Here is a 56728-nt window from a genome sequence, read left to right on the forward strand (position 1 = left end):
GCCCTTCGGGTTGGCCACGTACGGAATACGGATCGAAGCCGAACGGTTGCGGGCCGAGTAGGCCAGCTTCACCGGCGCTTCGAAGCCCGGCACCAGGCGCTTGTACGAGTTCGTGCCCGGGTTGGTGATGGCGTTCAGCGCGCGGGCGTGCTTGATGATGCCGCCGATGTAGTACAGCGCGAATTCCGACAGGCCGGCGTAGCCGTTGCCAGCGAACAGGTTCTGGCCGTCCTTCCACACGGACTGGTGCACGTGCATGCCCGAGCCATTGTCGCCAACGACCGGCTTCGGCATGAACGTAGCGGTCTTGCCGTAGGTGTGGGCGACGTTCTGGATCACGTACTTCTGCAGCTGGGTCCAGTCGGCGCGCTGCACCAGCGTGCTGAACTTGGTGCCGATTTCGTTCTGGCCCTGGCCAGCCACTTCGTGGTGGTGGACTTCAACGGGGATGCCCAGCGATTCCAGGATCAGGCACATTTCCGAACGCATGTCCTGGAAGGTGTCGATCGGGGCGACCGGGAAATAGCCGCCCTTCTTGCCCGGACGGTGGCCGGCGTTGCCGTGCTCGAATTCCTTGCCCGACGACCACGGGGCTTCTTCGGAATGGATCTTCACGAAGCAGCCTTGCATGTCGACGTTCCAGGTCACGCCGTCGAAGATGAAGAATTCGGGTTCCGGACCGAAGAAGGCGGTGTCGCCCAGACCAGTGCTCTTCAGGTAGGCTTCGGCGCGCTTGGCGATCGAACGCGGGTCGCGGTCATAGCCCTTGCCATCCGACGGCTCGATCACGTCGCACGACAGCACCAGCGTCGGCTCTTCGTAGAACGGGTCGATGTGAGCCGTGTTCGAATCCGGCATCAGCAGCATGTCCGAAGCTTCGATACCCTTCCAGCCGGCGATCGACGAGCCGTCGAAAGCGTGGCCGCTTTCGAACTTGTCTTCATCGAAGTGCGACACGGGCACGGACACGTGTTGCTCCTTGCCTTTGGTATCGGTGAAACGGAAGTCGACGAACTTGACGTCGTTTTCCTTCACCAGCTTCATCACGTCTGCAACGCTGTGGGCCATGCCAATCTCCTGGGTATTCGGCAAATGTCTGAGAAAGCCAATTCTTGGGCCTGTCGCCGGCGGCGCCGCTGCATGTCGCCGCGCTTGCCGACCTCGCCACGAAAGGACGGAGGAATGTTAGCAGAAAGCGTGCCAAGCAAACGCCCCACTGCTTTCCCCGGCCCGAAAAATGTGCAACTCCGGCGAACCGCGCACCATCGCGGGGTGACGCAGTCCGGATCGTTCGTGCAGTTGAGCGACCGAGTGGCGCACCATCGACATGCACTTTCGCAGACCGCCCACCAATAAAACACCACAATGGTGCAATGAGCAAGTTATCGCACCGCATTAGTGCGCAAGCACCAAAAACGGTCATTCTTGCCCACTCCTGGCGCCAACCAGCCAGCGCTGACGCACGTTGCGGCCGCCGGGTTGCCGCGGCGCTATAGAATACCGTGTTACGGCCTTCGCGCCCCCTATTCCATCCATTTCATTTGTCACGCAGATGACCACCCGAGACGATCTCCTCCTGGCGGCCCAGCAGCGCCAGCAACAGAACCAGCTCCCGTACTTCGGTGCGCTGTCGCCGCAGGAAGCCTATGCCCTGCTGCAGAACGACCCCGCCGCGGTGCTGGTCGACGTGCGCACGCAGGCCGAGCTGGACTGGGTCGGCGGCGTCGATGTGCCCGACGCGCAGTTCGCCCATGTCGAATGGATGTCCTACCCCGGCGGCGCGCAGAACGCCCGCTTCATCGAGGACCTGAAGGCGCGCGTGCCGGCCGACGTGCCGGTGCTGTTCCTGTGCCGCAGCGCGGCCCGCTCAAAGCACGCCGCGCGCGTGGCGACCGAAGCCGGCTACCACTTCGCCATGGACGTGCTGGAAGGCTTCGAGGGCAACCGCGACGAGCATCACCACCGCAAGACGGTCGAAGGCTGGTGCGTGCGCGGACTGCCGTGGCACGGCGCCTGAGCGCCCGCCGCGCCAGCATGACGAAAGGGGCAGCCAGGCTGCCCCTTATTGTTTGCGCCGCCGCCGCGAACGCTCAGGCCCGCGCCGATTCCCGCAGCGGCTGCTCGACGACCTCAAACCCCATCGCACGCACTCCGTCCAGCAGCATGGCATAGGCGGGAGCCACCAGGTCGGCCGGACCCTTGACGCCCAGGTCAATATGCCGGCGTGCGAAGCGGTCGCCGCGCTGCACGTCGCCGACCGAAGGCAGGCTGAACACGCGGATGCCTTCGAATGCGGCTTCGACCCTCTCCATCAGCGGGGTCAGCGTGGACTCGGGCGCCTCGAACACATAGAAGGCGCGCTCCTGGTGCTGCACCTGGTGGAACAGGTGCGCATACTCATGGTCGAGCACCCACTCCATCATCGGCCATGCCATCACCGGGAAGCCGGGCATGAAGTGGTGATGTCCCACGGAAAAGCCCGGAATGCGGTTGTAGCTGTTGGGGATGATGCGCGCGCCTTCGGGGAACTCGCCCATCTTGAAACGGTGCTGGTTTTCCGGCTGGTTCAGGTCGGCCTTGACGGGATCGCCGCCGGCGGTCTCCGCGATGCGCAGCGCGATCTGCTCGCGCGCCTCGGGATGCAGCTGCAGCGGCACGCCGAGCGCCGCGGCCGCGCACTGGCGCGTATGGTCGTCGGGCGTTGCCCCGATGCCCCCGGTACAGAACACCACGTCAGTGCCGGCGAAGGTGCGCTTGAGCGTGGCGGTGATGCGGCCGCGGTCGTCGCCGACATACTGCGCCCAGTCCAGCGCCAGGCCACGCTTGCCCAGCAGTTCAATGGTGCGGCGCAGATGCTTGTCTTCGCGTCGTCCCGACAGAATCTCGTCGCCGATAATGATCAGGCCGAAACCCATGTTGCCCTCGCTTCAGGAATGTTCGATGCGCCGCACGTCGGAGGGCGCCAGGTCGATGATGTCTCCGCCCGCGGACGGACCGGCTGGCTGCTGCGCCGGAGGCGGCGCAGCGCGTTCGGCGCGCAGCTGCGCCAGCGCGCGCAGGCAGAAGTGGCCAAACCACAGCGCCGAAAAGATAAAGATCAGCACATACAGCCACAGCGTGCCTGCCAGCACGAACGGGAACAGGAAGATCACCGCCGCGGACGACACCCACAGCAGTGTCGGCGCCGAGCCCAGCAGGCCCACCGCCACGCCGATCACCAGCAGCGGCGTGCGGTGGCGCCGCATCAGCGTCTTGCGCTCTTCCGCGCTGGCATGGTCGGACAGCGCGTCATAGGTCATCACCCGGTAGGTGAGCCAGCCCCACAGCACCGGCGGAATCAGCGCAAAGAACGGCGGCACCAGCCACAGCGGCAGCGTCACCAGCACCAGCAACAGGAACACGACGGTGCTGCCCAGGGACTGGAACACGCTGCCGAGCACGCTACCGCCGTGGGCCTTGGACAAATCCGGGTAGCTGCGCTCCAGGTGGCGCACCACGGCCGGCACCGAGAACACGCCGATAAACATCAGCATCGATGCGATCACCAGCGGCACCGCCAGCGCGGCGACGAACAGCGGCGCCACCACGGCCCGCATCGATTGCAGGCTAAACCAGTCCAGTGCGCTGTAGATCCAGCTGGTCAGCACCGAAGTCTCGAGGAAACCGCGCGTGGCGGTCATGATGGGATCCCAGCCCCACCAGAGCAGCCCGCCCCAGAAGAGCGTGGCCAGGACGAAAGGCAGCACGGTCAGCAGCAGCATGCGGGGATGCAGCTGGCTGACGAGCGCGCGGCCAAACGAGCGGAAGATATCGTTCATGCAGCGTGGGTCCGAGCGTGGACTCGGCGATTATGCGGTGGAAGGCGATTACAGCCGGCGTTGGAGCCGGCGTTGGAGCCGGCGCCGGGGGCCGGCGGCGAACCGGAACACTAGCATACGCCACTTGCCGCCGCCCGCGGGCCGCGGCGTCACGCAGTAGAGGTTCGCTTCAGCGCAGCCGCAGCAGGCGCTTGATGCCGTACCACTGGTGGGCGAGAAAGCCCGAGCCGTAGTCGTGGCCCTTGCCCAGCGGCGGCGGCAGCTGGTCGCGAATACCGGTGGGGTGGTAGGTCTCGGTGAAGACCGCCGTGCCAAACAGCATGTCCCACCAGGGGAAGATCACGCCGTAGTTGCAGCCGCCCAGCCGCGCCGGGGCGCCGCTGGCTTCATGGCCGATGCCGACGGCATGGTGGGTTCGGTGGAAGCGCGGCGAGATCAGCAGGCGCTCGCCGATGGTGCCGAAATGCAACCGCACGTTGGCATGCTGCAGGCTCTGCAGCAATTGCGACAGAGCCACCAGCAGCACATATTGCGATGGCTCGACGCCCACGCCCAGCGCCACCAGCGCAAACACCAGGTCGCGCAGCATGTCGTCCAGCAGGTGATTGCGGTTGTCGCTCCACAGCGTCATCTGGCGCTGGCTGTGGTGCACCGCGTGCAGATGCCACCACCAGCGGAACGTATGCGACAGGCGGTGGTACCAGTAGTCGAGCAGATCGAACAGCAGCAGGTAGACGAAGAAGCTGACCAGCGGCACCGAGGTTACGCCCGGCCACCAGTCCTCGACATTGATCCGCTGCCAGCCCATCAGGCGCAGATGTCCTTCGAGCGAGTCCGTCGGCGGCGCCAGCAGGAAGAACATGGCGAGGCGGAACAGCCCGAGGCGGTGGATCGCCGTATAGAGCATGTCGGTGCGGATCGCCGCGCGGTCGGCCACCGGCTCCACCGGACGCCATTTTTCCAGCGGACCCAGGATCAGGAACATCACCGCGATCTGCACCAGCCCCACCAGCAGCCACTCGGTGCCGGTGAAGGCCTCTTCGGCATAGCGGCCGAACCCGAGGTCATAGACCACCGGCAGCACCACATCCTGGAACAGCGCGCCTTCGATCTGTCCGATCCAGCCGTTGAGCGACTCCCACATTACCGCCTGCCCTCCTGTTGTCCAACGGCATGCCGGGCGATCCAGTCGCGGTAGCCCGGGTGCTCGCGCAGCGTCGCGAAGCAGAAGCCCTTGCGCTCCAGCTCGGACAGCAGCGGCTCGAGCACGCCCGGCGCCCACGGGTCCTTGCGCGACCAGATACCCAGGTGCGCCATGGTGATGTCGCCATCGCGCAGCTTGTCGAGCGCGCGCTCGAGCAGCATCGCATTCGGGTAGCGGTCCGATGCCAGCTCATCGCCCAGGAAGCCGGCCGGCGCCCAGCCGACGTGGCGGAAGCCGCACTGCTCGGCCCATTGCAGCGTCTGCGGCGCGGTGCGGCCGCCCGGGGCGCGCCAGAGCGGCACCATCTCGGCACCGGTCATGTCGCGGAAGGCGTCGGCGCTGCGGCGCAGTTCGCGGCAGAAGCCGGCAGCATCCATCACCGTGTCCTTGCCGGCCTGCGCGCCGAACTGCGGCCGCATGGTCACCTGGCCACCGCGCACGCCGCGCAGGAAGACATGGTCGAAGGTATGCGTGCCGAAGGCATGGCCATCAGCGGCCAACGTCTTCCAGTAAGGCGCCCAGGACGGGTCGAGCGAGCTGTCCTGCCGCACCGTGGGTTCATTGGCCAGGAAGAAAGTCGCGCGGATCCTGTGGCGGCGCAGCGTGTCGGCGATCAGCTGAGCCTGGCTCATGCTGCCGGTATCGAAGGTCAGGTAGAGCGTGCCGGCCGGGCAGGCTTTTGCTGGAGCCGGGCTTGCATCCGCCGCATGCAGCGCGAAAGGCAAGGCGCAGGCAAGCGCGAGCCCCGCCAGCGTCCCGCCGAATCGTCCGAATGGTCTGGAAGGCGAAGCCGTGGTACCGCGCATGATCCTGCCCCGACCCGTTTAGTACAGCGGCGCGCGCGTGCGGAAGTAGATGCCGTGCGGCGAGCGGCCGACACGCACGGTCTTGACCAGCTTGCGGCTCGGCACGTCGATCAGCCCGACCGAGCGCGCCCAGCGGAACGTCACCCACAAGGTCTTGCCATCGGCGGTCAGCTCCATGTCGTCCGGCCCGGGCGGCAGGCCCGTGATGTCGCCGATCTTGGCGAGCGTCTGCTGGTCGATGATGCTGATGCTTCCGGTCACGCGATTGCTCAGGAACAGGTGGCGCTTGTCTCCCACCGCGCGGAAGTTATGCGCGCCCTTGCCGGTCTGGATCTGCTTGACCATGGTGCGGGTGCGCCAGTCGATCACGGCAATATAGTCCGCCCCGGTCATGCCGACCAGCAGGTATTTCTGGTCCGGTGTCACCCAGATGCCGGCCGGCGCGGAGCCGGCCTCCATGCGCCACAACACGTTCTGCGTGATCAAATCGATCGCGGCGACCTCATTGGAGTCCTGCAGCGTGATAAAGGCGATGCGGCTGTCTGCGGTAAAGGCGATATGGCTGGGCGTCTTGGCCAGCGGATATTGCTTGGCCAGCTTCAGCGCCTTGCCGTCCCAGCGGTAGACATCGACGCGGTCAAGCCGGTTGCCGGTGGCGACAAACCATTTCTGGTCGGGCGAGAAGCCGATCTGGTAAGGGTCGTCGATATTGGGAACGCGCTGCTGCACCTTGCCCGTCACCGGGTCCAGGAACACGAGGTCGTTGCCGACCGCGTTGGCGACGATCAGCGACTTGTCGTCGGGCGTCGCGATCAGGTGGTGCGGCTCCTTGCCGATCGGGAAAGTCTCCAGCACCTTCTGTGTGTCCTTGTCGATGAGCGTGACGGTTGCATCACCCGAATTAAGGATCACCACTACCTCCGCCAATGCCGGCGCGGCCATCAGGCCCAGCGCGAGCGCGCCCACCGTGATCCCACCAGCCACCGACCGACGCACCCACCGACGCAATGCGAACATAAGACCCGCTACAAGAAGAACTGAATCGGCGATTCTAACGTTTGGCCGGCTAATTCCGCTGACGTCGCGGCTGACGGCGAACAAGAATTTGGCAGATTGTTGCGCCGGCACGACCATTTGCGGCCGTACCGGCGCCCAGCGTCAGCGCTGCATCGATTCCCACACCTTCTGCAGCCGCTTCACCGACATCGGCACCGGCGTGCGCAGCTCCTGCGCGAACAGCGCAATGCGCAGTTCCTCCAGCATCCAGCGGAACTCTTCCAGCCGCGCATCCTCGCCGCCACGGCCTTGCGTGCGCAATTGCTTTTCGGCGCGCTGCCATTGTTGCAGCAGCGGCACCATCTCCTGAATGCGCTGGGTATCGCGCGCCGGGTCGCCCTTGAGCTTGTCGATGCGCATGGCGATGCCCTTCAGGTAGCGCGGGAAGTGGACCAGCTGCGTGTACGGGGTATCGTCGATAAAGCGCTTGCCCATCAGCCGGCCGAGCTGGGCCTCCATGTCGGCGTAGGCCGCGGCGAACGGCTTGGCCTGCAGCAGCTTGCGCGGCAGCCCGGCGTATTCGGCAAGGATCACGCCGGCCAGCCGCGCGATCTCCTGCGCCAGCAGCGACAGCCGCGTGCGGCCTTCGTCCTTGCGGGCGTTGAACTCGGCCTCGTTGCGCGGCAGCGGCGGCTGCATGCAGGCGCGTTCCAGCGCCAGCATCACGATCTGGTCGCGCAGCATTTCCTGCGAGCCCAGCGTCATGTACTGCATCGCCATCTGCTGCAGCCCGGGGATGTTCTTTTCGATGAACTTGACCTGCTCGCGCAGTTGCAGCGCAAACAGCCGGCGCAGCCCGAGGTGGTGGATGCGCGCGGCTTCCTGCGGATCGTCGAAGACCTCGACGTCGCAGTACGTGCCGCGGTCGACCAGGGCCGGGTAGCCGAACAGCGTCTGGCTGCCCTTGCGGATCTCCAGCAGCTCGGGCAGCTCGCCGAAGGTCCAGCCGGTCAGGTTTTCGTACTGGCCGGGTTCGGCGGCCGGCAACTGCGCGGCCTGGTCCGGCGAGCCGGCTCGCGTGGCCACCTGCGCGGCCGCCTGCGCGGCAACGCGCTGGAACGACTGCTGCGCCTGGCCGCCCAGCTCGGCGCGCAGTTGCGCCAGGTTGCGGCCCATGTCGAGCTGGCGGCCGTGCTCGTCGATGACCTTGAAGTTCATCGCATGGTGCGCCGGCAGCGTTTCCAGCTTGAAGTCGGCGCGCTTGACCATGGTGCCGGTCTCTGCGCGGATATCGGCTATCAGCACGTCCAGCAGTTCGCCCTCGCCGAACGGCTGGCGCGAGACAAAGCCGGCGGCGAAGTCCGGCAACGGCACGCAATGGCGGCGCAGCTTCTGAGGCAGCGACTTCAGTAGCAAGTGGACCTTTTCCTTGATCATGCCGGGGACCAGCCAGTCGGCACGCTCCTGCCGCACCTGGTTGAGCGCGTACAGCGGCACGGTCAGCGTCACGCCATCGCGGTGGCTGCCCGGCTCGAAGTGGTACGTCAGGCCCATGTCCACCCCGGCCACGTTCATGGTCTTGGGGAACAGGTCAGTGGTGATGCCGGCCGCCTCGTGCCGCATCAGCTCGTCGCGGTTGAGGTAGAGCAGCTTGCGGTCCCTGGCGCTTTCGGCCTGGTACCACTGCTCGAAGCTCGTTTGCTGGTTGATCTCCGCCGGAATGGCGCGATCGTAGAAGGCGTAGATCAGCTCGTCGTCGACCAGCACGTCCTGCCGGCGCGACTTGTGCTCCAGGTTTTCGATCTCCCGCACCAGGCGCTGGTTGTGCGAGAAGAACGGCAGCCGCGTATCAAACTCGCCCTCGACCAGCGCGCGGCGGATAAAGAGCTCGCGCGCTTCCTGCGGGTTCATCGGCCCGTAGTGGACGCGGCGGTGCTGGTAGACCACCAGGCCGTACAGCGTGGCCCGCTCCAGCGCCAGCACCTGACCGGCCTTCTTTTCCCAGTGCGGATCGCTCCAGCTCACCTTGAGCAGGTGGCCCCCGATCTGTTCCAGCCACTCCGGCTCGATCCGCGCCAGCGTGCGCGCGAACAGGCGGCTGGTCTCGACCAGCTCGGCCGCCACGATCCAGCGGCCGACCTTGCGCGCGATCAGCGAACCCGGCCACAGGTGGAACTTGATGCCTCGCGCGCCCAGGTACTCACGGCCCTTGCGGTCGCCATCCTCGATACGCACGCCGACGTTGCCGAGCAGGCCGGTCAGCAGCGCCTTGTGCACCTGCTCGTAAGTGGGCTCGCTCTCGTTCAGGCGCCAGCCCTGCTCGGCCACCGTGGTCAGCAGCTGCGAATGGACGTCGCGCCATTCGCGCAGGCGCAGGTGCGACAGGAAGCTGGCGCGGCACTGGTCCTGCAGCTGGCGGTTCGACTTCTTGTGCGCGACCGCGTCCTCGAACCACTTCCACAGCTTGACCCAGCCCAGGAACTCGGACCTTTCGTCCATGAACTTGCGGTGCGCCTGGTCCGCGGCCTCCTGCGCCTCCTGCGGGCGGTCACGCGGATCCTGCACCGACAGTGCGCTGGCGATGATCAGCACCTCGCGCAGGCACTGGTGCTCGCGCGCGGCCAGGATCATGCGGCCCACGCGCGGGTCGAGTGGCAGCTTGGCCAGCTGCCGCCCCGTCGGCGTGAGCTGGTTGGCGTCGTCGACCGCGCCCAGCTCCTGCAGCAGTTGGTAACCGTCGGCAACGGCGCGGCCCAGCGGCGGCTCGATGAACGGGAACGATTCAATATCGGTCAGGCGCAGCGCCTTCATGCGCAGGATCACCGCCGCCAGCGACGAGCGCAGGATTTCCGGATCGGTGAAGCGGGGGCGGCCGGTGAAATCCGACTCTTCATATAGCCGGATGCACACGCCGTTGGCCACGCGGCCGCAACGGCCGGCACGCTGGTTGGCGGCGGCCTGCGAGATCGACTCGACCTGCAGTTGCTCGACCTTGTTGCGGTACGAGTAGCGCTTGACGCGCGCCATCCCGGTATCGACCACGTAGCGGATGCCCGGCACCGTCAGCGAGGTTTCGGCCACGTTGGTCGCCAGCACGATGCGGCGCGTGTTGGACGGCTTGAACACCCGTTCCTGCTCCTGCACCGACAGCCGCGCGAACAGCGGCAGGATCTCGGTATGCGGCGGATGGTGCTTGCGCAGCGCCTCGGCGGCCTCGCGGATCTCGCGCTCTCCCGGCAAGAACACCAGCACGTCGCCCGGGCCCACCCGGCACAATTCATCGACGGCATCGACGATGCCGTCGTACAGATCGCGCTCGCGCGCCTGCGCGCTGCGCGGCGCGGCGCCCGGCGGTGCGTCGTCGGTGATCGGGCGGTAGCGCACTTCCACCGGGTACAGCCGGCCGCTGACCTCGATCACCGGCGCGGGCTTGCCGTTGAGCGTGAAATGTTCGGCAAAGCGCTGCGCATCGATGGTGGCCGAGGTGATGATCACCTTCAGGTCGGGCCGCTTCGGCAGGATCTGGCGCAGGTAGCCGATCAGGAAATCGATGTTCAGGCTGCGCTCGTGCGCCTCGTCGATGATGAGGGTGTCGTAGGCGCGCAGCAGCGGGTCGTTCTGCGTCTCCGCCAGCAGGATGCCGTCGGTCATCAGCTTGACCGACGCGCCCGCCGACATGGTGTCGTTGAAGCGCACCTGGTAGCCGACGTGCTCGCCCACAGGCGACCCCAGCTCCTGCGCGATGCGCTTGGCGGTGGAAGTGGCGGCGATGCGGCGCGGCTGGGTGTGGCCGATCAGTCCTCCGCTCATTTGCCCCGGATCGCGCCCCGGCCCGCGCCCGATCGACAGGCAGATCTTGGGCAGTTGCGTGGTCTTGCCCGAGCCGGTCTCGCCCGACACGATCACGACCTGGTTGGCAAGCAACGCCGCGGCGATCTCGTCGCGGCGTGCCGAGACCGGCAGCGCCTCGGGGAACGCGATCGGCGGCAGCGGATTGACCGTGCGTGGCGGCCGCGGCGGGCGCTCCTGGCGCGGACCGCGCGGCTGGCGCTGGCCGGGTTCGCCGGCCGGACGGGCGACAGCGGGCTCCGGGCGGCCGGCGGGCGGCCGGGCCTGGCGCTGGGTCTGCCCTGCGATCTGGTTCGGTGCCTGCGCGCGGGCCTGCCCTTTGGGCGGCCGGGACGGATTGGTCGGCGTGGACTGGCCGGCACCGGCCGGCGTCTGCGGGGCGCCGGGTTGACCTGGCCTGGCGGGCTTTGCAACCTTGAAGGGGCGTTGTTCTGACATTGGCCGGGATTATAATCCGCGGGATGAACGCCAGAACCGATACGCCGCAGCCGGCGACCACTACCGATACGGCAGCCGCCATGGCGGCGGAGCCGCCCGCCACGGCAGAACTCCCCCCGCCTGCCCCGACTTCGGCCGAGTCCGCCACTGCACCGGGGCCGGCAGTCGCCGATGCCATCGAACGCGGCGGCCCCGACCACCAGCAGTTCGTCGACTGGCTGCGCATGGTGGCGCCGTATATCCATGCCTTCCGCGGCAAGACCTTCGTGATCGCGTTCGCGGGCGAACTGGTCAAGTCGAACGTGCTCAACGCGCTGGTCAACGACGTGGCGCTGCTGCACGCGATGGGCATGCAGATCGTGCTGGTGCACGGCTCCCGCCCGCAGGTGGAAGAGCAACTGGCGCTGCGCCATGTCGAGTCGCAATTCGTCGACGGCGTGCGCATCACCGACAACGCCGCGCTCGAATGCGCCAAGGAAGCCGCCGGCGAACTGCGCCTGGACATCGAGGCCGCGTTCAGCCAGGGCTTGCCCAATACGCCGATGGCCGGCGCGCAGCTGTCGGTGATTTCCGGCAACTTCGTCACTGCGCGCCCGGTCGGTATCGTCAACGGCACCGACTACCAGCACACCGGGCTGGTGCGCAAGATCGATGCCGAGTCGGTGCGCATGTCGCTGTCGCACGGCAAGGTGGTGCTGCTGTCGCCGCTGGGCTTCTCGCCGACCGGCCAGGCCTTCAACCTGTCGATGGAAGACGTGGCCAGCGCCACCGCCACCGCGCTCAAGGCCGACAAGCTGATCTTCATCACCGAGGTGCCGGGCGTGCCCGACCCGGTCGGCAAGCTGATGCCGGAAATGTCGCTGCGCACAGCAGTGGAGCGCCTGCAGAACAACCACCTGCCGCACGACGTGGCGGACTACCTGCGCCACCTTGTGAAGGCGCTCAAGGGCGGCGTGCCGCGTGCGCACCTGATCCCCTTTGCACTGGACGGGTCGGTACTGCTGGAACTGTTCCTGCACGATGGCGTCGGCACCATGCTGTCCGATACCGACCTCGAAAGCCTGCGCGAAGCCACGCTGGACGACGTCGGCGGCATCCTGCAACTGATCGCGCCGCTGGAGGCGGATGGCACGCTGGTGCCGCGCGGACGCCACCTGATCGAGCGCGATATCGCCAATTTCTCGGTGATCGAGCACGATGGCGTGCTGTTCGGCTGCGCCGCGCTCTATGACTACCCGCGCGAGAACATGGGCGAAATGGCCTGCCTGACGGTCTCCACTGAAGCCCAGGGCACCGGCGACGGCGAGCGCCTGCTCAAGCGCATCGAGCGCCGCGCCCGCGCGCTCGGCCTGGAGCGCCTGTTCGTGCTCACCACGCGCACCGAGCACTGGTTCCTCAAGCGCGGTTTCGTCCACGCCAATGTCGACGATCTCCCGGAAGACAAGCGCAAGCTCTATAACTGGCAGCGCAAGTCGATGGTGCTGATGAAAAAACTGTGACGGCGTAGGGTCAATGGCCGCCGCGCCGCGGCCAGCCGCCTGCTTGGCTACAATAACGCCAGCGCCCTGAGCCCAGTCTAACGAACGAACAAGGAGTCCCCCATGGCCCGCATGGTCCATTGCATCAAGCTGAACAAGGAAGCCGAAGGCCTCGACTTCCCGCCGCTGCCCGGCGAACTGGGCAAGAAGATCTGGCAGAGCGTGTCAAAGGAAGCGTGGGCCGGCTGGCTCAAGCACCAGACCATGCTGATCAACGAGAACCGCCTCAACATGGCAGACACGCGCGCGCGCCAGTACCTGCTCAAGCAGACCGAGAAGTACTTCTTCGGCGAAGGCGCCGACCAGGCGCAGGGCTACGTGCCGCCGCAGTCCTGATTCCGGACCGCGTCAAACGACAAAGGGGTGCACGAGGCACCCCTTTTTGCTGGCCGATCGACTGCTGGCAGATTGACTTCCGCTTAACGGCCGACCGACCTATGCGTCGGATCAGTAGTCCGTGCGCTGCACACCGTCGCCGGTGCCAAGCAGCAGCACGTCCGCGCCACGCAGCGCGAACAGGCCCACGGTCACCACGCCCGGCACCTGGTTGATGGTTTGCTCGAGCCCGCGCGGATCCTCGATCTTCAGACCGGCAACGTCCAGGATCACATTACCGTTGTCGGTCTTGTAGATGCCGCCTTCCTTGGTCATGCGCAGCTTCGGCTGCCCGCCCAGCGCCTGCAGCTTGCGCGCGACGGCCGCACGTGCCATCGGAATCACCTCGACCGGCAGCGGAAAGGCACCCATGGTACCGACCAGCTTGCTGCCGTCGGCGATGCAGACAAAGCGCTTCGCCACCGAGGCAACGATCTTCTCGCGCGTCAGCGCGCCGCCGCCGCCCTTGATCATGGCGCCGCTGGCATCGATCTCGTCGGCGCCGTCGACATACACCGGAATCTCGTCGACTTCGTTCAGGTCCAGCACCTTGAACCCGTGCTGCTGCAGGCGGCGCGTGGAAGCCTCGGAGCTCGACACGGCACCCGCGAAGCGCTCCTTGAACACCGCCACGGCATCAATGAAGAGGTTGGCGGTGGAGCCGGTGCCCACGCCCAGCACGGCGCCTTCGGGAACTTCCTGCTTCACATAGTCGGCGGCGGCCTGCGCCACCAACGCCTTGAGTTCATCCTGAGTCATGACAACAGCCAGATTGCGTTGGAGGAAACGCATAGTGTAGCGGATAGAGCGGCATACCCCGCCACCGGCGGTACAATGGATCGGCCGGGCCGGCGCTTGCCGCCCCGCCACCGCGAACCGAATCGTCAACGATTCAGCGCCAATTCAGCGCCAATTCAGCGCCAATTCAGCGCCAACGACTAAGCGACATGAACCAGCTCGAACAACTCAGGCAGTTCACCACGGTAGTGGCCGACACCGGCGACTTCCAGCTGATGAAGCAATACACCCCGCAGGACGCGACCACCAACCCCTCGCTGATCCTGAAGGCCGTGCAAAAGCCCGAATACCGGCACCTGCTGGAGAAGGCGGTGCACGATCACCATGGCAACGGCGGCGTCGATGCGGTGATGGACGAAGTGCTGATCGCCTTCGGCTGCGAGATCCTGGCGATCGTGCCGGGCCGCGTCTCGACCGAAGTCGACGCGCGCCTGTCCTTTGACACTACCGCCAGCGTCAACAAGGCCCGCCACCTGATCCAGCTGTACGAACAGCGCGGCATCGCGCGCGAGCGCGTGCTGATCAAGATCGCGTCGACCTGGGAAGGCATCCGCGCGGCCGAGATCCTGCAGCGCGACGGCATCCGCTGCAATATGACCCTGCTGTTCTCGCTGGTGCAGGCAGTGGCCTGCGCCGAGGCTGGCGCGCAGCTGATCTCGCCCTTCGTCGGCCGCATCTTCGACTGGTACAAGAAGCAGGCCGGCGAGCAGTGGGACCCGGTCGCCAACGGCGGCGACAACGATCCCGGCGTGCGCTCGGTGCGCCAGATCTATGACTACTACAAGAAGTTCGGCTACCCGACCGAGGTGATGGGCGCCAGCTTCCGCAGCACCGCGCAGATCCTGTCGCTGGCCGGCTGCGACCTGCTGACCATCAGCCCGGAACTGCTGGAGCAGCTCGCCGCCGGCCAGGGTGCTTCCGAGCGCAAGCTGTCGGTCGACCAGGCACAGGCCGCCAATATCGCCCGCATCACGGCGGACGAGCCGGCATTCCGCTGGCAGCTGAATGAAGACGCGATGGCCACCGAAAAGCTGGCCGAAGGCATCCGCCTGTTCGCGGCGGACGCGGTCAAACTGGAAAAGCTGATCGGAGAGATTGCCAAATAAGCGCCAGATAGGCGCCAGGCAAGCCGGCAGTTCCGGCTCGGTAGGTGCTCAGTCCGGCTCTACCCCCGGCTGCGGCCACAGCAGCGGCAGCAAGGCGCCTGCCGCTGCCGGCACCACCAGGTCCGCGGTCTGGTCCAGCGCGGACGCCAATGGATTGATCACGATGACGGGCGCGCCGTGCTCCTTCGCCAGCCCCGGCAGCGCGGCAGCGGGATAAACCAGTCCCGACGTCCCCACCACCAGGCACAGGTCCGAGGTTTCCGCCGCGTGCTCGGCGCGAAAACGCGCCACGCGCGGCAGGTCTTCGCCGAACCACACCACGCCCGGACGCATCAGCGCGCCGCACAGATGGCAGCGCGGCGGCATGCCGGGCAACGCGCTGGCTTCCTCGCAGCGCCCGCAACCGTCCAGCCATTTGTTGGCGAACAGGTTGCCATGCAGTTCGATCACATGCTGGCTGCCGGCACGCTGATGCAGGCCGTCGACGTTCTGCGTCACCAGCGCGACGGTCTTCTGCGCGGCCAGCGCCACCAGCGCGTGGTGCGCTGGATTGGGATGCGCGGCCGCAACCAGCGCGCGCCGGTGCAGGTACCACTCCCACACCAGTTCCGGCTGGCGCCGGTAAGCCTCTTCGCTGGCCAGCTCCTCCGGATTGAACCGTTCCCATAGGCCAGTCATCGCATCGCGGAAGGTCGGCACGCCCGACTCGGCCGAAATGCCGGCACCGGTCAGCACGAAGATGCTGCGCGCCTGCGCGATCAGCCGACGCGCCTCTTCCATCCCGGGCCAGGGCTCAGAGGTGGGGCGTAGCGGATCGGCCACCATGGCGTCAGCGCGGCAGGCGCCGCTGGCGCACCGCTTCGTACAGGCAGACGCCGCTGGCCACCGAAACGTTGAGGCTCTCGACACCGCCCGCCATCGGGATGCCGACCAGTTCGTCGCAGGTCTCGCGCGTCAGGCGGCGCATGCCCTCGCCTTCGGCGCCCATCACGATCGCGGTCGGGCCCTTGAAGTCGATGTCGTACAGGGATTTCTCGGTACCGTCGGCGGTGCCGATCACCCAGATGCCGCGTTCCTGCAGCTCACGCAGCGTGCGCGCCAGGTTGGTCACGGTGATATACGGCACGGTCTCGGCCGCGCCGCTGGCCACCTTGGCCACGGTTGCATTGAGGCCGACGCTGCGGTCCTTGGGCGCGATCACGGCGTGCGCGCCGGCGCCGTCGGCCACGCGCAGGCAGGCGCCCAGGTTGTGGGGGTCAGTGACGCCGTCGAGCACCAGCAGCAGCGGCGTGCCTTCGATGCCATCGAGCAGCTCGTCCAGGTTCAGCGCGAGGGCAACGTCCTCGGCGCGCGCCACCACGCCCTGGTGCCGGTCGGTGCCGGCCATGCCGCGCAGGCGCTCGGCGTCGACCGGATGCAGGCGCACGCCCAGGCTTTCGGCCAGGCGGACGAAGTCTTGCATGCGCCGGTCGCGGCGGGCGGATTCGATGTAGATATCCGACACGCCCTTGGGATCTTGCCGCAGGCGAGCGGTCACGGCGTGGAAGCCGATCAGGAGTTTTTGTTTAGCCATGGGCGCGATTGTACTCGCCCGTGCGCCGTCCCCGCGCAGGCGGGGACGGCGGCTGGCCTCAGCGCCCCTCTTGCCTTAACGCTTGCGGGGGGTGCGCTTGGCGGCAGACTTGCCGGCCGTCTTGGCAGGACGCGACTTCGACGCCGGCTTGCGCGGCTTCTCCAGGTGCGCGGGCTTTGGCTTGGCCGCGCGCTTGGCCGGCTTGCCGCCGGTCCTGACGTGCGGCTTGAGCGGCGTGATCACCGCTTCGAACACCGGCTGCTCCTCGATCACGCGGTCGAGCGTCTCGTCGAACGACTCTTCCGGCTTGGAGGAACCGCCCAGCAGCGCCGCCAGCTGGCGCCCCTTCTTGCGCGCCGGCACCGCGTGGGCGGCCGGGACGCGCGGCTGCGTGTCGGTGCCGGTTGCGCGCGCACGCAATGTCTTGGCCGACGGCTCCTGCACCAGGCGGAAGTCGATCTTGCGTGCGTCGAGGTCCACACGCGAAACCTGCACGCGCACGCGGTCGGTCAGGCGATAGCGGATGCCGGTACGCTCGCCGCGCAGTTCGTTGCGGGCCTCGTCGTACTGGAAGTAATCGCTGCCCAGTTCGGTCACGTGCACCAGCCCTTCGACATACAGCTCGTCGAGCTGCACGAAGATGCCGAACGACGTCACGGCGCTGACGGTGCCGGCAAAATCGCTGCCCAGCTTGTCGCGCATGAAGTAGCACTTGAGCCAGGCTTCGACATCGCGCGACGCCTCGTCGGCACGGCGCTCGTTGGCCGAGCAATGCAGGCCAAGCTCGTCCCAGATCGCCTCGTTGCGCTTGGCGCGCGCCGCGGCGAGTTCCGCCTTCTGCTCGGCGTCCTTGGCCTGCAGGCGGCGCGCCTTGGGCGAGATCGCGGTGTTCAGTTCGGTGCCGTGGGCAAATGCCGGCTGGTACTTGGTATGCGCCAGCACCGCCTTGATCGCGCGGTGCACCAGCAGGTCGGGATAGCGGCGAATCGGGCTGGTGAAGTGTGCGTAGGCCCCGTACGCCAGGCCGAAGTGGCCGATATTGTCGGGGCTGTACACCGCCTGCTGCATCGAGCGCAGCAGCATGGTCTGCAGCATCGGCGCATCGGGGCGGGACTTGATCTTGTCCATCACCTCGGCATAGTCGGACGCCTGCGGCTTGTCGCCGCCGCCCAGCGACAGGCCGGCTGTCTTGAGGAATTCGCGCAGGTTCTTCAGCTTTTCTTCGCTGGGGCCGGCGTGGATGCGGTACAGCGCCGGGTGCTTGAAGCGCTCGAGGAAATCCGCCGCGCACACATTGGCGGTCAGCATGCATTCCTCGATCAACCGGTGCGCATCGTTGCGGGTGCGCGGGAGGATCTGTTCGATCTTGCCCTGCGCATTGCAGACGATATAGGTTTCGGTGGTGTCGAAGTCGATCGCGCCGCGCTCGCGCCGCGCCTTCAGCAGGACCTGGAACAGCTCGTACAGGTTCTGCAGGTGCGGCACCAGCTCGGCGCGCTTGTGCGCCTCGGGACCCTTGGTGTTGGACAGGACCGACCAGACCTCGTTGTAGGTCAGGCGCGCGGTCGAGTGCATCACCGCGGGATAGAACTGGTAGCCCTTGAGTTCGCCCTTGGCCGTGAGCACCGCATCGCAGACCATGCACAGCCGGTCGACATTGGGATTGAGCGAGCACAGTCCGTTGGACAGCTTCTCCGGCAGCATCGGAATCACGCGGCGGGGGAAGTAGACCGAGGTGGCGCGGTCCAGCGCATCGGCATCCAGCGGCGTGCCGGGGCGCACGTAATGCGACACATCGGCGATCGCCACGATCAGGCGCCAGCCTTTTGCACGGCCGATCTTGACCGGCTCGCAGTAGACCGCGTCGTCGAAGTCGCGCGCATCTTCGCCGTCGATGGTCACCAGCGGGATGTCGCGCAGGTCGATGCGGTGGTCCAGGTCGGCCTGGCGCACCTCATCCGGCAAGGCGGCGGCGTCCTTGGCAGCCGCCGGCGAGAAAGCATGCGGCACGCCATACTTGCGCACCGCGATCTCGATCTCCATGCCGGGATCGTCAATCTCGCCGAGGATCTCCACCACGCGGCCCACCGGCTGCACATAGCGGTCGGGATATTCGATCAGCTCGACGCTGACCACCTGCCCCACGCGCGCCTTGCCCTGCGCCTTGGGCGGGATCAGGATGTCCTGGCTGATGCGCTTGTCCTCGGGCGCAACCACCAGCACGCCGCCCTCGCTGAGCAGCCGCCCGATCACGTAGCGGTTGGCGCGCTCGATGATCTCGACGATCTGGCCCTCGGGCCGGCCGCGGCGGTCGTAGCCCACCACGCGCACTTGCGCGCGGTCGTTGTGCATGGCCTTCTGCAGTTCGCGCTCGGGCAGGAAGATATCGTCTTCGCCATCGTCGCGGATCAGGAAGCCGAAGCCGTCGCGGTGGCCCTGCACGCGGCCGGTGACGAAGTTGGGCTGGTGGGCCAGTTCATAGCGGCCCTTGCGGTTCAGTTCGATCTGGCCGTCGCGTTCCATCGCCGCCAGGCGCTTCTGGAAGCCGTCATGCTCCTTGCGCGTGACCGACAGGGCCTTGGCGATATCGCCTGCCGACTGCGGAGATCCCGACGTTCTCAGCACGCCCAGGATTTCTTCCCGGCTGGGGATCGGATAGTTGTTCTGATTCAATTTTTTCTGGAAACTAATTGACAAAATTCTCGCGCTCTCTATAATGAGCGCTTCGGTTGTTTCGACACCTGCCCAGGTGGCGGAATTGGTAGACGCACTAGGTTCAGGTCCTAGCGGTGGCAACACTGTGGAGGTTCGAGTCCTCTCCTGGGCACCAGATCACCGGGAAACCCGCAGCGCTTTCGAGCCCTGCGGGTTTTTTGTTTTCGGCGCTTTGTTGGCGTACCAGATCCGGCAACTTCCACTCCTTGCTTGGCGGCAACCTGCCGCGGTGTCATACGTGAGCGTACGGGGTTTTTCCCGTCCTTGAAACCGCGCGCTATGCCTTGCGCGGCAACCAAACCACATCGGCCGGCGATGTCGAGGAGTGTAACAGCTTCAGTGGCGATTCCGGCATTCCGAAGACCACCATATCGCGTCCCCGTCCTTGTCATCGGCGTCAACGTTGACAGCAGCCATGATATGTAACTATCATGGTTTCACATTATCCCCGACACCATGAGCACGAGCAGCCGGTTCGCCGTAGCGGTCCACATCCTTACCCTGCTGGCCAGTTCCGAGGAACCGGTGCCGTCGTCGATGATCGCCGGCAGCGTCGGCACGAACCCTGCCCTGATCCGCCGGCTGGTGGGCCAGCTTGCCGAAGCGGGCCTGGTCAGCACCACCATGGGCAGCACGGGCGGCGCCACGCTGGCACGTCCGGCGGCATCGATCACGCTGCTTGAAGTGTTCCGCGCGGTGGAAACCACCGCGCTGATCACGCTGCACCAGAGCGCGCCGAACCCGGCCTGCATGGTCGGCCGCGAAATCACCGGCGCGCTGCGCAAGGTTGCCGACCGGGCCCAGGCGGCCATGGACAATACGCTGGCCGGCATCACCATTGCCGGGATGCTTGCCGATGTCAAAGGCGCCGGGGAAGGTACCAGCCAGCGCCGCAAGCGCTGAATTTTTTTGCCCCGATGTGTAACCATGCTGGTTTCATATCGGCTCTGCCACCCAGTAATGAAGGAGTGACCATGCATATCGCAATCATCGGCGCCACCGGGCGCGTCGGCACGCGCCTGATCGAAGAAGCCCTGCGCCGCGGCCACCAGGTGACCGCCATCTCGCGCCAGGCGAGCCGGCTGCCGGCACGCGCCGGCCTGACCGCCAAGGACGTGGATGGCACGGATGGTGCCGCACTCGCGGCGGCGCTGGCAGGCAATGACATCGTCATCAGCACTGCACGCTTCGCGCAACTGAACGCGCAGCAGGTCACCTCGGCCGTGCGCCAGGCCGGCGTGCCTCGACTGCTGGTAGTGGGCGGCGCCGGCAGCCTCCATGTCGCACCGGATGTGCAACTGGTCGATACGCCCACCTTCCCTGAAGCGTACAAGACCGAGGCCCTGGCGGGCCGCGACTTCCTCAATGCGCTGCGTGGCGAGCAACAGATCGACTGGACCTTCCTGTCGCCGTCGGCGCTGTTCGAGCCGGGCGAGCGCACCGGCAAATTCCGTATCGGCGAGGAAACCCTGCTGAGCGATGCCGCGGGCAAGAGCTGGATCTCGATGGAGGACTACGCGATTGCGATGCTCGACGAGATCGAAAAGCCGGCGCATTCGCGCCAGCGTTACACGGTCGGCTACTGACGCCATCCGTGCCAGTGCCGCGCGGCGGGTGCCGCCGGCACAGGTGCGGCCGAGCCGCGCTCAGGCGCTCGCGTCGTCGTCGAGCAGGCTGGCGCGCTTGCCGCGCTTGAGCCAGGCGCCCAGGTTGTGCGGGCGCAGCGTGTCGTACTCTTCGAACGGCTGGTGGATCCAGGGGTTCGACGGCAGGAAGGTCACGTGATAGTCCGGCTCGACCTTCGAGCAGGCCTTGTACCACAGCACCGCCGAGCGCACCTCGGTCACCGCCGGATAGCGTTCCTTCAGGTGGCGGCCCACGCGTTCCAGCGTGATGCCCGAATCGACCAGGTCATCGACCAGCAGGATCTTGCCCGACAGCTCGCCGCGCGTCATGGTGATGTACTGCGCAATGTCCAGGTCGCCCTGCTGCGTGCCGGCCGCTTCGCGATAGCTGCTGGTGGCCAGGATCGCCAGGGGCACGTCGAAGATGCGCGACATCTGGTCGCCCACGCGCAGGCCGCCGCGCGCCAGGCACAGGATCTTGTCGAACTTCCAGCCCGACTCATGCACGTTCAGCGACAGGCGTGCGATCAGGCGGTGGTATTCGTCCCACGAGACCCACAGGTTCTCTTCATCGTTGGTTGGCAGGTTCATCGTTTTGCTCTAGATATCTTCGTGGCCGGCCGGGCCCGGCGGGCCAATAAGGTTCGGCCCGCTTGCGCGGGCCGATGTTCTGTTGCAGGCCGCGGCGTTCGTGGCGCCGCGGCACTACGTCGTGCTTCTGGTTGCCAGGTCAGACCTTGTACGGGTGACGCAGCAGGATGGTCTCGTCGCGGTCCGGGCCGGTCGAGATCATGTCGATCGGGATGCCGACCACTTCTTCCACGCGCTTCAGGTAGACGCGGGCGGCCTCGGGCAGCGCGTCCCACGACTTCACGCCGAAGGTCGACTCGTTCCAGCCCGGGAACTCTTCATAGACCGGCTCGCAGCGCGCCACGGCATCGGAGCCGCGCGGCAGGATGTCGACGGTCGTGCCGTCCAGCGTGTAGCCGACGCACAGCTTGATGCTGTCCAGGCCATCCAGCACATCCAGCTTGGTCAGGCACAGGCCCGACACACCGTTGATCTGCACCGAGCGCTTGAGTGCGGCGGCATCGAGCCAGCCGGTGCGGCGCGGACGGCCGGTGACCGAACCGAATTCCTTGCCGACGTTGGCCAGGCGCACGCCGACCTGGTCCTGGCGCTGCGGGTTGTCGTTGTCGTACAGCTCGCTCGGGAACGGGCCCGAACCCACGCGCGTGCAGTAGGCCTTGGTGATGCCCAGGATGTAGTTCAGGCGGCCCGGACCGACGCCGGCACCGGCGGCGGCCGCACCGGCCACGCAGTTGCTCGAGGTCACGAACGGATAGGTGCCATGGTCGACGTCGAGCAGCGTGCCTTGCGCGCCTTCGAACATCAGGTTGCCACCGGCGGCGTTGACCGCGTACAGCTCGGCCGAGACGTCGGCCACCATCGGGGCCAGGCGCGGCGCGAAGGCCAGCGCGTCGTCCAGCGTCTGCTGGAAATCCACGGCTTCGGCGCCCAGGTACTGGGTCAGCATGAAGTTGTGGTAGTCCAGGTTCTCGCGCAGGCGCTCGGCAAACTGCTCGGGATCGAACAGGTCCTGCACGCGCAGCGCGCGGCGGGCAACCTTGTCTTCATACGCCGGGCCAATGCCGCGGCCGGTGGTGCCGATCTTGGCCGCGCCGCGACGGGCTTCGCGCGCCTTGTCGATGGCAACGTGGTACGGCAGGATCAGCGTCGCCGCCTCGGAAATGCGCAGGCGGTTCTGCACCTGGAGGCCGGCGGCTTCGAGTTCTTCGATTTCACGGAACAGCGCCTCGGGCGACAGCACCACACCGTTGCCGATGTAGCAGATCGTGCCTTCGCGCATGATGCCCGACGGGATCAGGCGGAGAATGGTCTTCTTGCCGCCGATGATCAGGGTATGGCCGGCGTTGTGGCCTCCCTGGAACCGCACCACGCCCTTTGCATGGTCGGTAAGCCAATCGACGATTTTTCCTTTGCCTTCGTCACCCCACTGGGTGCCGATCACGACGACATTGCGTCCCTGGCCTACTGCGGATGCGGACATATTGCTTTGGTCAATAGGTTAAAAACGTATTCTACTCTTGTTGCAGGGCGATTCCCGATTTTTGGCCGGGATTGCACGCCCGGCGTCAGCGCGGCACCACGGCCCAGCCGGAATCCTGGCGCACCAGCTGGCGATCGCAGTTGAATTCGTCGAGCTCGTGGGTATGGCCGGGCAACGACTGGATCACGATCTCGCCGGCGGCGCGCAGTGCGGAAATCGCGGCGCGCAGTGCCGGATCCGCATCCCAGGGTGCGAAAATGGCCTGGGCGCGCACTTCCACCGGTGACAGCGACGCCACTTCGCGCAGGTCGAGCGAAAAACCCGTCGCCGGCCGCGCGCGGCCGAAGGCTTCGCCCACCTTGTCGTAGCGCCCGCCCCGGGCCACATAGTTGGGCAGGCCCGCCACGTAGGCGGCGAACATCACACCGCTGTGATAGTGGTAACCACGCAGGTCCGACAGGTCGATGTTGACGCTGGCGCCACGCACCTGCACCGCCAGCGCGGCCAGTTCGTCCAGCGCGCGGCCGATCGCCGGGCTTGCCGGCAGCGTGGCGCGGGCGCGCTCCAGCACTTCCACCCCGCCGTACAGCGTCGGCAGCGCCAGCAGCGCATCGCGTTCGGTCTGCGGCATGCCCATGGTCAACTCGCGCAGCGCTGGCACATCCTTGGTCTCGAGCGCGGCAAAGAGCGCGTCCTCGATCTTTCGGATCGACGGCAGCCCGGCAAGCAGCGCTTCCAGGATGCCGGCGTGGCACAGGTCGATGCGGATCTCCGACAGGCCCGCCGCCTGCAGCGCAGCCAGCATCAGCTCCTGGATCTCGACGTCGGCTTCAAGACCGGCGTGGCCGTAGATCTCGGCGCCGATCTGGATCGGCTCGCGCGTGGCATGGAAACCCGCCGGCCGCGCATGCAGCACGTTGCCAGCGTAGCAAAGGCGCGTCACGCCGGGCCGGTTCAGCAGGTGGGCGTCGATGCGCGCGACCTGCGGCGTGATATCGGCCCGCAGGCCCATGGTGCGGCCCGACAACTGATCCACCAGCTTGAGCGTGCGCAGGTCCAGGTCATGGCCGGTACCGGTCAGCAGCGACTCCAGGTACTCCAGCATCGGCGGCATCACCATCTCGTAGCCGTAGGTGCGGAACAGGTCCAGCATGCGGCGGCGCAGTTCTTCGATCTTGCGCGCTTCCGACGGCAGCACGTCGGCAATGTTTTCTGGCAGCAGCCAATGGTTAGACATGGTGAATCTCTTCTCGGTCATTCGGTTACCCCGCGGACTCCGCGTCCGCGGCGCCGGGCCGCGCCCGGGCACATTGTTGCCGCAGTCTTGCCTCTCCGTGCGCCCGGGCCATCACTCGGCAATGATGGCTCCAGCCGGACAAAACCCCGGCAAGCCGGGGTTTTCGTCAATTCGCCACACGGACAAGCGGACGTTCTAGCGCTTGCCTCCGGGCCCGCCGGACGCGGCCGCCGCGGCGCCGCCGCTGGAACGCATGTAGCGGAAGAACTCGGAATTGGGCTCCAGCACCAGCACGTCGCGCTTGTCGCGGAAGGTGTTGCGATACGCCTCCATGCTGCGCCAGAACTGCGCGAACTGCGGATCACGGCCAAAGGCATCGGCATAGATCTGCGACGCCTTGGCATCGCCATCGCCCTTGATCTTCTGGGCATCGCGATAGGCTTCAGCCAGCACAACTTCGCGCTGGCGGTCAGCGTCAGCGCGGATCTTCTCGCCTTCGGCCGCGCCAGTGGAACGCAACTCATTGGCCACGCGCTTGCGCTCGGCTTCCATGCGGCGATACACCGATTCACTGATCGCGGGCAGCAGGTCGACGCGCTTGAGGCGGACGTCCAAGATCTCGACGCCCACCGACTTGGCGTATTCGACCATGCCGTTGCGGATGGCCTGCATCACCTGTTCGCGCTCGCCCGCGACCACGTCGGCCACGGTGCGCCTGCCGAACTCCTCGCGCGCCACGGCGTCGATGCGCTGGGTCATGCGGTCCTGCGCGCCGCGCAGGTTGCCGCCGAAGGCGACAAAGAACTTGCGCGGATCGGTGATGCGCCATTTGACGAACCAGTCCACCACCATGCTCTTCTTCTCGGCGGTCAGGAAGCGCTCGTTGGCGGCCACGTCGATGGTCTGCAGGCGACGGTCCATGAACACCACGTTCTGGAACGGCGGCGGCAGCTTGAAATGCAGGCCGGGCTCGCGCACCACCTGCTTGATCTCGCCGAAGGCGAACACCACGGCGTACTGGCGCTGGTCAACCACGAACAACATCGAAGACAGCACCGCCAGCAGGATGAAAAAGCCGATCGCGAAGGAAATCAGTCGGTTCATGACGGGTCTCCTCAGCGCGAGTCGCGGTCACGGTTGCGCAGCGATTCGCGCGACCGGGTATCCGGCGAAGTCTCGGGAACCGGCGCCGGCGTACCAGCGCCCGGCTGCCCTGGCGCGGCGGCACGGCCGTCGCCCTGACCCTGCGCCATCAGCTTGTCCAGCGGCAGGTAGAGGAGATTGTTACCCTGGCGCGCGTCCACCAGCACTTTGGTCGAATTGCTGTAGATCTGCTGCATGGTCTCAAGATAAATCCGGTCGCGCGTCACCTGCGGCGCCTTGGCATATTCGGTCTGCACCGAGCGGAAGCGCGAGGCATCGCCCTCGGCCTGCGCCACCACACGGGAGCGGTAGGCTTCGGATTCTTCCTTCAGTCGCGCGGCGGTACCCTTGGCGCGCGGAATAATGTCATTGGCATAGGCCTGGCCTTCGCTGATCGCGCGCTCGCGGTCCTGGCTGGCCTTGTTGACGTCGTCGAACGCGGCCTGCACCTGCTCGGGCGGCTGCACACTCTGCACGTTCACGGAAAGCACGCGGATGCCGGTCTTGTACGCCGTCAGGATCGCCTGAATCGACTTGGCCAGGCCCTGCGCGATCTGTTCGCGGTTCTCGTACAGCACCGAGTCCATCTTGTTGCGGCCGACGATCTCGCGCACCGAGGTCTCGGCGGCCTGGGTCACCAGTTCTTCGTCGCCGCCGCGGTCGGTCTTGTTGAAGAACAGGAATTCGGTTGCGTCCTGGATGACGTACTGGACGGTGAAGCGGACGTCGATGATGTTCTCATCCTGCGTCAGCATCGACGAGTCCTTCAGGTTACTGTCCTTGATCGACGTGGACCGACCCACCTCGACCGAACGCACCGCCGACAGGTTCACGACCTCCGCCGACTGCACCGGCCAGGGCATGCGCCAGTTGATGCCGGGACCGGCCGAATACTTGAACTTGCCGAACTGCAGGATCACGGCGGTCTGGCCTTCCTGCACCATGAAGAAGCCGCTGGCCAGCCAGATGCCGACCACTGCGGCCACAATCACGCCGGCGCCCACGCCCGAGCCCTTGCCCGGGGTGCGCGGGCCACCAAAACCCTGGTTGCCGCCACCGCCGTTTTCCTTGCGGCCGAGCAGGCCGTTCAGGCGGCGGTTGAAATCGCGCCACAGTTCGTCCAGATCCGGCGGGCCGCCATCCTGTTGCGGGCGCTGGTTCTGCTGGCGGTTGTCGTCGCGGCCGTCCTTCTTGTCGTCGTCGTCACCGTTGCGACCCCAGCGCGGATCGTTCAGCGAGAAGATGGCGCGCAGGCGCTGCCAGCCCGCGCGTGGCGCGAAGCGGCCGCCTGGTGTCAGGCTCGAATCAGCATTCCGGGGAAACTGGGGCATGAAGTGCACGGGTCCGGGGAAGTTTGTAACAGGGGGATTCTAGCAGTCATCTGCGCCACATTTGCCCAAATCGCGACCAATCCGTGGAAAGGCGCTCCGAACCTGGCCGCAGAAGCACTGCAACGGCACCCAGGTCGCGCAAAAGGCCGCGCCGGCGTGGCTCAGGACCTTGCCCCCGGCTGGGCGGCATCGGCGTCATCGCCTGCCAGATCGTCGCTGTCGCTACCGTCCTCATACAGATGGGCGTCGCCCAGCCGCTGATCGTAGGGCGCGGGTTCCGGCGGGCGGCTGGCCAGCCACTGGGCCACCTCGACCACCACTTCGCGCAGCGCATCCAGGCCGATCCCTTCGCGGGCGCTCAGGAACACCCGCGTGGGAATGCCGTCTTCATCGCGCTCGATGCGCGGGCCCTGGTCCAGCAGTTCCGGCGCCGCATCGATCTTGTTCATCACCACGATCTGCGGGATGTCGGACGCGTCGATCTCTGCCAGCACGCGGTTGACCTGTTCGATCTGCTCATGGCGCACCGGGCTGGATGCATCGACCACATGGAGCAGCAGGTCGGCATGGACCGTTTCCTCGAGCGTGGCACGGAACGCCGCCACCAACTGCGTGGGCAGGTCGCGGATGAATCCGACCGTGTCGGACAGCACCACGTTGCCCAGCCCGTCCAGGAACAGCCGGCGCGAGGTGGTATCGAGCGTGGCGAACAACTGGTCGGCCGCATAGGCGCGCGCCTTGGTCAGCGCATTGAACAGCGTCGACTTGCCCGCGTTGGTATAGCCAACCAGCGAAATGCTGAGCGTATCGTTGCGCGCGCGTGCGCGCCGCTGCGTGCTGTGCTGGCGCTGCAGCCGCGACAGGTCTGACTTGAGCCGCTTGGCGCGGTCATCCAGCATGCGCCGGTCCAGCTCGAGCTGGCGCTCGCCGGGGCCGCCGCGCATGCCGATACCGCCCTTCTGGCGTTCCAGGTGGCTCCACGCGCGCACCAGCCGCGAGGCGCGGTACTGCACCTGCGCCAGCTCGACCTGCACCTTGCCGACATGGCTCTGCGCACGCTGCCCGAAGATATCCAGGATCAGGCCGGTACGGTCGATCACGTGGCGGTTCAGGAAGCGCTCGAGGTTACGCTGCTGCGCCGGGCTGAGTGCGTGGTTGAACACGACCACGTCGGCATCGAGCGCGTCGGCGGCTTCCTTCAGTTCCTCGGCCTTGCCCGAGCCGATGAACAGCGCCGGATCCGGCCGCGAGCGGCGGCCCGTCAGCGTATGCACCGGCAGCGAGCCGGCGGTGGAGGTCAGCAAGGCGAGTTCGCTGAGGCTTTCCTCGAAATCATGCTTGCCGAAATCGACGCCGACGAGGATGGCGCGCGACGGGGCAGTGTTGGAAGTAGCTCTGGGATCCAAGGGATGGCGCGAATGCGCTGGGAATTAGGAATAGCGAGGAATAGCGGAACGCTTTCCGATGGTTTCAGGGGATGGCCGACGGAAGTCCCGCCCTGCCCTGTCCCCAGCCGGAACGCCTACCCGCACCGGGCGGGAGGCCGTGGCAGCGAGATACGCCGCCAGTCCGGCAGGCACCGGCCGCGCTGGCGCACCGGTACCGGGCATCGGTGCAACCCCACGGGGTGCCAGGCCGATGCCTTGGGTCGGCGACCGCGGGTTTCCGCGGCCGCGAGGCAGATCAGTTCTCGGAGGAATCATCCACGCGGAAGTTGACCGCGCGCGCCGGAACGACGGTGGAAATCGCATGCTTGTAGACCATCTGCGTCACGGTGTTACGCAGCAGCACGACGTACTGATCGAACGATTCGATATTGCCTTGCAGCTTGATGCCATTGACGAGGTAGATGGACACCGGCACGTGCTCTTTGCGCAGCGCGTTCAGGAACGGGTCTTGTAGCAGTTGCCCTTTGTTGCTCATGGCACACTCCAAATTTATAGGTTTAGTGGTGAATGATGGGGATGGAAATCCCCGGTTCAAGTCAATCGGCGCAAAAACGCGCCAGAAAAAAGATCAAAAAACGGTACCAAGTCGGCGTCAATGCACAGGGAACCCCCTGCTACCGTGAATTTAGCCGCAGTTCCAAACGAACGCAAACGAAAACTGGCCCCGCCAAGGATCCGATTCCGGACTCAATCCTTCGAGTCCGCGTACGGATTTTTGTTCGTACGGAATTCGATGCGCAGGGGGGTGCCCTTGAGCTTGAAGGCCGCACGGAAACGGTTTTCGAGATAGCGCCGGTAAGTCTCGGCAATCCCCGACAGCGCATTGCCGTGGATCACGACGATCGGTGGGTTCGAGCCACCCTGGTGCGCATAGCGCAGCTTGGGACGCGACGCACCGACGCGCTTGGGTTGCTGGAATTCCACGGCTTCCTGCAGCACGCGCGTCAGCTGCGGCGTCGGCAGCTTGACCATGGCCGCGGCATAGGCGTCGTCGACGGAACGCATCAGCGCGCCGATGCCGGTGCGCTCGCGCGCCGACACAAAGTGGAAATTCGCGAAGTTCAGGAATTGCAGCTTGCGCTCGAGATCGTGCTTGATGCGGTCGCGGGCATGGCCATCCAGCCCGTCCCATTTATTGACGCCGACCACCAGAGCGCGTCCGGATTCAACGATAAAGCCGGCAATATGCGCGTCCTGGTCGGAGATGTCCTGTTGCGCATCCAGCAGCAAGATCACGACGTTGGCATCGGCGATCGATTGCAGCGTCTTGACCACTGAAAATTTTTCAATCGCCTCAAACACCTTGCCGCGCCGGCGCAGGCCAGCCGTATCGATCAGCGTATAAGGCCTGCCGCCGCGTTCGAATTCCACGTAGATGGCGTCGCGGGTCGTGCCCGGCATGTCGAATGCGATCACGCGTTCTTCGCCGATCAGCGTATTGACCAGCGTGGACTTCCCCACATTGGGGCGCCCGACGATGGCGATCTTGACGCCCTTGCCGTCCACGGGCTCTTCCGCGGCCAGTTCCGGGCGCTCCTGCACGGCCAGCTCGATCGCTTCGTCGACCAGCTCGCGCACGCCGTCGCCGTGGGCAGCGGAGATCGCGTACGGATCGCCCATGCCCAGCTCGTAGAAATCCGCGGCGACCGAGGTGTACTTCATGCCCTCGGCCTTGTTGACCGCCAGCATGATGCGCCGGCCGGTCTTGCGCAGGTAGTCCGCGATGGCGCGGTCCTGCGGCGCCAGGCCCAGGCGACCGTCGACGATAAAGATCACCACGTCGGCCTCGACCACCGCCTGCTTGGTCTGCTTGGCCATCTCGGCGACGATGCCTTCCTTGACCACCGGCTCGAAGCCGCCGGTATCGATGGCAATGAACGGACGCTCGCCGACGCGCCCCTCACCATAGTGGCGGTCGCGCGTCAGGCCCGGCAGGTCGGCGACGAGGGCGTCGCGCGAGCGGGTCATGCGGTTGAATAGCGTCGACTTCCCCACATTGGGGCGGCCGACAAGTGCGATAACTGGTTTCATGCAATAAACGGAAACGGGGGCCGGCACCTGCCGCCCCCCGGTTACTCCGGAGTCAATGGATCCGACGGCACGCGCGCCCGGTGGGCGCGCCTTGCCGCTTGTCCTGTCGGGGCGCGGCGTCGGTCAGCGACCCGCTGCGCAAATTGCCGCACGACCAGGGATCATGCTACCGGATTCGGCGCGCACCGTACCGACAGGTGTACGGCAGCGCGCACTGCTTGCTGGTCAGCCCGGCTGGAACCCGAAGACGTCGCCGTCGCGAGTCTGGATCACCAGCGTCTGCCCCGCCACCACCGGCGCGGCGGTGATGGCGCTGCCATCGGTCTTCATGCGGGCGACGACCTGGCCGTCATCGCGCGACAGGAAGTGGACATAGCCTTCGAAATCGCCCATCACCACCGAGCGACCCAATGCCAGCGGCGCACCCAGGCGGCGATTGCGCATCTGGTCGTTCTTCCAGCGCTCGCTGCCGTTCTGGCGGTCGAAGGCATGCACGACCGACTGCTCGTCGCTGGCATAGATCGCATTGTCATCCTGCGCGGGGCCGCTCGGCGACGAGAAATCCTTGCCCCACTGCGGCTGGCCGTTGGTCAGCTCAAGGCAGGCCACGCGCCCCTGGAAGGTCGTGGCGCAGACCTGGCGGCCGCTGATCATCGGCTGGCCGGTGACATCGTTCAGGCGCTCGATCTCGGACACGCCCTTGGGATAGGAAATCGTGCTTTCCCAACGCAGCACGCCGTTGCCCGGCGTCAGCACGCCCAGCTTGCCGCCGGGAAAGCCCATCACGATGCCGTCACCGGCAAACACCATGCCCATCGCGGCGCGCAGGTTCAGCGGCGTCTGCGAGCGCTGGTAGATCCAGCGGCGCTCGCCGGTCTCGGCATCGAGGCCGAACACCCGAGTGTCGGTGGTTCGCACCACCACCAGGCCGTTGCCGACCAGCGGCGCGGACAGCACCTCGCCGTTGACCTGCTTCTTCCAGATCTGCTTGCCGCTGGCGTCGAAAGCGTAGATCGCACCCTTCTCGCCGGCGACCGCGGTCACCGAGCCATTGCTGCCCGGGCCGGAGGTCAGGTCCAGATCCGTCTTGGCCTTCCACAGCACGCGCCCGGAGGCGCCTTCCAGCGCCATCACGTTGCCGTTGTGGGACGACACATAGACATTGTTGCCTGCCGCGGCGGGCTGCATCGAATACGGGCCGCTCTTGCCCACATCGGCCTTCCACGCCTGGCGCACCGTCAGCGTGGCCGAAACGGGCTTGAGTTCGGCGGGCGGGTGCTTGTTTTCCTTGCTGAACAGCGAGCAGCCGCCCAGCGCGGCCAGGCAGGCAGCTGCCACCAGCGCGCGGGTGGCGGCGCGGGTGGGCTGGCGATGTACGGCACGGGAAAGCACTGACGTCATAAGGTTACGGTCCTGGTTTTGCGTGATGCCAAAGCGCGTGCGGCCGCATCAGGCCGCGCCCAGCGCATCGAGCTTGAACTGGATGATCTGGCGCGTGGCCGGCTCGGCCTCGCCCAGCTTGTCCAGCGCCTTGCGATAGGCCGCGCGCGCGTCGTCGCGCTTGTCCTGCGCGGCGAGCAGGTCACCGCGGCGGTCGGCATACAGCGACGCGAACGCTGCCGGCGGTTCGTCCTTCAGCAGCGCAAGGCCTTTGTCATAGGCCTTTTCGTCGAGCAGCACACCGGCCAGGCGCACCTTGGCCAGATGCGCGTATTCTTCGTCGCCGTGGTCGATGGCCCACTGCAGCTGGGTCTTGGCCGCGGCGAGGTCGCCAGCGTCATACAGCACGCGGCCGGCAACCAGCGCGCTCATCTGGCCATAGGCGGTACGCCCGAACTTGTTCTCCAGATCGGTCGCGGCGCGCTTGATGCGTTCGACGTCGCGCGCCTCGGCGGCCTTGAGCACCTGCTCGTACAGCACCGCGGCCTCGCCGGCCTGCTTGCGCTCCCAGTACTTCCAGCCGTTCCAGCCGGCAAACGCCAGCAATGCGGCGATGAGCACCCAGGTCAGCGCGTTGCCGTACTGGCGCCACCAGGCCTTCAGATTCTCAAGCTGTTCCTGTTCTTCTAGATCGTAAGCCATGTCGAGGCAATCACCTGCGTTGGTTGGATACGGGCGTCTTGGTTGACGTTGCGGCCGAAGTGCGCTTATTCCGCGCCTACTCCGCGCTTATTCGCTGGCGCCGACCATGGCGTCGATCAGGTAGTCGACCAGGCCCTCGGCCTGCACGGTGGCCTGTTGCCCACCGCCTTCGGCCTGATCGCGCTGGCGAAGTTCCTTGACCTGGACCACGCCAGCGGCCACTTCGTCGTCGCCAATGATAACGGCATAGGCCGCGCCGCTTGCGTCGGCGCGCTTCATCTGCGACTTGAAGCTGCCGCCCTTGCCGTCGGCGCTGGCGTGCAGCACCACGTCCAGGCCGGCGTCGCGCAACCGCTCGGCCGCAATCATGGCCTGCTGCGCGGCGGCTTCGCCCTGGTGCACGAGGTAGACATCGCAACCCGCGGCGTCGGGCACCACGCCCTCTTCGCGGATCAGCTCGATGATGCGCTCGACGCCCATGGCCCAGCCGCAAGCCGGTGCCGGCTTGCCGCCCATCTGCGCGATCAGCGGGTCATAGCGGCCACCACCGGCGATGGTGCCCTGCGCGCCGAGCTTGTCGGTGATCCACTCGAACACCGTCAGGTTGTAGTAGTCCAGCCCGCGCACCAGGCGCGGATTGATCTTGTACGGGATGTTGTTGGCCTTGAGCAGGCGCTGCACGCCCTCGAAGTGAGCCAGCGACTCTTCGCCCAGGAAGTCGATCAGCTTGGGCGCGTTGGCGGCCATTTCCTGCAGCGCCGGATTCTTGGTATCCAGCACGCGCAGCGGATTGGTATACAGGCGGCGCTTGCTGTCCTCGTCCAGGATGTCCTGGAAGCCTTCCAGGTACTTGATCAACTCCTCGCGGTGGGCGGCACGCTCATTGGCCTGCCCCAGCGAATTGATCTCCAGGCGCACGCCGGTCAGGCCCAGGTCGTCCCACAGGCGCTGGCACATCAGGATGATCTCGGCGTCGACGTCCGGACCGGCGAAGCCCAGCGCCTCGGCGCCCAGCTGGTGGAACTGGCGATAGCGGCCGCGCTGCGGGCGCTCGTGGCGGAACATCGGGCCGGTGTACCACAGGCGCTTGGGGCCGTCGTACAGCAGGTTGTGCTCGATGGTCGCGCGCACGGCGGCGGCGGTGCCTTCGGGACGCAACGTCAGCTGCTCGCCGTTGAGCGCATCGGTGAAGGAGTACATCTCCTTCTCGACGATATCGGTCACCTCGCCGATACCGCGCACGAACAGCTGCGTGTGCTCGACGATCGGCGTGCGCAGTTGCTGGTAGCCGTAGGCGCGCAGCATGGCACGCGCGGCATTCTCGAAATGCTCCCACAGCGGCGCGTCGGCCGGCAGCATGTCGTTCATGCCCTTCACGCCCTGCAGCGCCTTGGCGGCCTTCACCTTCTGCTCGGCCTTCAGTTCGGCCTTCTGCTCGGCTTTCGGTTCAGTCTTGGCAGCGCCGGCGGCGGCTGCGTTGTCGGATTGCGTCATTCTGTTCTTGTCAGCTTCTCGGGCCTGGCCGGTAGGGCTCAGGCTGCCACTTCCTTATCGGCCCGTGCAGCGCCCGGACCGTAATGTGTGCGCACGTACTCGTCGACGATCGCCTGGAATTCCTCGGCGATGCGCTCGCCGCGCAGCGTCTTCACCTTGACGCCGTCGACGAACACCGGCGCCGCGGGCGACTCGCCCGAACCCGGCAGCGATATGCCGATATTGGCGTGCTTGCTCTCGCCCGGGCCGTTGACGATGCAGCCCATCACGGCCACATCCATTTCCTCGACGCCCGGATAGGCGGTTTTCCAATGTGGCATCTGCTCGCGCAGGTACGTCTGGATGCTTGCCGCAAGCTCCTGGAACACCGTGCTGGTGGTTCGGCCACATCCCGGGCAGGCAATCACCATCGGGGTAAAGTTGCGCATTCCCATGGTCTGCAGGATTTCCTGCCCCACATACACTTCCTTCTCGCGCGGTGCGCCGGGTTCCGGCGTCAGCGAGATGCGGATCGTGTCGCCGATGCCTTCCTGCAGCAGCACCGACAGCGCCGCGGTGGAAGCGACGATGCCCTTGCTGCCCATGCCGGCCTCGGTCAGGCCCAGGTGCAACGCATAGTCGCAGCGGCGCGCCAGTTCGCGGTAGACCGCGATCAGCTCCTGCACCTGCGACACCTTGCACGACAGGATGATCTGGCTGCCCGGCAGCCCGATCTCTTCGGCCTTCCTTGCCGAATCGATCGCCGAGGTGATCAGCGCCTCGATCATCACGCTCTGCGCGGGCCAGGGCTCGGCGCGCGACGCGTTCTCGTCCATGATGCGCGCCAGCAGGTCCTGGTCGAGGCTGCCCCAGTTCACGCCGATGCGCACCGGCTTGTTGTAGCGGCACGCCATCTCGATCATCTGCGCGAACTGCGTGTCGCGCTTGGCGCCCTGCCCCACGTTGCCGGGGTTGATGCGGTACTTGGACAATGCCTCGGCGCAGGCCGGATAGTCCTGCAGCAGCTTGTGGCCGTTGTAGTGGAAGTCGCCCACCAGCGGCACATCGACGCCCATGCGGTCGAGCTGCTCGCGGATCGACGGCACCGCGGCGGCGGCCTCGGGCGTGTTCACCGTGATGCGCACGATTTCCGAACCCGCGCGCGCCAGGTCCTTGACCTGGATCGCCGTGCCGATGGCGTCGACCGTATCCGTGTTGGTCATCGACTGCACGCGCACGGGCGCGTCGCCGCCGATGGTCACCACGTTATCGCCCCATACGACGCGCGCCTGGCGCGTCTGGCGGCGCGGCAGCGAGCCGGGGAGGACCGGGAGACAGAGCTGTTGGTTCATAGCATTACCACCTTGCAAAGACGCACTGCGCCGCACCTTTCGCCGACCCCGGATCAGGGCAGCGTCAGGCGCGCAACGTTGTTGCGGTTGGCTGCCTTCAGGTCGACCGGCTCGCCGTTACGCGTCATCGACTCGACCCCCTTGACGTTGCCGATCACCACCTTGTACGGAGCCTTGCCGCCACCGGCCACGGCCTGGCCGGCCTTGGCGGTGCCGCCCAGCACGACCTTGCCGCTGCTGTCGCGGACTTCATACCAGGTGTCGCCGGCGAAGCGGATCTGCAGTTCGCCCTGGCCTGCGGGCGCTGCGGGCGCAGGCGTTGCCGCGGCCGGTGCAGCGGCAGGCACGGCCGCCGCGACCGATGCCGGCGCCGCGGTCGCGGTCACGGCGCTGGCCGGCGTGGTTTCAGCCGAGGGCGCTGGCGAGTCGGCGGCGGCCATTACCGGCGGCAGCGCCGCAGTCACCGTGCCGGGCTCGGTCGATTGCGCGGCGGCATGTTCTTCCGTCGTGGCAGTCTCGGTCGCGCTGCTGCGGGTCTCGATCCAATGGCGGATATGGTCCAGGCCAAACCAGCCACCGGCGGCCAGCACCACCGCCACCAGCGCCAGCCAGACCCAGCGCCCGCCGGCTCCGCCGGTGCGGAAGCGATTGCGGTCGTCGAACGCCGCATTGAGGCTGCCCTCGCGCTGGCGTGCAATCTCGGTGACCGGTGCCACCGGAGGCTGAAAGCGCGCCAGCAGCGCGTCGATATCGACATGCAGCATGCGCGCGTAGGCCCGCATCACGCCCTTGGCGAAAGTGATGTCGGGCAGCCCCTGCAGGTCACCGCCTTCGATCGCGCGCAGCTTCGGCGCCGCCACCTTCAGACGCGCGCTGACGTCTTCCACGGACAGCCGCTGCGCTTCGCGCTCGCGCGCCAGTGCCGCGCCAATCTCGCGCGCTGCGGCTTCGCGGTCTCCTTCGTGCGCGCCACCGCCGACGTATTGCGTCGGTACGGCCTGGCCTGCGGCGCGGTCGTGCTCACTCATCCCATGCTCCTTGTTCGTAGGCGGTCAACTCACGCGAATCGGGGAAGCGGCTGCGCAGCTGCGCCACCAGCGCATCCTGCGTGCGGCCATCGCCCTGGCGGTGTGCAATGCGCGCTCCCAGCCAGAGGGATTGCGCACTGGCAAATTGGCTGCTGTTGACGCGCTGGGCAAACTGCCGGGCCTGCGCGAAATCGCCGCGGCGGTAGTAGACCAGCGCCAGATTGGTGTTCGCCACCGGATTGTTGCGGTCGTAGCCGAGCGCGGCCTTCAGATTCTTTTCCGCCTCGGCGCTGTTGCCGCGACGCAGCTCGCACGCACCCAGGCTGATCAGCGGCTTCACCGGGCCGCCCGCCGACGGTGCCGACACGGCGCGCTGCAGCATCGGCACCGCGTCGCCATAGCGGCCCGACTGGCACAGGAACCAGCCATAGTTGTTGAGCAGGTCGCCGTCGTTGCCGCGCATCGACACCGCGGTGCGGAAGCTGTCGTCGGCCAGCGCCTGCTCGTTCATGCTCATATAGATCAGCGCGCGCACATGGTAGGCATCGGCAAGCGACGGATCGATGGCGATTGCCTGCTTGATCTCGTCAAGCGCGACCGCATTCTGCCCGGCCTCGAGATAGTTGGTGGCCAGCTGCAGCCGGATGCCGGCGCGGCGCCTTGCATCGGTCTGGTCGGAAGCGGTCTGGAGATCCTGCGCCGGCGAGTGCGGCAGCTGGCAGCCGGACAACATCAGCAGCCCGAACAGGGCCGCAGCGATCAGACGGATCATGCAGGGCGAGCCTCCCGAGGCTGGCCGGCGCTGTTGACCGGCACCAGTGGCGTGATCTTGCCGAACTTGCCGCGCTCGGCCAGTCGGGTACGGTCCTTCACTTCCCCGGCCAGCTGACCGCAGGCGGCGTCGATGTCGTCGCCGCGCGTCTTGCGGATGGTGGTCACGACGCCGGCGTCCATCAACACCTGCGCGAAGCGCCGGATCTGCTCGTTGTTGGAACGCTTCAGCCCCGATTCGGGGAAGGGATTGAATGGGATCAGGTTGAACTTGCACGGCACGTCGGCGACAAGCTTCAGCAGTTCCCGCGCATGCTCGACGCCATCATTGACGCCGTCCAGCATGCAGTATTCGAAAGTAATGAAATCGCGCGGCGCGAATTCAAGGTAGCGGCGGCATGCCGCCATCAGTTCGGCCAGCGGATACTTCTTGTTCAGCGGCACCAGCACGTCGCGCAAGGCGTCATTGGACGCGTGCAGCGACACGGCGAGGGCCACCGGCAGGTCCTTCGACAGCCGATCTATCATCGGCACCACGCCCGAGGTGGACAGGGTCACGCGCCGGCGCGACAGGCCGTAGGCGTTGTCGTCCAGCATCAGCCGCATGGCCGGCACCACGGCATCGTAGTTCAGCAGCGGCTCGCCCATGCCCATCATCACCACGTTGGAGATGACGCGGTCGTCCTTGGGGCCACGGCCCAGCTGCTCGCGCATGGCGAACTCCGCCATCCATAGCTGGCCAATGATCTCGCCCGTGGTCAGGTTGCGCGAAAAGCCCTGCTTGCCGGTCGAGCAGAAGCGGCAGTTGACCGCGCAGCCCGCCTGCGAGGAGACGCACAGCGTGCCGCGCGTTTCCTCGGGGATGTACACCGTTTCCACGGCGTTGCCCTGGCCGACGTCGAGCAGCCACTTGCGCGTGCCGTCGGCCGACAGGTTGTCGGTGATGGCGGCAGGCGCGCGGATCTCGGCCCGGGTCGAGAGCTTTTCGCGCAGCGACTTGGCGAGATCCGACATGGCGTCGAAACGGCTGGCACCGTAGTGGTGGATCCAGCGTTGCAGTTGCCGCGCACGGAACGGCTTCTCGCCGAGCTCGCCGCAATAGGCGGTGAGCGCGTCCGCGTCGAGGTCGAGCAGGTTGACGAGATCGTTCATGACGGCAAACTCGGCTTCAGTGTCAGTCAGCAGCCGATCAGCGGCCGTAGACGTTCATGCCCGGGAAGAAGAAGGCAACTTCCACGGCGGCGGTTTCGGCGGCGTCCGAGCCGTGCACGGCGTTGGCGTCGATGCTGTCGGCGAAGTCGGCGCGGATGGTGCCCTTCTCGGCCTTCTTCGGGTCGGTGGCGCCCATCAGGTCACGGTTCGTGGCGATGGCGTTCTCGCCTTCCAGGGCCTGGATCATGACCGGACCGGAAACCATGAAGTCGACCAGGTCCTTGAAGAACGGGCGCTCCTTGTGCACCGCATAGAACTGCTCGGCTTCGCCGCGCGACAGGTGCACCATCTTGGCAGCAACGATCTTCAGGCCGGCGGCCTCGAAACGGGCGTAGATCTGGCCGATAACGTTCTTGGCCACGGCATCCGGCTTGATAATCGACAGGGTGCGTTCGATCGCCATGAAAAACTCCGAAAAATGAAGGGGTTACAAATGGATTAAACGTGCAATTCTAGCACGAAGACGATGACCCTTTCGAGGGTCTGGGCCGCTCTGGCGCGGGTGTAACCGGTCGAACGGCACATCCTGCCCGCAAGTAGCATCGCCTGCACATTACATCCTTGTCATGTCCGGAACGTGGCGCCCCGGCGTCCGTCAAACGAAGGCAGCTCTGAACGGGCTGAAACAGGGGCTTGGGTGCCTGCGGGATTACCCCGCCCTTGCAATTCGGCCCACCAGATGCCACATTGACGATGGTTCCGTCCGCGGTCGATCCGAAAATTCTCCTTATTTCGGACAGGCCCGGCGCCTCACCGTTTCGAGACAGGAGTCACCATGGATAACAAGCTGAATACCTACGGTTTCGGCAACAGTGCGTCGACCGTCACTGACGTCGTCGTTCGCAACCGGGTCTTGCGCAACACTTACTGGCTGCTGGCCCTTTCGATGATCCCCACCGTGCTCGGCGCGTGGGTTGGCGTGGCCACAGGCTTCAGCTTCATGGCGGGCAGCCCCGGCCTGTCGCTGATCCTGTTCCTGGCTATCGCGTTCGGGTTCTTCTTCGCCATCGAGAAAACCAAGAACAGCAGCATGGGCGTGGTGCTGTTGCTGGCGTTCACGTTCTTCATGGGACTGATGCTGTCGCGCCTGATCAGCGCAACGCTTGCATTTTCCAACGGACCGGCGCTGATCATGTACGCCTTTGGCGGCACGGCGGCAGTGTTCGGCGCGATGGCCACCATCGCCACCGTCAGCAAGCGCGATTTTTCCGGCCTCGGCAAGTTCCTGTTCGTCGGCGTGATCCTGCTGATCCTGGCCAGCGTTGCCAATATCTGGCTGCAGCTGCCGTCGCTGATGATCACAGTGTCGGTGATCGCGATCGGTATCTTCTCGGCGTACATTCTGTTCGATGTACAGCGCGTGGTGAACGGCGGAGAGACCAACTACATCACCGCCACGCTGGCGATCTACCTCGACGTGTACAACGTCTTCGCCAACCTGCTGGCCCTGCTGGGCATCTTCGGCGGCAACCGGGAATGACGGCAATCGCCGCGGCATGAAAAAAGCCGGCCACTTGGCCGGCTTTTTCTTTTGGGCGCACGCAGCGGTCAGTCGCGGTCGAACACCGCGATCGACTCCACGTGCGACGTATGCGGGAACATGTTGACCACGCCGGCGCCGCTCAGACGGTAGCCCGCTTCGTGCACCAGCAGGCCGGCATCACGCGCCAGCGTGGCGGGACTGCACGACACATAGACGATACGCCGCGGCAGCACGTCGCTGCCCTGCTGCGCCAGTTCGCCCAGCGCCTTGCTCACCGCAAGCGCGCCTTCACGCGGCGGGTCGACCAGCCAGCGGTCGAAGCGGCCCAGCGCGGCGATGTCGTCGGCGGTGACTTCGAACAGGTTGCGGCATGCGAACTCGGTCCTGGCGGCCAGCCCGTTGTACTCCGCATTGGCCAGCGCGCGCGTGGTCAGCGCCTCGCTGCCCTCGATGCCCATCACCGACTTGCCTTGCGTGGCCAGCGGCAGCGTGAAGTTGCCGATGCCGCAGAACAGGTCGAGCAGGCGATCGCCCGGCTGCGCATCGAGCAGGCGCAGCGCGCGGCCGATCAGCACGCGGTTGATCTGGTGGTTCACCTGTGTGAAGTCGGTCGGCTTGAACGGCATGCGGATGCCGAATTCCGGCAGCGTATAGGCCAGCTCGACATCGGTCGGGTAGAACGGGTAGACCGTGTCCGGCCCCTTCGGCTGCAGCCAGAACTGGACCTTGTACTCATCGGCGAAAGCGCGCAGCAGGTCCTTGTCAGCGTCGGTCAGCGGCTCGAGGATGCGCAGCACCAGCGCCGTCACTTCATGACCGACGGCCAGTTCGATCTGCGGCATGCGATCGCGGATCGAAAGCCCCGCCACCAGTTCGCGCAGCGGCACCAGCATCGCCGAGACATGCGGCGGCAGGATTTCACAACGCGTCATGTCGGCGACATAACTGCTCTTGCGCTCATGGAAGCCCACCAGCACGCCACCCTTCTTCACCACGTGGCGCACGGTCAGTCGCGCGCGGTAGCGGTATCCCCAGTCCGGGCCGGCGATCGGCCGGAACACCACGTCGGGCTTCACCTTGGACAGGTGCCACAAGTTGTCTTCCAGCACGCGCTGCTTGATCGCAAGCTGCGCGCGCGAGTCCAGATGCTGCATCGAGCACCCGCCGCAGACGCCGAAATGCTGGCAGCCCGGCTTCACGCGCATCACCGATTCCTGCAGGACTTCGCCCAGGTGAGCCTGCTCGAAGCTGGCCTTGCGACGGTAGCTGCGATAGCTGACGGTCTCGCCCGGCAATGCGCCTTCGACGAAGATCACCTTGCCAGGCGTGCCGTCCTCGTTCACCAGGCGGCCGACCCCGCGCGCCTCCATGTCGAGGCTGTCGATCGACACCACGGGGTCGGCGCCGGGAGCATTGACATTGGCGCGGCCACGGGCCTCTTTTGCGGCGGGGGCTGCACCCGGTGCGACAGATTCGGGCGCGACGGCGGACGTTTCTTGTGGGGAGGACACGGCTTGGGACACCAGATAAAACCTGACGTATTGTTTTACGAAAGCGCGATTGTATGCCAGACCGGACGGATCAATGACGGAGGCCTTGTATGGAACTGATTTCCTGGAATATCCAATGGGGCCGCGGCGCGGACGGGCGCGTGGACCTGGCGCGGCAGGTGGACACACTGCGCGCGATGGCCGATGCCGACGTGATCTGCCTGCAGGAAGTCACGCGCAACTTCAGTGAACTGCGCGGCACGCCGGGCGACGATCAGGTGGCCGAGCTGACAGCCCTGCTGCCAGGCTACCACTTGCTGTTTGCGTCGGGCGTCGATCGCCGCGGCCACAACGGCGCCCACAAGCAGTTCGGCAACCTGATTGCTACAAGGCTACCAGTACGCGAGGTATTCCGGCACGCATTGCCGTGGCCAGCGGACCCGCAAGTGGCCTCGATGCCGCGCGTAGCGCTGGAAGTCACCGTCGAGGCCGGCACGCAGAGGCTGCGCGTGATCTGCACGCACCTGGAGTATTACTCGACGCTCCAGCGCGCAGCGCAGGCCGAGGCCCTGCGCGACTGGCATGTACAGGCCTGCGATCATGCGCGACGTCCAGGCCGCAGCGAGAAGTGGCCCGGGCCGTTCACGCCGGAAGCGCGCCCCGCCGAAGCCATCCTGTGCGGCGACTTCAACAGCAAACCCGACGACGTCGCTTATCGCCGCATGCTGGAGCCGTTCGCCGACACCACCACGCCGTGGTGCGACGCCTGGCTGCAAACGCACCCGGGCCAGCCGCACGCGCCAACCTGCGCCATCCATGACAAGGAGCAATGGCCCGAGCCACCGTTCGCCTGCGACTTCATGTTCGTCACGGAGAATCTTGCCGCGCGCATCCGGCGTTGCGAAGTCAACGCCGATACCGCCGACTCGGACCACCAGCCGATCCTGCTGTCGCTAGACCTTTAGGGCTGCCGTGGCGCACGCCGGCGGGCGCCGGCGCGATCAGTCCTCGAAGTCGTCGACTTCGGGCGTGAGGCGCTGCAGGCGGAAGGCCTGCAGATATGCCATCCACTGTTCGCCGGGCAGTTCCGCCAGCGATTCCTGGACCAGCGCCATCTCCATGTCGAACTCGCGCGGCGGCATGCCGCCGCGCATCAGCTGGAAACGGCAGTACATCAGGTAGGTGTTGACGACGTCGGTCTCGCAATAGGCGCGGATCTCGTCGAGCTGGCCAGCCTGGTAAGCATGCCAGACCTTGCTGCCATCCATGCCCATCTTGCCCGGGAAACCGCACAGCTTGGCGAGGTCATCCAGCGGCGCGCTGGCGCGCGGCTGGTACATCGCCAGCAGGTCCATCAGGTCCAGGTGCCGCATGTGGTAGCGGCTGATGTAGTTGTTCCACTTGAAGTCGCGGCTGTCTTCGTCGCGGCCCTCGCCCATCTCCCAGTAGCGCGGCGCGGTGACGCCGTTGACCAGGCCGCGGTAATGCAGCACAGGGAGATCGAAACCGCCACCGTTCCATGAAACCAGTTGCGGGCTGTAGCGGGCGATCAGTTCGTAGAACTTCTGGATCAGCGTGGCTTCATTGTCCTCGGTGGTACCGAGGGAGCCCACGTGGAACACCGCCGAGCCATCGCGGTGCGTGCGCCGCAGCACGCAGGAAATCGCGGCGACGCGCTGCAGGTAGTGCGGCAGGAAATCGCTGCCGGTTTTCTCGCGGCGGGCGGCGAAAGCGTGTTCGGCGACTTCGCCGTCGCTCATCGCATCGGGGTGGTCATGCAAACGGCGCAGGCCGGCGACATCGGGAATGGTCTCGATGTCGAATACCAGCACAGGGGTCATAAAACGGCGTCCTTCCTGACACCTTGCGAAGCGAAATGCCGCTTGAGCTTGACCAGCGCCTCCTGCTGGATCTGGCGTACGCGCTCGCGCGTGAGGCCCATCTCCTCGGCGAGCTCTTCCAGCGTGGCGGGCTCGATATGGTTGAGGCCGAAGCGGCGCTCCACCACATAGCGATGCTTTTCCGACAGGCGCGCCAGCCAGAGCTTCATCAGCCCTTCCAGCTCTCGGTGCGCCACTTCCTGGTCGGGGGCGGCGTTGTGCTCGTCGGAGAGGAAATCCAGGAGGCTCGAGCCGGGATCGAGGTCGAACGGCGTATCGAGCGAGGTGGTGTGTTCGTTGAGTGCCAGGACGTCCTGCACTTCGTCCGGCGTCTTGCCCAGCAGGTGGGCGATGTCTTCCAGGCTGGCGTCGCGCCCGTCGGTGCCACCCTTCTCCAGATGGCGCTTGGCGCGCAGCACCTGGTTCAGTTCGCGGATCACGTGCACCGGCAGGCGAACGGTGCGGGCCTGGTTCATGATGGCGCGCTCGATGCTCTGGCGGATCCACCAGGTTGCATAGGTCGAGAAGCGGAACCCGCGCGACGGATCGAATTTCTCGATCGCGTGCATCAGGCCCAGGTTGCCTTCCTCGATCAGGTCGAGCAGCGGCACGCCGCGATTGAGGTAACCCTTGGCGATGCTCACCACCAGCCGCAGGTTGCGCTCGATCATGACCTGGCGCGCGGCAAAGTCGCCGTCCTTGGCCAGCGTGGAGAAATGCAGTTCCTCCGGCGCGGACAGCAGCGGCTTGATGCTGATGCGGTTCAGGTAATGCTGGACGGTGTCGGCGGCCAGCTCGGTATGCAGCACCGTGCGGAAGTCATCGTGCTCGGCCGCTGCGCCGTCGCTGCCGTTCTCGCCTTCGCTGTCTTCCTCGTCCTCGGACTCGTCATCGTCGTCATCGCGCAGATGGCGGTCGTTGTCGTCGGCGAGCAGGTCCGCCTCGCGCAGGCCCACCGGAGTGGAGGTGGCGATCGGCTCGTCGGTCGCGGGAATCAAATCGGCAGCGAGATCCGGCTCGAACGCTTGCGCGTCGGCGTGCTCGTCGGGATGTGCCACACCAGCCTTCACTTCCGGCTGCTTGGGACGGCGAGCCCTGCTGACAGTTGTTCCGGAGGAGACAGTTTTCTGGCGTGGCATGAACCCTCACTGTGGCGGCAGGTACCGCATCGGATCAACCGGTTTTCCGTTCTTGCGAACTTCGAAGTGAAGCTTCACCCGGTCGGTATCACTGTTGCCCATCTCCGCAATCTTCTGGCCCTTGCGGACCGCGGATTGCTCTGCCACGAGCACCTTTTCGTTGTGCCCGTACGCAGTAAGAAATGTCTCGTTGTGTTTGATGATGACAAGATTCCCGTAGCCGCGCAAGGGGCCAACGTGAATCACTCGGCCATCATCGGCGGCCAGCACCGCATCGCCCTTCGTGCCCGCAATATCGATGCCTTTATTACCCTTGTCGTCGAATTTACCGACCATCTGGCCGGTTGCCGGCCAGGCCAGCTTGATCGCGCCGTCGGCGGCCGGCGCGGCCGGGGTGGCGGCCGCTGCCGCTGCCGCTGCCGCAGGCGTTGCCGGCGCTGCCGGCGTTGCAGCCGCAGACGGCGGCGCGGGCGTGCCCACGGGGCGCGCCTGGTCGATCGGCTGGGACTGCACCGTGGCCGGGGCGATCGGCGTAGTGGAAACCCCGGGCGCGGCGTTGACATCGGCGCCCGGAGGCACGATGCGCAACAACTGGCCAACTTCGATCTGGTTCACATTGGACAGGTTGTTCCAGGTCGCGACATCACGGTACGACTGGCCGTTCTCCAGGGCGATTCGATAAAGCGTATCGCCTCGCTTGACCCGATAGTATCCCGGCGGTGCCGGCTCCATCGACGCGGCGGCCGCGCCCGAGGTGGAGGTGCGGTCAACGACAGGGGCCGGCATCGGCGAATTAGCGCAGGCGGCAAGCAAGGCCGTCAGCGCAGAAGCCGTAAAAAGTTGACCGGCGCGTGCGAAATATTGCGATTTCACGATGTTGTGCATAGTTCGACTCAGATGGTGCCCGATTTTAAGGGCACAAAGAAAACGGCTTCAAGCGCGGTTCTGTGAAAGCGATGGCGGTTGCGCCGCTCGATCAGCAGCAGCTGTTGCGTTACCGTCTGGCCGGGCACGCCCGCCGGCGGCGCCACGGCCACCGGGGCGATCAGCCGCCCGCCCACCTCCAGTTGTTCCAGCAGCGCCTGTGGCACCTCCATGCCGGCGGCGGCCAGGATGATGGCCGAGAACGGGGCCGCCTGCGGCAGCCCGAGCATGCCGTCGCCATAGTGCAGGCGAAGGTTGGGCACGCGCAGCGGGCGCAGGTTCGCCTTGGCCTGTTCATGCAGCGGCCGGATGCGCTCGATCGAGAAAACTTCGCGCGCCACCTGGCTCAGCACCGCGGCCTGGTAGCCGCAGCCGGTGCCGATCTCCAGCACGCGCTCCAGCGGCGTGTCGGCGGCCAGGCCGTCGCGCAGCAGCTCGATCATGCGCGCCACCACCGATGGCTTGGAAATGGTCTGCTGGTGGCCGATCGGCAGCGCGGCGTCTTCATACGCCTGCGATGCCAGCCCCGGCTCGACGAACAGGTGGCGCGGCACCGTGGCGATGGCCGACAGCACGCGCTCGTCGCGGATGCCGCCGGTGCGCAGCCGGGCCGCCAGCGCGGTACGCGCGCGCGCGGACGCCATGCCGCCGCCGCCGGCCGTGGCCGCCGAGGCGCGCTGCTCCACGGCGCTCGCGGGTGCGGGCGCAGGCGCCGGCGCGGCGGTACGCGGCAGCCTTGGCTTGGCCGGCTTGGGCGGTACGGCCGGCGGCGCGGCCGTCCCCGTGCGCCGCGCGTCGACGGCCGGCATGCCGGCGGTGCGGGCCGGTGCGGGCTTGCGTTCGACGACCGCGTCCAGCGGCAGGGGGAACTTGTTGCGTCGGGGCGTGGAACTCATCGGGGGCGCGACACTGCGAAGCGGCTGCCTACTTCAGCCACTGGTCGAGCGCGTCGAGCTGCCCGCGATGGGTCAGGTCGAGCTGCAACGGCGTCAGCGAGACATAGCCGGCGGCGGTGGCATGGAAGTCCGTGCCTTCGCTGGCATCGCGCGCATCGCCGGCCGGGCCGATCCAGTAGTTGGTGTCGCCGCGCGGATTCACCTGCGTGATCACCGGCTGCGAAGGATGGCGCTTGCCCAGGCGCGTGGCGAGATAGCCCTTGATGTGTTCGAACGGCAGGCTCGGAATATTGACGTTGAGCAGGAAGGGCTCGGCGGGCGGCTGGCTGATGATGCGCTCGACCACGGTGCGCGCGACGCGCGCGGCCGCATCGAGGTGCTCCCAGCCCTTGTCGACCTGCGAGAAGGCCACCGCCGGGATGCCGAGCAGATAGCCTTCGATGGCGGCGGCGACGGTGCCGGAATACAGCACGTCCTCGCCCATGTTCTGTCCCTGGTTGATGCCGGACACCACCAGGTCGGGCTTCTCTTCCAGCAGGCCGGTCAGCGCGATGTGCACGCAGTCGGTCGGCGTGCCGTTGACGAAGCGGAATCCCTTCTGCACGCCTTCGCGCGCTTCGTAGATCGACAGCGGGCGCTGCAGCGTCAGAGAGTTGGAAGCGCCGCTGTGGTTCTGCTCGGGCGCAATGACCGTGATCCGGCCCAGCGGGGCGAGCGCCGCATGCAGAACGGCCAGTCCCGGCGCGAGATAACCGTCATCGTTGGCAAGGAGGATATGCATGGCGCGATTGTACCTGAGCGCGCGCCGCACAAGCGCCCCGTGCGCCGCGCCGGAATCGCGTCCGGGTGCACGCTGCGACCCGGTATGCAGGGCGCAAATAACCGGCACCGCGGCTTCGGCATGGAACAGAACGACCGTGCTATTTGTACGCTACACTTGCCCTGCCCGCCCGCATAAGCTTGACTGGCGCGGAATGCCACACATATCGAACGGAGACAAGATGAAAGCCGTACTGTGCAAAGCCTGGGGCCCCCCTGATTCGCTGACCGTGGAAACCCTGCCTGACCTGGTGCCGGGCGCGGGCGAAGTGGTCATCGACGTGAAGGCGGCCGCCGTCAACTTCCCGGATGTGCTCATCATCCAGAACAAATACCAGGCCAAGCCTGCCCTGCCGTTCAGCCCCGGCTCCGAACTGGCCGGCGTGGTCAATGCGGTGGGCGAAGGCGTCACCCACGTGAAGCCGGGCGACAAGGTCATCGCCTACCTCGGCAACGGCGCATTTGCCACGCAGGCCAAGGCGCCCGCCGCCTCGGTGGTGCCGATGCCGCCGGGCATCGACTTCGAGACCGCCGCGGCCTTCACGCTGACCTACGGCACTTCGCACCATGCGGTGATCGACCGCGGCGAGTTGAAGGCGGGCCAGACCATGCTGGTCCTCGGCGCGGCCGGCGGCGTGGGCATCGCGGCGATCGAGATTGGCAAGGCCATCGGCGCGCGCGTGATCGCCGCCGCGTCGACCGACGAAAAGCTGGCGGTGTGCAAGGAGCACGGCGCCGATGCGCTGATCAACTACAGCACCGAAGACCTGCGCGAGCGCGTCAAGGCGCTGACCGACGGCAAGGGCCCGGATGTCGTCTACGACCCGGTGGGCGGCATCTATGCCGAGCCGGCGTTCCGCTCGATCGGCTGGCGCGGCCGCTACCTGGTGGTGGGATTTGCCAATGGCGAGATCCCGAGGCTGCCGCTGAACCTGGCGCTGCTCAAGGGCGCATCGCTGGTGGGCGTGTTCTGGGGCGACTTCGTGCGCCGCGAGCCCAGGGCCAACCAGGCCAACATGGCGCAGATGCTGGGCTGGATGAAGGAAGGCAAGATCCGCCCGCATATCTCGGCGCGCTATCCGCTGGAACAGGCACCGCAGGCGCTGAAGGACATGGAAGCGCGCAAGGTGACCGGCAAGATCGTGATCGTGCCCTGAAGCACGCACCAGGCGGCGGGCGCCCTGCCCGGCCGCCGGTAAAAGAAAGGCGCAGGACGTGCGGCAACGCCCTGCGCCCGCTGAGGCAACGCGCCTCAAGCTGCCTGCCGACCTTGTCGGCGTACACCCCTACGCCAGGGCGGCAGGCAGTTCCCAATCGTCATTCCGCAGGTCTCTCCCGTCAGAAGCGGTGCTGCAGGCCGGCCATCACGCCGGTCTGGTTGCTGGCATAGCCGACCAGGTCGCGCGACACGCTCACGTTCTGCCCATTGCGGGCTTCCGCATAGCCCACCGACAGGTAGGCCAGCGTGCGCTTGGACAGCGCGTACTGGCCGCGCAGCGAGAACAGGATCGGGTCGGCGTTGTTGCCGCCCTTGATGTTCTGCTTGTAGACCGCGCCGTACAGCGTGAACGCCGGAGTGAAGTCGAAACTGGCGCCGCCCCAGTACATGTCGCTGCGGTCGTCCGGTGCGCCGGTGGTGAAGGTGCGCTTGTAGTTGCGGTAGCCGGCGTACAGTTTCAGGTCGCCGAAGGCGTAGCTGGCGCCGGCGTGGATGCCCTGGATGTAGTCGGTGCTGTCGGCCGGCGTGGTGCTGGTGCCGGCACCGTTCTGGCGGTCCCATGTCGCCGCCGCGGCGAACTTACCGGCGTTGTAGCCGACGCCGAGCGCGTACTTGGACGAGCTCTTGAAGTCCCCCGCCACTTCGCCCAGCGCCATGGTCGCGCCCAGCTTCAGTCCGCCAAAGCTGCCGTCATAGCGGATCGCATTGGAAGCGCGCGAGAACAGGCCGTCCTTGCGCCCGCCGGTGGCGGTCGACGACGTGGCCCACGAATAGGCCGGCGCATAGCCCATCGGATCGAACGGCAGCATGAAGTCGTAGGTGGTGGTGAAGGTGCGGCCCAGCACCACCTGGCCATACCGGCCAGACAGCCCCACGGTGGCGCGGCGATCGAACAGCGTGTTGTCGCTGTCCAGCCGGCCGGTATCGATAGCGATGCCGCTTTCCAGGTTGAAGATGGCCTTGAGCCCGCCGCCCAGGTCTTCGCTGCCGCGGATACCCCAGCGCGACGTGTTCTTGCCGCCCGAGGTCAGCTTCACCGCCGACCCGTCCGGGCCGGCATGGCTGACGTATTCGATACCGGCGTCCACCAGCCCGTACAGGGTCACGCTCGACTGGGCGGATGCCGACCCGGCTGCAGCCAGTCCCATCGTCGCGATTGCCATGGCCGTACGCTTCATGCTGTCTCCTTGCTTTGAGTGCTTGTTGTGGTCTTGATGCTGGAACGGGGCGGATGGTAGGCCACGCGCACTTTCAGTTCGCTTTCGGAATCGGGGCAATTCGCGTGTGGCGACGCCGGGCGGAGTTGGGGGTTTCCCTAGCTTCTAAGCCGCAGCAGATCGCTGTATCAGTCTGGCCTCGGCCATCCGGCCGGATGGCCGTGCCGCTTTGCCGATCTTTTCGCCCTATTCCAGTTCCACCCGTTCCATGCGTATCCTGCTTGCCGAAGACAATGTGATGCTGGCCAACTCGCTGAACCAGGCTCTGGGCCAGGCCGGCTTCACGGTCGACTGCATGCACGACGGCCGCAGCGCCGACAGCCTGCTGTGCACCCAGGACTACGCGCTGCTGATCCTGGACCTCGGCCTTCCCGGGCTCGACGGGCTGGAGGTGCTGCGCCGCCTGCGCCAGCGCCGCAACCCGCTGCCGGTGCTGATCCTGACCGCGCATGGCTCGGTGGAAGACCGCGTGCGCGGCCTCGACCTCGGCGCCGACGACTACCTGGCCAAGCCGTTCGACCTATCCGAACTGGAGGCGCGCGCCCGCGCGCTGATCCGCCGCAGCCACGGGCATGACAACACGCAGCTGGCGTTCGGCCCGCTCCACTACGACAGCATCAGCCGCGCGTTCAAGCTGCACGGCGAGCTGCTGGCCCTGACCGGCCGCGAGCGCGCCGTGCTGGAGGTGCTGATGCTGCGGGACGGCCGCGCGGTCAACAAGGCGGCGCTGTCGGAGAAGATCTACGGCATCGACGAATCGGTGAACCCGGACGCGATCGAGATCTACGTGCACCGGCTGCGCAAGAAGCTCGACGGCAGCGGCGTGGCCATCGTCACGCTGCGCGGACTCGGCTACCTGCTCGAGTCGCGGCCGACGTCGGCCTGATCCGCCTGCGATCGCCCTGAGACCGGCCACCATGAAGATCCCGCGCCAGCCGCCCAGCCTGCGGCTGCAGCTGTCGCTGTGGCTGCTGGTGCCGCTGATGGGCCTGCTCGCCCTCGATGCCTGGCTGACGTACCAGCGCGCCATGTCGGCCGCGCATACCGCCTTCGACCGCACGCTGGAAGCGTCGCTGCGCGCGATGCGCGAAGGCATCCGGCTGCGCGAGGGGCGGCTCGACGTGGACCTGCCTAACCTCGCGCTGGAACTGTTCGACGACCAGGCCGGCCCGCACATCTACTACCGCATCCGCGACGAAGACGGCGCCACCGTGACCGGCTACGAGGACCTGCCGATGCCCGCCAAGGCGCCGCTGCAGCTCTACCGCACCGTGTTCTACGACACCGCGTTCCGGGAACAGGCACTGCGCATGGCCGCGCAGCCCCTGCCGGTCCACGACGTCGGCTCGGCACGCACGCGGCTGGTGTGGGTGCTGGTCGGCGAAACCATCGAGCCGCGCCAGCTGCTGGCGCGCGACATCCTGATCGGCTCTCTGCTGCAGGAGCTGATGCTGGTGACGCTGGCGCTGGCCATCGTCTGGTTCGGCGTGCGGCGCGGGCTGCGGCCGCTGCACCGGCTCTCGGACGCGGTCGGACGCCGCGGCACCCAGCTCGATCCGATCGAGCAGAAGGACCTGCCTGCCGAGATGAAGCCGCTGGTGCAGGCGCTCAACCAGTACATGGCGCGGCTATACCGCATGGTGCAGGCGCGCAAGCGCTTCTTTGCCGATGCCGCGCACCAGCTCAAGACGCCGCTGGCGATCATCCAGGCGCAATCCGAACTGGCATTGCGCGAATGCGATGGCGAACGCGTGCGCGAGCATATGCGGCTGCTGCACGGCACCGTGCGGCATGCGTCCAAGGGCGTGCAGCAGCTGCTGTCGCTGTCGCGGCTGGAACCGGATGCAGGCTATGAACCCACGCTGCGGCCGCTGCGACTCGATACGCTGGCGCAGGGCGTGGCGCTGGAATGGGCACCGGTGGCGCGCGGCGGCGACGTCGACCTGGGCTTCGAGCAGAACGGACCGGTGCAGCTCGACGGACAGGCCGAGCTGCTGCAGGAGCTGACCGGCAACCTGATCGACAATGCGATCCGCTATGCCGGCCGTGGCGCGGTGGTCACCGTGCGCGTTGCACTGACGGCCGGCGTGCCGGTGCTGCAGGTGGTGGATAACGGTCCAGGCATCGCGCCTGCCGAGCGGGATGCGGTGTTCCGCCGCTTCTATCGCGGCGAGAGCGGACAGTCCGCGGAAGGCACCGGACTGGGCCTGTCGATCGTGCGCGAGATCGCGCGGTTGCACGGCGCCAGCGTGGCGCTGTCAGAGACGCCTGGTGGCGGGCTGACCGCCTCGGTCCGCTTCGGCGTGGCGGATGCAGGAAACGAGGGCGAGAATGAGGGCGAGGACGAGGGCGAGGCCAGCCCGCTTACAGCTTCTCCGTCTCCCCGTTTCTGGGCTGCCACTTCATCAGCCGCTTCTCGCCGATGCCGACCATCCAGTCCAGCATCAGCGCAAACGCCGTCAGCACCACGATGCCGGCGAACACCGTGTTGATGTCGAAGGTGCCCTCGGCCTGCAGGATCAGATAGCCCACGCCCCGTGCCGAGCCCAGGTATTCGCCCACCACCGCACCGACAAAAGCCAGTCCCACCGAGGTGTGCAGCGACGAAAACACCCAGCTGGTTGCACTCGGGAGGTACACATGGCGCAGCAGCTGATGCTGGTTGGCGCCCAGCATGCGCGCGTTGGCGAGCACCACCGGGCTCACTTCCTTGACGCCCTGATAGACATTGAAGAAGACGATAAAGAACACCAGCGTCACCGCCAGCGCCACCTTCGACCAGATCCCCAGGCCGAACCACACCGCGAAGATCGGCGCCAGGATCACGCGCGGCATCGAGTTCATGGCCTTGACGTAGGGATCCAGGATCGCCGAGGTCATCGGGCTCAGCGCCAGCCACAGGCCCACGCCGAGGCCCGCCAGCGTGCCGATGCCGAAGGCCAGCACGGTCTCGAGCAGCGTCACGCCCAGGTGCAGGTAGATATCGCGCTCGATGAAGAACCAGTTCCAGATCCGCTGCGCGACCATCAGCGGTTCGCCGAAGAAGAAGGCGACCTGCTGCGAGCGCGTGGCGATGTGCCAGACACCCAGGATCACTACCAGCACCAGCAGCTGCCAGACGCGCAGCATGCCCTTGGAGTCGTTACGGAATGCCATCGGGATTCGGTTGTCGTTCGGTTGTCGTTGTAATGACGTTGCAATGGGCGGGCTCAGGCCACCTTGCGCTGCTGCGCATAGCCCTTGAGCACTTCCTCGCGCAGCACGTCCCAGATCGCGGCGTGCAGTTCGACAAAGCGCGGATGGTTGCGGATCTCGGCCACGTCGCGCGGGCGCGGCAGGTCGATGGCGAACTCGCCGATGGGATGCGTAGCCGGGCCTGCCGACAACACCACCACGCGGTCGCTCATGGCGATGGCCTCGTCGAGGTCGTGCGTGATGAACAGCACCGCCTTGCGTTTTGCGGCCCACAGGTCCAGCACCTCGTTCTCCATCAGCTGGCGCGTCTGGATATCGAGCGCGGAGAACGGTTCGTCCATCAGGATGATGTCCGGATCCAGCACCAGCGTCTGCGCCAGCGCCACGCGCTTGCGCATGCCGCCGGAAAGCTGATGCGGATAACGGTCGCCGAAGCCGCCCAGGCCCACGCGGCGCAGCCAGTCCTCGCCCTGCCGCACAGCCTCGGCGCGCGCCACGCCGCGGAACTCAAGCCCGGCGACGACGTTGTCGAGCGCGCTGCGCCACGGCATCAGCGCCTCGGTCTGGAACATGTAGCCGGCGCGCCGGTTGATGCCGCGCAGCGGTTCGCCGAACACGCATACTTCGCCGCTGGAGGGCTCCAGCAGGCCGGCGCCGACATTCAGCAGCGTCGACTTGCCGCAGCCGGTCGGGCCAACCACCGAGACGAACTCGCCCGGCTGGATCGACAGCGTGACGTCCTTGACCGCGGTATAGCGCTGGCTGCGGTCATCGCGCGAGACAAAGGTGCAGGTGACCTTGTCGAGGGAAAGTGCGGGAGTGCTCATGGTGGCCGTGTCGTTCGCCGTCCGTGCCGCCGGCGAGTGATGAGGAAATGTCTGCCGCTGCCGCAAAGCAAAGGCCCGCTGCGGGCAGCGGGCCGGTGTCGTCGGCGATGCGGTCTTACTTGTACCTGGCGTTCGCCTTCTGCACGAAGGCGTTGGTATAGGTCTCTTCCAGCTTGACCGGCTTGCCCTTGAGTTCGGCGTCGAACTGCTGCAGCGTGTTCAGCGCGGTGCGCGGACCATCGGCCGGCATGGTGCCGTCCGGCGAGATCGCTTCCTTGACCTTGTCCCACGCGGCCAGGTACAGCGCGCGATCGCCCAGCAGGTAGCTTTCCGGCACGGTCTTGACGATGTCCGACGGGCCCGCCTTCTGCAGCCACTTCAGCGCGCGCACCATGGCATTGGTCAGTGCCTGCGTGGTATTGGGGTTCTGCTGGATAAAGGCCTGCGACGCATACAGGCAGCCCGACGGCATGTTGCCGCCGAACACCGCCTGCGTGTCCTTGAGCGTGCGCGTGTCCGAGGCGACGCGCACCTCGTTCTTTTGCGTCAGCATCGAGATCACCGGGTCGAGGTTGGCCATCGCATCGATCTGGCCCGAACGCATCGCAGCCACGGCGCCGGCGCTGGCGCCCACGCCGATGAACGACACGTCCGACGGCTTCAGCCCATGCTTGGCCAGCACGAAGTTGGCCATCATGTTGGTCGACGACCCCGGCGCGGTCACGCCGATCTTCTTGCCCTTCAGGTCAGCGATCGACTTGAAGTTGGGCATGGTCTTGTTCGACACCACCAGCACGATCTGCGGCGCCCGGCCCTGCAGCACGAATTCCTGGTAGCGCTGGCCCTTGGCCTGCAGGTTGATGGTGTGCTCGTAGGCGCCCGAGACCACGTCGGCGCTGCCGCCCACCACGGCCTGCAGCGCCTTGGCGCCGCCGGCGAAGTCGACGATCTCGACGTCCAGGCCTTCGTCCTTGAAGTAGCCCTGGCGCTCGGCGATGGTCAGCGGCAGGTAGTAAAACAGGTTCTTGCCGCCGACCGCGATGGTGACCTTGGTTTTCTCTGGCTTGCCCTGCGCCTGCGCATGGCCGAAGGTAAACCAGCCGGCCAGGAACAACGCCAGCGCGATCAGGAACTGCTTCCAGAATTTCTTCTTATACATGCTTGTCTCCTACCCGTTTCCTGTCCGTTTCCTTTCCGTTTGGATCCGGACGGCGATGCGCGAAAACACGGCGTGCCGCCGTGCGGCAAGTTGCGATGCTACCGGGTGGATGGCGGGTCCGCATCGGTATCTCTACCTATCCGCCCGTTGCCCCACGGCAAGCAGGCCGCGCGTCGCGCGGCCTGCTTGCCGTACTGCCCTGCTCCTTATTCGGCGTGAATGTCCGCGGACTTGATCACCTTGCCCCAGCGCGCCAGTTCCGCCTTCTGGTACTGCGCCAGCTGCTGCGGGTTCATGTACTTCGCCTCGGCGCCCAGTTCCTCGGCCTTCTTGCGAAAGGCTTCGGTACGCATGATCTTCTCGATCTCGCCGGTGAGCTTGTCGATCACGGCCTTGGGCGTGCCGGCCGGCGCATACATCGCGAACCATGACGACACGTCGAGGTCGGGGTAGCCAGCCTCGGGCGCCGACGGCACGTCCTTCAGGCTCGGCAGGCGCGTCTTGCTGGTCACCACCAGCGGCCGCAGCTTGCCCGCGGCGATATGGCCCATCAGCGGCGGCGGCGTGGTCATGGTCAGGTCGACCGTGCCGCCCAGCAGGTCGGTGATGGCCGGGCCGGTGCCCTTGTACGGAACGTGCGCGATCTTTGTACCGGCCATCTGGTTCAGCAGCTCGGTCGAGACGTGCTGCAGCGAACCGTTGCCCGAGGACGCGTAGTTGAGCTTGTCCGGGTTGGCCTTGGCATACGCGACCAGCTCCTTCAGCGACTTGACCGGCAGGTTCTGGCGCACCACCAGCACCTGCGGCGCCGAGAGGATATTGGCCACCGGCGCGAAGTCCTTGACCGGATCCCACGACAGGTTCTTCATCAGCAGCGGCGTGATCACGTGGAAGCCCGAGTACTGCAGCATCAGCGTGTAGCCGTCCGGCTTGGCGCGCGCCACCAGTTGCGCGGCGATGCCGCCATTGCCGCCGGGCTTGTTGTCGACCACGACCGGCTGGCCGAGCGCCTTGGACAGCGGCTCCGAAATCATCCGCGCCGCGATGTCGGTGGTGCCGCCAGCCGCGGCGGATACCACCAGCGTGATCGGGCGGCTGGGATAGGCGTCCTGCGCCAGCGCGGAAGGCGCCAGCCACGCGGCACCGAGCGCCGCCAGCGTGGCGGCGGCGGCCTTGCGCCGGACAGCAAAAGTGGTGGTGGCGGGCTTGGCAGCGATGCGTTGAAGGGCTTGCTTCATGAGGGTCTCCATTTGTATTGCCAATGTCTTGTTGTTGTCCGGGTGCGGCGGCACTAGCCTTGTGCCGCGAAATGCTCCGCCATCCATGCCGGTGGCTGGTGCGTGCGCAGGCGCGGGCCGGCGCTGAGCAACTGGCTGTGGATGTCGCGGCCGACCAGCGCGGGCAGGCCGGCCACCGCGTCGAGCAGCGCACCGAGGCTGACCCCGGTCTGCACGCCCATGCAGTCGAACATGTGGACCAGGTCCTCGGTGCTGACGTTGCCGCTGGCACCGGGCGCGTACGGGCAACCGCCCAGGCCGCCGGCGGCCGCGTCGAAGCGGGTCACGCCTGTCTCCCAGGCCGCCAGCGCATTGGCCAGGCCCATGCCGCGCGTGTTGTGCAGGTGGATGGTCAGGCCGGTGCCGGGCAGCGACGCCTGGAAGCGCTCGCACAGCGCGGCCACTTGCGTGGGATAGGCCATGCCGGTGGTGTCGCACAGCGTGATGCCCGCCGCGCCGGCTTCGGCGAAGCGCGTGGCCAGCGCCATCACCGCGTCGGCCTCGACCTCGCCCTCGAATGGGCAGCCGAATACCGTGGACAGCGAGACATTGACCGGCACGCCAGCGGCGCTGGCGGCTTCGATCATCGCCAGCAATTGCGCCTGCGATTGCTCGCGCGTCATGCGCAGGTTGGCGCGGTTGTGCGTCTCGCTGGCCGACATCACCAGGTTGACCTCGTCCGGCCGGCACGACAGCGCGCGTTCCAGGCCACGCAGGTTGGGCACCAGCACGGTGTAGCGCACGCCGGGGAAGCGCTGGATCTGGTGCATCACTGCTTCGGCATCTGCCAGCGCGGGGATGGCGCGTGCCGACGTGAACGAGGTGGCTTCGATACGGGCGAAGCCGCTCGCCGACAGCGCGTCGACGAAGGCAACCTTGCCGTCGGTACGCACCACCACCGGCTCGATCTGCAGGCCGTCGCGCGGCGCGACTTCATTGATTTCGACGCGGGCCGGGCCGCGCAACTGGGCGGCGGCGCTCATGCGATCACCTTGCGCGCGCGCAGGTCGGCGATGGCGGCATCATCGAAGCCCGCCTGCTTCAGCACCGCATCGGTATGCTCGCCCAGCGTGGGCGCGCGGTCATGGATGCCGCCCGGACTGGCCGACAGCCTGGGCACCACGCCCGGCACTTCCACGGTCAGGCCGCCGGCCGAGGTCACCGACTCGATCACGCCGCGGGC

The 56728-nt window shown here is 66.5% G+C and carries 50 protein-coding genes, 1 tRNA gene and 1 pseudogene (2 of these 52 only partly in view); 12 read left to right on the forward strand and 40 right to left on the reverse strand.

Annotated elements, in window-relative coordinates:
• On the reverse strand, positions 1-1068 hold the 5' portion of the coding sequence (locus tag VSR71_RS00260) for a 3-hydroxylaminophenol mutase (protein ID WP_063238097.1). 348 nt of this gene lie to the left of the window's left edge; the window shows 1068 of its 1416 coding nt (coding positions 1-1068); its start codon is at positions 1066-1068; its stop codon lies off the left edge, out of view.
• Between the two features lie 484 nt (positions 1069-1552).
• On the opposite strand from VSR71_RS00260, the gene VSR71_RS00265 reads away from it, so the two are divergent.
• Positions 1553-2017: a rhodanese-like domain-containing protein gene (locus VSR71_RS00265; protein ID WP_342912001.1), complete on the forward strand. Its 465-nt coding sequence runs from the start codon at positions 1553-1555 to the stop codon at positions 2015-2017.
• Positions 2018-2090: 73 nt separating this feature from the next.
• Here the strand turns inward: VSR71_RS00265 and VSR71_RS00270 are convergent, their stop codons facing one another.
• The 6 genes from VSR71_RS00270 to hrpA all read right to left on the reverse strand — a co-directional run bounded on the left by VSR71_RS00270 (position 2091) and on the right by hrpA (position 11111).
• On the reverse strand, positions 2091-2915 hold the full coding sequence (locus tag VSR71_RS00270; RefSeq protein ID WP_342912002.1) for a competence/damage-inducible protein A: 825 nt from the start codon (positions 2913-2915) through the stop codon (positions 2091-2093).
• A gap of 12 nt (positions 2916-2927) precedes the next feature.
• Positions 2928-3818 (reverse strand): EI24 domain-containing protein, encoded by an 891-nt coding sequence (locus tag VSR71_RS00275; RefSeq protein ID WP_342912003.1) that lies wholly within the window; start codon positions 3816-3818, stop codon positions 2928-2930.
• Between the two features lie 169 nt (positions 3819-3987).
• Entirely contained in the window at positions 3988-4962 is a 975-nt protein-coding gene (locus VSR71_RS00280) for a sterol desaturase family protein (protein ID WP_342912004.1), read from the reverse strand.
• Complete coding sequence (locus tag VSR71_RS00285) at positions 4962-5828, reverse strand: polysaccharide deacetylase family protein (RefSeq protein WP_342912005.1); 867 nt, start codon at positions 5826-5828, stop codon at positions 4962-4964. The genes VSR71_RS00280 and VSR71_RS00285 overlap by 1 nt, the downstream gene beginning before the upstream one ends.
• An 18-nt stretch (positions 5829-5846) precedes the next feature.
• Positions 5847-6845: a beta-propeller fold lactonase family protein gene (locus tag VSR71_RS00290; RefSeq protein WP_342912006.1), complete on the reverse strand. Its 999-nt coding sequence runs from the start codon at positions 6843-6845 to the stop codon at positions 5847-5849.
• A 141-nt stretch (positions 6846-6986) separates the two neighbouring features.
• Entirely contained in the window at positions 6987-11111 is a 4125-nt protein-coding gene (gene hrpA / locus VSR71_RS00295; protein WP_342912007.1) for an ATP-dependent RNA helicase HrpA, read from the reverse strand.
• A gap of 80 nt (positions 11112-11191) precedes the next feature.
• Here hrpA and argA point away from each other — a divergent pair, with 80 nt between their 5' ends.
• Both argA and VSR71_RS00305 read left to right on the forward strand, forming a co-directional pair.
• Positions 11192-12610 (forward strand): amino-acid N-acetyltransferase, encoded by a 1419-nt coding sequence (argA, locus tag VSR71_RS00300; RefSeq protein WP_428979340.1) that lies wholly within the window; start codon positions 11192-11194, stop codon positions 12608-12610.
• A 102-nt stretch (positions 12611-12712) separates the two neighbouring features.
• Positions 12713-12985 (forward strand): oxidative damage protection protein, encoded by a 273-nt coding sequence (locus VSR71_RS00305; protein WP_342912009.1) that lies wholly within the window; start codon positions 12713-12715, stop codon positions 12983-12985.
• A gap of 111 nt (positions 12986-13096) precedes the next feature.
• Here VSR71_RS00305 and rpiA read toward each other — a convergent pair whose 3' ends face one another.
• The gene (rpiA, locus tag VSR71_RS00310; RefSeq protein ID WP_342912010.1) at positions 13097-13783 is read right to left on the reverse strand and encodes a ribose-5-phosphate isomerase RpiA; all 687 of its coding nucleotides are present in this window, start codon (positions 13781-13783) and stop codon (positions 13097-13099) included.
• Between the two features lie 188 nt (positions 13784-13971).
• On the opposite strand from rpiA, the gene tal reads away from it, so the two are divergent.
• Complete coding sequence (gene tal, locus VSR71_RS00315) at positions 13972-14928, forward strand: transaldolase (RefSeq protein WP_342912011.1); 957 nt, start codon at positions 13972-13974, stop codon at positions 14926-14928.
• Between the two features lie 48 nt (positions 14929-14976).
• On the opposite strand, the gene VSR71_RS00320 is transcribed toward tal, so the two are convergent.
• The 3 genes from VSR71_RS00320 to rnr form a co-directional block, all read right to left on the reverse strand.
• Entirely contained in the window at positions 14977-15708 is a 732-nt protein-coding gene (locus tag VSR71_RS00320) for an NAD-dependent deacylase (RefSeq protein ID WP_342912012.1), read from the reverse strand.
• Positions 15709-15757: 49 nt separating this feature from the next.
• Entirely contained in the window at positions 15758-16501 is a 744-nt protein-coding gene (rlmB, locus tag VSR71_RS00325; protein ID WP_012353149.1) for a 23S rRNA (guanosine(2251)-2'-O)-methyltransferase RlmB, read from the reverse strand.
• Between the two features lie 75 nt (positions 16502-16576).
• A complete protein-coding gene (gene rnr / locus VSR71_RS00330) occupies positions 16577-19174 on the reverse strand; it encodes a ribonuclease R (RefSeq protein ID WP_342912013.1) in 2598 nt (865 codons plus the stop codon).
• A 70-nt stretch (positions 19175-19244) separates the two neighbouring features.
• Here rnr and VSR71_RS00335 point away from each other — a divergent pair.
• From VSR71_RS00335 to VSR71_RS00345, 3 genes are all read left to right on the forward strand, one after another.
• Positions 19245-19331 (forward strand) — tRNA-Leu (locus tag VSR71_RS00335).
• Positions 19332-19672: 341 nt separating this feature from the next.
• Positions 19673-20119 carry an Rrf2 family transcriptional regulator gene (locus VSR71_RS00340; protein WP_342912014.1) on the forward strand — a complete coding sequence of 149 codons (447 nt, stop codon included), beginning with the start codon at positions 19673-19675 and terminating at the stop codon, positions 20117-20119.
• A gap of 71 nt (positions 20120-20190) precedes the next feature.
• Positions 20191-20802, forward strand: coding sequence for an NAD(P)-dependent oxidoreductase (locus VSR71_RS00345; protein ID WP_342912015.1), 612 nt, complete (start codon positions 20191-20193; stop codon positions 20800-20802).
• A 60-nt stretch (positions 20803-20862) separates the two neighbouring features.
• On the opposite strand, the gene VSR71_RS00350 is transcribed toward VSR71_RS00345, so the two are convergent.
• The 16 genes from VSR71_RS00350 to ndk all read right to left on the reverse strand — a co-directional run bounded on the left by VSR71_RS00350 (position 20863) and on the right by ndk (position 38423).
• A complete protein-coding gene (locus VSR71_RS00350) occupies positions 20863-21432 on the reverse strand; it encodes a phosphoribosyltransferase (protein WP_209753810.1) in 570 nt (189 codons plus the stop codon).
• A gap of 139 nt (positions 21433-21571) precedes the next feature.
• Positions 21572-22912: an adenylosuccinate synthase gene (locus VSR71_RS00355; protein WP_342912016.1), complete on the reverse strand. Its 1341-nt coding sequence runs from the start codon at positions 22910-22912 to the stop codon at positions 21572-21574.
• 85 nt (positions 22913-22997) lie between these two features.
• The gene (locus tag VSR71_RS00360) at positions 22998-24149 is read right to left on the reverse strand and encodes an ATP phosphoribosyltransferase regulatory subunit (RefSeq protein ID WP_342912017.1); all 1152 of its coding nucleotides are present in this window, start codon (positions 24147-24149) and stop codon (positions 22998-23000) included.
• Between the two features lie 195 nt (positions 24150-24344).
• Positions 24345-25253 (reverse strand): protease modulator HflC, encoded by a 909-nt coding sequence (hflC, locus tag VSR71_RS00365; RefSeq protein WP_342912018.1) that lies wholly within the window; start codon positions 25251-25253, stop codon positions 24345-24347.
• 11 nt (positions 25254-25264) lie between these two features.
• On the reverse strand, positions 25265-26623 hold the full coding sequence (gene hflK, locus VSR71_RS00370; RefSeq protein ID WP_342912019.1) for an FtsH protease activity modulator HflK: 1359 nt from the start codon (positions 26621-26623) through the stop codon (positions 25265-25267).
• Between the two features lie 161 nt (positions 26624-26784).
• Positions 26785-28029, reverse strand: coding sequence for a GTPase HflX (hflX, locus tag VSR71_RS00375; protein WP_342912020.1), 1245 nt, complete (start codon positions 28027-28029; stop codon positions 26785-26787).
• Between the two features lie 277 nt (positions 28030-28306).
• Positions 28307-28546, reverse strand: coding sequence for an RNA chaperone Hfq (hfq, locus tag VSR71_RS00380; protein ID WP_029046151.1), 240 nt, complete (start codon positions 28544-28546; stop codon positions 28307-28309).
• A 212-nt stretch (positions 28547-28758) separates the two neighbouring features.
• Positions 28759-30102: a ribosome biogenesis GTPase Der gene (gene der, locus VSR71_RS00385; protein ID WP_342912021.1), complete on the reverse strand. Its 1344-nt coding sequence runs from the start codon at positions 30100-30102 to the stop codon at positions 28759-28761.
• 225 nt (positions 30103-30327) lie between these two features.
• Positions 30328-31503 carry an outer membrane protein assembly factor BamB gene (gene bamB / locus VSR71_RS00390; RefSeq protein ID WP_342912022.1) on the reverse strand — a complete coding sequence of 392 codons (1176 nt, stop codon included), beginning with the start codon at positions 31501-31503 and terminating at the stop codon, positions 30328-30330.
• Between the two features lie 48 nt (positions 31504-31551).
• Positions 31552-32184, reverse strand: coding sequence for a tetratricopeptide repeat protein (locus tag VSR71_RS00395; protein ID WP_342912023.1), 633 nt, complete (start codon positions 32182-32184; stop codon positions 31552-31554).
• A gap of 87 nt (positions 32185-32271) precedes the next feature.
• Complete coding sequence (hisS, locus tag VSR71_RS00400; RefSeq protein WP_342912024.1) at positions 32272-33678, reverse strand: histidine--tRNA ligase; 1407 nt, start codon at positions 33676-33678, stop codon at positions 32272-32274.
• Positions 33679-33716: 38 nt separating this feature from the next.
• Entirely contained in the window at positions 33717-35009 is a 1293-nt protein-coding gene (gene ispG, locus VSR71_RS00405) for a flavodoxin-dependent (E)-4-hydroxy-3-methylbut-2-enyl-diphosphate synthase (RefSeq protein ID WP_342912025.1), read from the reverse strand.
• A gap of 53 nt (positions 35010-35062) precedes the next feature.
• The gene (locus VSR71_RS00410) at positions 35063-36037 is read right to left on the reverse strand and encodes a RodZ domain-containing protein (protein ID WP_342912026.1); all 975 of its coding nucleotides are present in this window, start codon (positions 36035-36037) and stop codon (positions 35063-35065) included.
• Complete coding sequence (gene pilW, locus VSR71_RS00415) at positions 36030-36809, reverse strand: type IV pilus biogenesis/stability protein PilW (protein WP_342912027.1); 780 nt, start codon at positions 36807-36809, stop codon at positions 36030-36032. Before pilW ends, VSR71_RS00410 begins: the two co-directional genes overlap by 8 nt.
• Positions 36806-37960: a 23S rRNA (adenine(2503)-C(2))-methyltransferase RlmN gene (gene rlmN / locus VSR71_RS00420; protein ID WP_342912028.1), complete on the reverse strand. Its 1155-nt coding sequence runs from the start codon at positions 37958-37960 to the stop codon at positions 36806-36808. The genes pilW and rlmN overlap by 4 nt, the downstream gene beginning before the upstream one ends.
• Positions 37961-37997: 37 nt before the next feature.
• Positions 37998-38423 (reverse strand): nucleoside-diphosphate kinase, encoded by a 426-nt coding sequence (ndk, locus tag VSR71_RS00425; RefSeq protein WP_342912029.1) that lies wholly within the window; start codon positions 38421-38423, stop codon positions 37998-38000.
• Between the two features lie 372 nt (positions 38424-38795).
• On the opposite strand from ndk, the gene VSR71_RS00430 reads away from it, so the two are divergent.
• Complete coding sequence (locus tag VSR71_RS00430) at positions 38796-39500, forward strand: Bax inhibitor-1/YccA family protein (RefSeq protein WP_342912030.1); 705 nt, start codon at positions 38796-38798, stop codon at positions 39498-39500.
• Between the two features lie 68 nt (positions 39501-39568).
• On the opposite strand, the gene rlmD is transcribed toward VSR71_RS00430, so the two are convergent.
• Positions 39569-40873: a 23S rRNA (uracil(1939)-C(5))-methyltransferase RlmD gene (gene rlmD, locus VSR71_RS00435; RefSeq protein ID WP_342912657.1), complete on the reverse strand. Its 1305-nt coding sequence runs from the start codon at positions 40871-40873 to the stop codon at positions 39569-39571.
• Positions 40874-41103: 230 nt separating this feature from the next.
• Here rlmD and VSR71_RS00440 point away from each other — a divergent pair, with 230 nt between their 5' ends.
• On the forward strand, positions 41104-41958 hold the full coding sequence (locus tag VSR71_RS00440; protein WP_342912031.1) for an endonuclease/exonuclease/phosphatase family protein: 855 nt from the start codon (positions 41104-41106) through the stop codon (positions 41956-41958).
• Positions 41959-41994: 36 nt separating this feature from the next.
• Here VSR71_RS00440 and VSR71_RS00445 read toward each other — a convergent pair whose 3' ends face one another.
• From VSR71_RS00445 to surE, 5 genes are read right to left on the reverse strand one after another with little or no spacing between them, the layout of a single operon-like run.
• On the reverse strand, positions 41995-42834 hold the full coding sequence (locus VSR71_RS00445) for a 3'-5' exonuclease (RefSeq protein WP_342912032.1): 840 nt from the start codon (positions 42832-42834) through the stop codon (positions 41995-41997).
• Positions 42831-44012, reverse strand: coding sequence for an RNA polymerase sigma factor RpoS (rpoS, locus tag VSR71_RS00450; RefSeq protein WP_342912033.1), 1182 nt, complete (start codon positions 44010-44012; stop codon positions 42831-42833). Before rpoS ends, VSR71_RS00445 begins: the two co-directional genes overlap by 4 nt.
• 6 nt (positions 44013-44018) lie before the next feature.
• Positions 44019-44897 carry a peptidoglycan DD-metalloendopeptidase family protein gene (locus VSR71_RS00455; RefSeq protein ID WP_342912034.1) on the reverse strand — a complete coding sequence of 293 codons (879 nt, stop codon included), beginning with the start codon at positions 44895-44897 and terminating at the stop codon, positions 44019-44021.
• Positions 44898-44905: 8 nt separating this feature from the next.
• Complete coding sequence (locus tag VSR71_RS00460; protein WP_342912035.1) at positions 44906-45832, reverse strand: protein-L-isoaspartate(D-aspartate) O-methyltransferase; 927 nt, start codon at positions 45830-45832, stop codon at positions 44906-44908.
• Between the two features lie 28 nt (positions 45833-45860).
• Complete coding sequence (gene surE / locus VSR71_RS00465) at positions 45861-46613, reverse strand: 5'/3'-nucleotidase SurE (RefSeq protein ID WP_342912036.1); 753 nt, start codon at positions 46611-46613, stop codon at positions 45861-45863.
• A gap of 220 nt (positions 46614-46833) precedes the next feature.
• Between surE and VSR71_RS00470 the strand changes: the two genes are divergently transcribed.
• Positions 46834-47808 (forward strand): NADPH:quinone oxidoreductase family protein, encoded by a 975-nt coding sequence (locus VSR71_RS00470; protein ID WP_342912037.1) that lies wholly within the window; start codon positions 46834-46836, stop codon positions 47806-47808.
• A 181-nt stretch (positions 47809-47989) separates the two neighbouring features.
• On the opposite strand, the gene VSR71_RS00475 is transcribed toward VSR71_RS00470, so the two are convergent.
• Positions 47990-49048, reverse strand: coding sequence for a porin (locus VSR71_RS00475; RefSeq protein ID WP_342912038.1), 1059 nt, complete (start codon positions 49046-49048; stop codon positions 47990-47992).
• Between the two features lie 247 nt (positions 49049-49295).
• On the opposite strand from VSR71_RS00475, the gene VSR71_RS00480 reads away from it, so the two are divergent.
• Entirely contained in the window at positions 49296-49973 is a 678-nt protein-coding gene (locus tag VSR71_RS00480) for a response regulator (protein WP_342912039.1), read from the forward strand.
• A gap of 31 nt (positions 49974-50004) precedes the next feature.
• Positions 50005-51405: pseudogene (locus VSR71_RS00485) on the forward strand (sensor histidine kinase N-terminal domain-containing protein); the annotation flags it as partial.
• 46 nt (positions 51406-51451) lie between these two features.
• On the opposite strand, the gene VSR71_RS00490 reads toward VSR71_RS00485, so the two are convergent.
• From VSR71_RS00490 to VSR71_RS00515, 6 genes are all read right to left on the reverse strand, one after another.
• On the reverse strand, positions 51452-52243 hold the full coding sequence (locus VSR71_RS00490) for an ABC transporter permease (protein WP_342912040.1): 792 nt from the start codon (positions 52241-52243) through the stop codon (positions 51452-51454).
• A 53-nt stretch (positions 52244-52296) separates the two neighbouring features.
• Entirely contained in the window at positions 52297-53109 is an 813-nt protein-coding gene (locus VSR71_RS00495) for an ABC transporter ATP-binding protein (protein WP_342912041.1), read from the reverse strand.
• Positions 53110-53224: 115 nt separating this feature from the next.
• Positions 53225-54268 carry an ABC transporter substrate-binding protein gene (locus tag VSR71_RS00500; protein ID WP_342912042.1) on the reverse strand — a complete coding sequence of 348 codons (1044 nt, stop codon included), beginning with the start codon at positions 54266-54268 and terminating at the stop codon, positions 53225-53227.
• Positions 54269-54474: 206 nt separating this feature from the next.
• Positions 54475-55506: a tripartite tricarboxylate transporter substrate binding protein gene (locus tag VSR71_RS00505; RefSeq protein ID WP_342912043.1), complete on the reverse strand. Its 1032-nt coding sequence runs from the start codon at positions 55504-55506 to the stop codon at positions 54475-54477.
• A 53-nt stretch (positions 55507-55559) separates the two neighbouring features.
• Entirely contained in the window at positions 55560-56528 is a 969-nt protein-coding gene (locus tag VSR71_RS00510; protein WP_342912044.1) for a hydroxymethylglutaryl-CoA lyase, read from the reverse strand.
• Positions 56525-56728 carry the 3' end of a CaiB/BaiF CoA transferase family protein gene (locus VSR71_RS00515; RefSeq protein ID WP_209771769.1) on the reverse strand. The gene runs 993 nt beyond the window's last position, so only the last 204 of its 1197 coding nucleotides appear in the window; its start codon lies off the right edge, out of view — the gene reads right to left on this strand; it ends in the stop codon at positions 56525-56527. Before VSR71_RS00515 ends, VSR71_RS00510 begins: the two co-directional genes overlap by 4 nt.

The sequence above is a fragment of the Cupriavidus oxalaticus genome (genome assembly GCF_038900635.1).
GTDB lineage: Bacteria > Pseudomonadota > Gammaproteobacteria > Burkholderiales > Burkholderiaceae > Cupriavidus > Cupriavidus oxalaticus_B.

Excerpts from the sequence above, each read along its gene's own strand:
- VSR71_RS00265 (WP_342912001.1), top strand. The coding sequence starts at position 1,553 with ATGACCACCCGAGACGATCTCCTCCTGGCGGCCCAGCAGCGCCAGCAA.
- VSR71_RS00270 (WP_342912002.1), bottom strand. The coding sequence starts at position 2,915 with ATGGGTTTCGGCCTGATCATTATCGGCGACGAGATTCTGTCGGGACGA.
- VSR71_RS00275 (WP_342912003.1), bottom strand. The coding sequence starts at position 3,818 with ATGAACGATATCTTCCGCTCGTTTGGCCGCGCGCTCGTCAGCCAGCTG.
- VSR71_RS00280 (WP_342912004.1), bottom strand. The coding sequence starts at position 4,962 with ATGTGGGAGTCGCTCAACGGCTGGATCGGACAGATCGAAGGCGCGCTG.
- VSR71_RS00285 (WP_342912005.1), bottom strand. The coding sequence starts at position 5,828 with ATGCGCGGTACCACGGCTTCGCCTTCCAGACCATTCGGACGATTCGGC.
- VSR71_RS00290 (WP_342912006.1), bottom strand. The coding sequence starts at position 6,845 with ATGTTCGCATTGCGTCGGTGGGTGCGTCGGTCGGTGGCTGGTGGGATC.
- hrpA (WP_342912007.1), bottom strand. The coding sequence starts at position 11,111 with ATGTCAGAACAACGCCCCTTCAAGGTTGCAAAGCCCGCCAGGCCAGGT.
- argA (WP_428979340.1), top strand. The coding sequence starts at position 11,192 with ATGGCGGCGGAGCCGCCCGCCACGGCAGAACTCCCCCCGCCTGCCCCG.
- VSR71_RS00305 (WP_342912009.1), top strand. The coding sequence starts at position 12,713 with ATGGCCCGCATGGTCCATTGCATCAAGCTGAACAAGGAAGCCGAAGGC.
- rpiA (WP_342912010.1), bottom strand. The coding sequence starts at position 13,783 with ATGACTCAGGATGAACTCAAGGCGTTGGTGGCGCAGGCCGCCGCCGAC.
- tal (WP_342912011.1), top strand. The coding sequence starts at position 13,972 with ATGAACCAGCTCGAACAACTCAGGCAGTTCACCACGGTAGTGGCCGAC.
- VSR71_RS00320 (WP_342912012.1), bottom strand. The coding sequence starts at position 15,708 with ATGGAAGAGGCGCGTCGGCTGATCGCGCAGGCGCGCAGCATCTTCGTG.
- rlmB (WP_012353149.1), bottom strand. The coding sequence starts at position 16,501 with ATGGCTAAACAAAAACTCCTGATCGGCTTCCACGCCGTGACCGCTCGC.
- VSR71_RS00340 (WP_342912014.1), top strand. The coding sequence starts at position 19,673 with ATGAGCACGAGCAGCCGGTTCGCCGTAGCGGTCCACATCCTTACCCTG.
- VSR71_RS00345 (WP_342912015.1), top strand. The coding sequence starts at position 20,191 with ATGCATATCGCAATCATCGGCGCCACCGGGCGCGTCGGCACGCGCCTG.
- VSR71_RS00350 (WP_209753810.1), bottom strand. The coding sequence starts at position 21,432 with ATGAACCTGCCAACCAACGATGAAGAGAACCTGTGGGTCTCGTGGGAC.
- VSR71_RS00355 (WP_342912016.1), bottom strand. The coding sequence starts at position 22,912 with ATGTCCGCATCCGCAGTAGGCCAGGGACGCAATGTCGTCGTGATCGGC.
- VSR71_RS00360 (WP_342912017.1), bottom strand. The coding sequence starts at position 24,149 with ATGTCTAACCATTGGCTGCTGCCAGAAAACATTGCCGACGTGCTGCCG.
- hflC (WP_342912018.1), bottom strand. The coding sequence starts at position 25,253 with ATGAACCGACTGATTTCCTTCGCGATCGGCTTTTTCATCCTGCTGGCG.
- hflK (WP_342912019.1), bottom strand. The coding sequence starts at position 26,623 with ATGCCCCAGTTTCCCCGGAATGCTGATTCGAGCCTGACACCAGGCGGC.
- hfq (WP_029046151.1), bottom strand. The coding sequence starts at position 28,546 with ATGAGCAACAAAGGGCAACTGCTACAAGACCCGTTCCTGAACGCGCTG.
- der (WP_342912021.1), bottom strand. The coding sequence starts at position 30,102 with ATGAAACCAGTTATCGCACTTGTCGGCCGCCCCAATGTGGGGAAGTCG.
- bamB (WP_342912022.1), bottom strand. The coding sequence starts at position 31,503 with ATGACGTCAGTGCTTTCCCGTGCCGTACATCGCCAGCCCACCCGCGCC.
- VSR71_RS00395 (WP_342912023.1), bottom strand. The coding sequence starts at position 32,184 with ATGGCTTACGATCTAGAAGAACAGGAACAGCTTGAGAATCTGAAGGCC.
- hisS (WP_342912024.1), bottom strand. The coding sequence starts at position 33,678 with ATGACGCAATCCGACAACGCAGCCGCCGCCGGCGCTGCCAAGACTGAA.
- ispG (WP_342912025.1), bottom strand. The coding sequence starts at position 35,009 with ATGAACCAACAGCTCTGTCTCCCGGTCCTCCCCGGCTCGCTGCCGCGC.
- VSR71_RS00410 (WP_342912026.1), bottom strand. The coding sequence starts at position 36,037 with ATGAGTGAGCACGACCGCGCCGCAGGCCAGGCCGTACCGACGCAATAC.
- pilW (WP_342912027.1), bottom strand. The coding sequence starts at position 36,809 with ATGATCCGTCTGATCGCTGCGGCCCTGTTCGGGCTGCTGATGTTGTCC.
- rlmN (WP_342912028.1), bottom strand. The coding sequence starts at position 37,960 with ATGAACGATCTCGTCAACCTGCTCGACCTCGACGCGGACGCGCTCACC.
- ndk (WP_342912029.1), bottom strand. The coding sequence starts at position 38,423 with ATGGCGATCGAACGCACCCTGTCGATTATCAAGCCGGATGCCGTGGCC.
- VSR71_RS00430 (WP_342912030.1), top strand. The coding sequence starts at position 38,796 with ATGGATAACAAGCTGAATACCTACGGTTTCGGCAACAGTGCGTCGACC.
- rlmD (WP_342912657.1), bottom strand. The coding sequence starts at position 40,873 with ATGGAGGCGCGCGGGGTCGGCCGCCTGGTGAACGAGGACGGCACGCCT.
- VSR71_RS00440 (WP_342912031.1), top strand. The coding sequence starts at position 41,104 with ATGGAACTGATTTCCTGGAATATCCAATGGGGCCGCGGCGCGGACGGG.
- VSR71_RS00445 (WP_342912032.1), bottom strand. The coding sequence starts at position 42,834 with ATGACCCCTGTGCTGGTATTCGACATCGAGACCATTCCCGATGTCGCC.
- rpoS (WP_342912033.1), bottom strand. The coding sequence starts at position 44,012 with ATGCCACGCCAGAAAACTGTCTCCTCCGGAACAACTGTCAGCAGGGCT.
- VSR71_RS00455 (WP_342912034.1), bottom strand. The coding sequence starts at position 44,897 with ATGCACAACATCGTGAAATCGCAATATTTCGCACGCGCCGGTCAACTT.
- VSR71_RS00460 (WP_342912035.1), bottom strand. The coding sequence starts at position 45,832 with ATGAGTTCCACGCCCCGACGCAACAAGTTCCCCCTGCCGCTGGACGCG.
- surE (WP_342912036.1), bottom strand. The coding sequence starts at position 46,613 with ATGCATATCCTCCTTGCCAACGATGACGGTTATCTCGCGCCGGGACTG.
- VSR71_RS00470 (WP_342912037.1), top strand. The coding sequence starts at position 46,834 with ATGAAAGCCGTACTGTGCAAAGCCTGGGGCCCCCCTGATTCGCTGACC.
- VSR71_RS00475 (WP_342912038.1), bottom strand. The coding sequence starts at position 49,048 with ATGAAGCGTACGGCCATGGCAATCGCGACGATGGGACTGGCTGCAGCC.
- VSR71_RS00480 (WP_342912039.1), top strand. The coding sequence starts at position 49,296 with ATGCGTATCCTGCTTGCCGAAGACAATGTGATGCTGGCCAACTCGCTG.
- VSR71_RS00490 (WP_342912040.1), bottom strand. The coding sequence starts at position 52,243 with ATGGCATTCCGTAACGACTCCAAGGGCATGCTGCGCGTCTGGCAGCTG.
- VSR71_RS00495 (WP_342912041.1), bottom strand. The coding sequence starts at position 53,109 with ATGAGCACTCCCGCACTTTCCCTCGACAAGGTCACCTGCACCTTTGTC.
- VSR71_RS00500 (WP_342912042.1), bottom strand. The coding sequence starts at position 54,268 with ATGTATAAGAAGAAATTCTGGAAGCAGTTCCTGATCGCGCTGGCGTTG.
- VSR71_RS00505 (WP_342912043.1), bottom strand. The coding sequence starts at position 55,506 with ATGAAGCAAGCCCTTCAACGCATCGCTGCCAAGCCCGCCACCACCACT.
- VSR71_RS00510 (WP_342912044.1), bottom strand. The coding sequence starts at position 56,528 with ATGAGCGCCGCCGCCCAGTTGCGCGGCCCGGCCCGCGTCGAAATCAAT.